This is a genomic window from Nostoc sp. JL31, assembly GCF_017114965.1.
Taxonomy (GTDB): domain Bacteria; phylum Cyanobacteriota; class Cyanobacteriia; order Cyanobacteriales; family Nostocaceae; genus Nostoc; species Nostoc punctiforme_A.
Genome location: NZ_JABXKO010000080.1, coordinates 1 through 57671 on the forward strand (window position 1 = coordinate 1; position 57671 = coordinate 57671).

Below are 57671 nucleotides of genomic sequence, written 5' to 3' on the forward strand. Positions count from 1 at the left end.
ATGCCCAATGCCCAATGCCCAATGCCCAATGCCCAATGCCCAATGCCCAATGCCCCATTCCCATTTGCTTTATGTACCTGACGCAAAATTCAGTGCAGCAACTGCCCACTTTCCGATTGAAATTACCGTTTACAAGGGAAAGTAAGGGCAGTTATTATACGCAACCATTACCAGGATGCCCAAGAATGCCTCCGTCTCTGCAATTGCGGCAATATCAGCGACAAGCGATCGCTAGCTGGTTTACCAACAATGGCAGAGGGACGCTGAAAATGGCTACTGGTAGTGGTAAAACAATTACCGGATTAGCGATCGCTTGTGAATTGTACCAACAGATTAATTTACAAGTCTTGTTGGTGGTGTGTCCCTACCGCCATCTTGTCACCCAATGGGCGCGAGAATGTGAAAAATTTAATTTGCAACCCATTTTAGCTTTTGAGAATTTACGCACTTGGCAAAGTCAACTTTCTACGCAAATTTATAATCTGCGTTCTGGTTCTCAACGCTTTGTCACCGTAATTACTACGAACTCCACTTTAATTGGAGATGGTTTTCAGTCCCAACTCAAATATTTTCCTCCCAAAACTTTAATTATTGGGGATGAAGCGCATAATTTAGGCGCACCCAAGTTAGAAGAAAGTTTACCGCGCAGTGTGGGGTTGAGACTGGCTTTATCTGCCACACCGGAAAGATATTTTGATGATTTTGGTACGCAATCTTTATTTGATTATTTTGGCCCAGTTCTCCAGCCAGAGTTTACTTTAAGGGATGCGATTGCTCAAGGGGCTTTGGTACATTATCTGTATTATCCGGTGTTGGTGGAACTAACTGAAGCTGAAAGTATTGCCTATTTAAAGTTAACTAAAAGAATTGGGCGATCGCTACTTTACCGAGATAGAGAAAATGGACAAGCAGGAAGTTTTGAAGACAATGAAGATTTAAAGCCTTTGTTAATGCAAAGGGCAAGATTAATTGGTGCGGCAGAAAATAAATTAAATGCTTTGCGCGATTTAATGATTACTCGCCGCGAAACTACTCACACTCTTTTTTATTGTAGTGATGGTTCCCAAGATGTGGGACAACGTTCATCGCTACGCCAACTCAAAGCTGTTGCTAAAATTCTCGGAGTAGATTTGGGGTACAAGGTAAGTACCTATACAGCCCAAACAACTTTGCAAGAAAGGGAAATATTGCGCCATCAATTTGAAAGTGGAGAGTTGCAAGGTTTAGTCGCAATTCGTTGTTTAGATGAAGGTGTTGATATTCCAGCAATTCAAACTGCGGTCATTTTATCGAGTTCTGGTAATCCTCGCCAGTTTATTCAGCGACGGGGGCGAGTTTTACGTCCTCATCCAGCTAAGGAACGCGCAACAATATTTGACATGATTGTTTTGCCACCAGATTTAGATAGAGAAACTATAGAAGTTGAGCGCAATTTATTGAAAAAGGAATTACGTCGCTTTGTAGAGTTTGCTGATTTAGCTGATAATGCAGGCGTTGCAAGAATGAAGTTACTTGATTTACAAAAGCGATATGGTTTATTAGATATTTGATGATGAACTATATAGTTGTATTATTTTGTAAAATTTTTCGAGTTTTGAAAAAAGAAGCATTAAGTATGAAATAATAAAATTATGAGTTAGATAATAATAGGATGTAAGTGGCTTTAAAAATTTTACTTACATCCCATTATTATCTAGACTGTTAATATTAATAATAACAGAAGACAATTCAATAACAAAGTCTTTTTTCAAAGATAAATTATAAATTTGAAAAAATAGTTTTGGCAAAATTAAAGATAACGCTAACAGTGGCTTTACGGAGGTAAATGTAGTACTAGAGAAAGTTAAAATATAGAAAAACTATATTTCCAAACCGAAGATGTCACAAAATGCGAATATCGATGATGTACAAGAGCCAATAAACAACGCTCCGCCGGAGGTACGGCGAATTATTGAGCGGGTATGGAAGCTGGAAAAAGGCAGGCTAGATAAGAAGATTAACAGCCATATAAATGATAATATTTTGGACATTATTAAGGAAGAGGTGCGATGAAGCTGACTTCAATCAAGCTATGCAACTTTCGCTCCTTTTATGGTACGACACCAGAGATGATTCTGGCTGGTGAAGATGTTCACAACACGACGATTATTCATGGTAATAATGGCTCTGGTAAAACTAGTTTACTGAATGCCTTTACTTGGGTATTATATGAGAAATTTAGTGCAGCATTTGCATCGATAGAACAGTTAGTTAATAAGCGTGCGATCGCAGAAACTCAAAAAGGTCAAGCTGTAGAATGTTGGGTAGAGATTGGCTGGGAACATGAAGGTAAACGCTATCGAGTTAAACGCGCCTGTCGGGGTTATAAAAACGAAGGTGATTTTGATGCTGGCAAAACTCAATTAACCATGTGGGTTGGTGCAGATGATGGCAAATGGAATATACCAACTCAGCAACCAGACGATATCATTAATCAAATTTTACCCGCTACTTTACATCAATATTTTTTCTTTGACGGCGAACGAATTGAAGAAATAGTTCGTTCTGACAAAAAAGCTGAAATTGCCGAAGCTACAAAAATTTTCTTGGGTGTAGAAGTAATCAACCGTTCCATCAGACATTTGGGAGATGCTAAAAAAGCTCTAGAAAATGAGTTAAAAGCAATTGGTGATTCTGAAACAAAACAGCTATTACGACAGCAAGAAAAGATAGAACGAGAACGAGAACGCATTACCAAACGGCAAACGGAAATTAAAGAAGAGTTAGAATACCAACAAACTTTTAAAAAAGAGACAAGTACTCGTTTACGAGAACTTAGTGCAGCGAAGGAGTTACAAGAAAGATGGCAGGATTTAGAATCGCAGAAAGCAGCGAATCAAGAAGAATATAAAAAAACTAAGGAAGCGCTAAAAAAAGTTATTTCCGCGCGGGGATATACAGTTTTACTGTCAGAAACTACATCTCAGTTCCGAGGAATCATCAATGATTTGAAGCAGCGCGGAGAGTTAACATCAGGAATTTCGTGGGAATTTGTGAATGATTTACTCAATTCTCAGCGCTGTATTTGTGGCGCAGAATTACACGAGGGTAATCATTCTCATACTCATGTAAGTACGTGGTTAAATAAAGCAGGTTCCTCGGCGGTGGAAGAAACTGCAATTCGGATGATAGCTCAAGTAGATGAAATTGATAAGCAAGCTATAGGTTTTTGGGAAGAAGTTGATAGAGAACAAGCCAGAATTAATCAGTTAAGGCAAAGCATATCTCAAATTGAAGGCGATTTAGACAATATTCAAGAACGCTTACGAAAAGATGCTAATGAAGAAATTAGCAGTTTGCAAAAACGCTTAGATGAAATTGAAAGTAAAATTGATGAGTTAAATCGAGAACAGGGTGCAAATCAGCAGCAAATTGCTCAATTCACAACTGAGATTGAAGGTTTAAATAAACAAATTGCCAAGCAAAAGCTGAATGAAGACAAGCAAACTCTAGCACAGCGAAGAATTAACGCCACTCAAGATGCAATCGAGCGGTTAACGGAAGTTAGAAATCGTCAAGAACAACAATTTCGCCTGCAACTAGAAAAGCGAGTGCAAGAAATATTTACAGAAATTTCTGTGACTCCATACATTCCTAAAATTAGCGATAAATATGAACTGACATTAGTAGAAAATACCACGGGTATAGAAGCACCAGTTGCAGCTTCCACCGGGGAGAATCAAATTCTCAGTTTATCCTTTATTGCCAGCATCATTGACAAAGTACGGGAATGGAGTGAGAAGCGAAAAATGATGATGATTCCCGATAGTAGCACTTTCCCGATTGTGATGGATTCACCCTTTGGTAGTTTGGATGAGAATTCGCGGCGACACATTGCGAAGACAATTCCCCAATTAGCGAATCAGTTGATAGTTTTAGTTACTAAGACTCAGTGGCGGGGTGAAGTTGAAGCAGAAATGACACAGAGAATTGGTAGAGAATATGTGCTTACGTATTATTCATCTAAGCCAGATTGCGAACAAGATTATATTGAGTTGGGTAGAGAAAGATATCCTTTGGTGAAACAAAGTCCGAACGAGTATGAATATACTGAAATTATTGCGGTTGAACGTAATTTTTAAAGGATAAAGTTATGGTTGCGAATCCAGACGGAAAGTATATGACTCCACAGGAATACTTAAAATGGGAAGAACACCAAGAGATTAAATACGAATATATCAATGGTGAAGTCTTTGCCATAACTGGGGGTACAATTCCTCATACTAGTATTGCCTTAAACTTAGCTTCGGCATTAAAAAGTCACCTCCGAGGAAGTTCCTGTCGTGCTTTTATGGCAGATGCAAAAGTAGGAGTAACTGAGAACGGGCCATTTCACTACCCGGATGTTATGGTGAGTTGTGATGAAAGAGATAGACAAGCTATTAAATTTATTCAGTATCCTGTTTAGGAAACTAGCTATAGACGTACAACAACGCATACAAACTAAAATCAACGACTTGGCAATAGAACCGCGTCCAAATGGGGTAAAAAAATTACAAGGTGATGATAATTCATATCGTGTTCGAGTAGGAGATTATCGAGTGGTTTATGAAATAGGTGATGATGTTTTGATAGTAACTGTAATTAAAATAGGACATCGTAGCGAGATTTATAAAGATGAAAGTTAGCGGAGTCGGGAATATGGTGCTACTAATCCTGATGAACCGCAAGTGTATCGACGTGGTGAGGTAGCTGAAGCTGAACCCACAGTGCCAGGATGGACTATGTTAGTGGAGAATTTGTTTGTTTAGCGATCGCCCACATACTAGTATAAAATAATGCGTTAATAATTACTATCGCTTCTAACTTTCGGTTAAAATAGCAACAATGTAGATATTAAAACAATGGCTGCAAATAGAATCAGGGTTGCTAAAGATAAGGCTGAGTTGGTGAAATCTCTAGTCGCATCAAAAGACACAACTGGGCCTTTTCAGACTTATGTAGAAGTAATGGTGTTTGCAGCAGCATTGGGCGTTAAAAATAAAAAGCGCATTCCTTTAGACGTAATTTCTAAAGATTTATCCCCACTGCGACAAGATTATTTTACTAGCAGCTTCACTCTATTAATTAATTTGTTGGCTATCACCGAAACAGAAAATATTAAGATTATAGGTGATGATAATGTAGCTGACGAGCAACGCATTCACATTTTTGAAGAGTACGCTAATGCTGGTTTAGAGATTATACAAAATGAACTGCGTGGAGCAGTAGACTATTCAGAGCGACTTTTATTGATTCTTAGTTATGAAAGAACGAATGCAGAGCAGCAAGATGAGGAATTTGATCTAACCAAATTCCTATCTTGATTTTTAAATAATAGTTAAAAGCAATAACTTTACATCCACCCCACTGTAATTTTTACTATTTTGACTGCATCTGTTACTGCACTAACAGTAGCAGATATTCTATATGGCTTCTCTGGATTTTTAGGTTGGGTATCTATTCTAATTACATTATCCTTCCAAAGTTGGTTTTCTCTTGACCAATCTAACTGTGCTAGTTGTGAAATTTTTTCTTCATTAAAATAATTGTTTTCTGGCTCATATATATAGTGCAATAAACGCCCTAAAACTTCCAGTCCAACGCTTATACCTAGAATACAATCTTCTTTAAATGCAGTGACTTCATCTGTTGTTAGTTCTTCAACAGTTGTATCAGCAATATATTCAGTGTTACTACATTCTGAGAAAAATCTATTAAGACAAATAACTAAAGCATCAGATGCTTGATAAACATCATAATCTCGAAGCTGATTACCTGGATCGTTAGTAAAAACGCAACTTACAAACCTAGCTATAAAATTGGTTGTGTAAATCAGCTTTTGTTTAGTTGCAGGACTTGATTTAATCTTCTCGGTCTTGCCTTGAAACATTGGCACTCGTTTTATTAACTCTTTAGTAATGCCAACTCGACCAGAGAACTCACCAAATGATAATAATAATGATTTATCTAGTTGTTTTGTTTGAGCCATGTCTCTGAAATCTGCCTGACACTGCTGAAAATCACCCTCTAAAACTAGAGTAATTGCAAAATCATCATTACTGATTAAGTGGCTTTCAGTACTTTCTATCAATTCGTGAATTGCACGTTTACGGTGTTGTCCATCAGTTATATCCAACTTGACTCCACGACGAATAACAACTAGACAAATACCCCTACCCAGTTCAAGAATTGTGATGTCTTTTGGAGCTACATTCGCAGTCAAAGTTCCTACAATCCAAGGTTTTTCTTTTCTGGAACGGTCAACAATATATTTTTTAATTTCATCAGCATGACCTTTAACCTCTGGGCGATTTTTACCAGAATCAGGATCATTCCCAGTGGATGGTTTAGCTTGGAGAAGACCAGAAAAGTCACTCGCAGGTACATTAATTTGCAGCATTGTCCGCTTTCCCTGCTGAAAAATCAGCCCCGGATAACAGCGATCGCGATGATATTGTGAGAAGAATGGCTCAATAAAGGAGCTAAACTGAGCTTTTATCTGAGGAGAAATGCTATTATTGTCGTCCTCAATCGGTTGAGCCATATAAATACCTAATATAAATTAGTAGATGTTAGCAAACATGATATGCAACCCTTATGGACTGTAGCATCGGTAAAAACCACACTGCAAAATCCCTACTTAACTTTGCTAGTTGAGAATATGTGGAAGTCCTACAGCTTTTGGATCAACAAACTTACCATCAAAACTTATAGTTTTATCTTCAACAGTCCTGGCATCAGCCAAAGCTTTACGAAGTTCAGCACGTTCCATCTGTTCCTGAATTCCACCCAGAATGTAAACTAATAACTTCGCTGCCAAATCTCGTCCAGCAACCTGCACCCGCTTTTTATTTGGGTCATACAAAACCCCATACCAAAGAGATTGGGGATATTCCATACCACTAAAACCACCTTGCTGGTCAAACTTCCGCAGTTTCTTAAAAATATCTGCCAGGGAAAAACCTTTTTTAAAAACTAAAATTCCCAAAGCTTGCGCTAATGCAACTTGAGCAACTGGACGGAAAAGCATATTTCCTTCACCTCCATCCTTCTCAAAGCTGAAGCGCCGTAAAGCTGGTGTATCCTCGTGTTCTAAAATTTTATAACTAGAAAGACTAGCCAAAGAATCAAATAGCTTTTTAAATTCCTCAATTCCCTGCTCAATTTCTTCATCCTCTGGACGCATGGGAATTAGACCTTTCTCCAAAGGTTTCCAGTGAGGGAACTTTTGAGCCAAATATCGCTCAGACATATCTTGCAGAGCTTGCAAAGTTGTCAAAACTGTAGAATTGGAGGCTACTGTTGCACTATTCCAATTAACACGGGGATTGCGCTCTTGTCGTTGTTCTAATAGTGGATGTGTAACTGCAATTTTTCTAGCAACGATCGCAAAACCATCATCCTCATTCAACTGTGTTAGTTGCCCTTTAGTCAAGGGTGCAGCCATCAGGTTGACATGAACAAAAATTGATCTCACCCTCCGCCTCGCCTCGGTGCGAGTTTCCCCAGCCGCTACCGCACAGATGAACTCAATACCAATTTTTTCCTTGGGTAAATTTTGCAAGTAAGCAAGGTCTACTTGGTACTTTTCTATCAAATCATTGACTGTAATAAAACTGTCATCAGCACCTTTATCTTTTTTATAGCGCTGGAGTTTGCGAGTTTTAATTAACTCCATCAACCCCTGTACACCCATTAATCGGTGTTGACCATCTAGTGCATAAATAGTTACATCATCCTCAGAAATATTTAGCATACCTACTTTAGCGTCTTTATCTAAGGGGACGAAATCAGTAGTAGACTTGGTGGCGCGTCCTTCACTATCCCACTCAGCAGCTTTAGGATTATCCACCCACGGTTGATTAATTACTACCAGCACTGGCGGAAACTTATGGTTGTGTCGAGCCGCCAAATACTGCACTAGTGGCGCTTGACGTGACCAATCAAGGGGACGCTGTTGAATTTCATCAATACTATCCGCGTCAATCTCGACATTATCAGTTTCAGGATTATACTTTTTTTGAAACAGAGGTAAGCCAGAGGCGAAGTGAACCCGACCGGCAAACCATTCCAGTGTAACAGAGCTAACATAAGCCTCAGTACCACCCATCTCGGTTTTTTGAACGAGAATCTGATCTTTTCTCCCTAAAAACTTCTCTAGGAGTAAAGCTAGTACCTGTTTTTCCTTGTCTTCCCGTTCCAGGTATTCTCTAGCAATGTCAGCAGTAGGGTCAGATGCACTATCTTTCATGTTAAATTTTAAAAACAGAATAGGATTATGTCGTTTAATTATCCAAAAATTTGGATATTAGTAGTAAAGTTTTTAAAAACTTTTCTTCAACCCAGATCGGCGGGTTTTATGTATGTAAACGCGAATTTTATTCGCGCGGATATTAAGCCAGTGTTTCCAGAGATAAGGAGAAATGACTACAGCACAACAAGCAGAAAATAAAGGTCAGCAAACACGTACTGTAGCAGAGTTAGTGGACTACATCCAAGCTCTCACCATTGAAATTCAAGAATTGTATTGTTTAGATGAGATACCTTGGGTTTTAGGCGTGTCTTGGGGAAAAGATTCTAGCACAGTATTGCAGCTTGTATGGAATGCGATCGCATCTCTTCCTCCAGAAAAAAGAACTAAAACAGTATATGTAATTACAACCGATACTCAGGTAGAAAACCCTGTAGTGTCTGCTTGGGTTCGCAAATCCATGCAGAATCTCAAGGTAGCTGCTAAAAAACAGGGAATGCCAATTGATCCACATCTACTGCAACCAGTAATTGAAGACACATTTTGGGTAAATCTTATTGGTAAAGGATATCCAGCACCTCGTAACCAGTTTCGCTGGTGTACACCACGTTTAAAAATTAATCCTGCTAATCAATTCATCCGTGAAATAGTTAGAGCTAACGGTGAAACAATTCTTGTATTGGGTACTCGTAAAGCAGAAAGCGCCAAACGTGCTGCCACAATGAAAAAGCATCAAGTTGATCGAGTACGCGATCGCCTGAGTCCTAATGCCAGCCTACCCAACTCCTTAATCTATACCCCTATAGAAGATTGGAGTAATAACGATGTCTGGATATACCTAAATCAGTGGGATAATCCTTGGGGACAAAGTAATAAAGAATTATTTGCTATGTATCGAGGTGCAACAGCCGATAATGAATGTCCACTAGTTGTTGATACTTCTACTCCTAGTTGCGGTGATTCCCGATTTGGCTGCTGGGTTTGCACACTAGTGAATAAGGATAAATCAATGGAGGCAATGATCCAAAATGATGAAGAAAAAGAATGGATGCAGCCATTATTAGATATCCGCAATGAACTAGATATCAAAGATGACCGAGAAAAAAGAGATTTTAGAAGAATTTGGGGAGATGTCCAACTATTTGAACGCAATAAAAACGGGGAAACCTCCATTGAACCAATCCCTGGCCCCTATACCAAATATTGGCGGGAACATTGGCTCAGACGATTATTAGAAGCGCAAACAAAAACCCGTCGGACAGCGCCAGAAAATATGCGCGATATCACCCTAATTACTCTCGAAGAAATGAGCGAAATTCGCCGCATTTGGCTAGAAGAAAAACACGAATTTGATGATAGCTTACCCCGAATTTATCAAGAAGTGACAGGCGAAGAATTTCAAGATACCCGCCCTGGTGCTGACTATAGCCTACTAGGTCGTGATGAATGGATAGTATTAGAAGAAATCTGTGAAGGTGATGCGATGCACTTGGAACTCATGGCGAAATTGTTAGACACAGAACGCCAGTATCGCAAAAAGACTCGTCGCGTGGGAATATACGAAACCCTAGAAAAATGTTTTAATACGAGTTCCCGTTCTCCAGAAGATGCGATTAAAAATGCTCGTTTGAAACGCGAATTAAGCGAAGCCGTTAGTCAAGGTGATATTGCAAAAGTCAAGCAGATGACTTTGGGCGATGTTGCAGCAATCAATGAAGTCGATGAAGGTAAAAGTGATGAAGAGGTAAGTTGGGCAAGTATGAAATTTAAAAAGGAAAACTCAGAATAATAGAAGACGGGAGTCAACCAAACTACTTAAAGAACGCTTAACAAAGTTGGGTTATCTTAAAAAAAGCGAGGTTCTATGATTCAAGCCATATACAAATTAGTAACTTTTGAAGATTTTGCAGCTTGGCGGACTGAGGGTGGGAGATACGAATTACATGATGGCGTGATTGTTGAAATAGCACAACCAGTGGGAGATCATGAGGATGTTGTTGGTTTTTTGGCGCTAAATATATCTATCGAAATTGGGCGGCAAAAACTTCCTTACTTCATTCCAAAAACTGTATTAGTCAAGCCATTTGAAGATGAATCAGCTTATTCACCAGACATCTTAATAATCAATCGACCAAATTTAGTGAATGAGCCTTTATGGAAAAAAGAATCAACGATATCTCAAGCAATATCTATTACCTTAGTTATTGAAGTTGTTAGTACTAATTGGCGAGACGATTACTACAAAAAATTAGCTGATTATGAAGCTATAGGTATTCCCGAATATTGGATTATAGATTACGCGGCTATAGGTGCTAGGAAGTTTATTGGCAATCCTAAGCTGCCTACTATATCCATTTATCAATTAATTGATGGTGAGTACCAAGTTACTCAATTTAAAGGCGATACCCATATTGTCTCGCCTACTTTCCCAGAATTGAATTTAACCGCCGAACAGATTTTTCAAGCTGGAGGTGTGCAAATCTAGCCACGCTTACCAACACCGAGACAGATACAATCGCATTTCTTAACAGTTAGTGATGGTATTATCTATATTTCATAGACAATATTTTTTATCAATGCGTCAGACAAAACCATCTAATTAATTTTATCTGATTCCTTTCATCATAAACTTTCTGCTTCTGCGATCGCTGTCGAACTCATGTTAATCTTAAAAATCAATGATATTTCTTGAACTCGTTCTACAAAACTTTGGCCCCTACAGTGGAAAACAGGTAATCAACCTTAACCCAAAAATGGATGAGGAAACCTCACACCCAATTATCCTTTTAGGTGGTATGAATGGCGGCGGAAAAACCACCCTTATGGATGCGATTCGTCTCGCCCTTTATGGCGCTCGTGCCCAATGTTCTACCCGTGGTAATTTAAGTTATAGTGATTTTCTCAATCAATGTGTTAACAACAAAATAGATCCAGTTGCAGACACCCGAATTGAGTTGCTTTTTGAACATATTGAAAACGATAAACCAATAAAATACCGTGTTGTCCGTAGTTGGACAAAAAATCCTAAAGACGGTAAAGATACATTAGGTATTTTAGGTGACAGTGATACATGGCCTGATGCTTTAGTTAATATTTGGGATGAGTATATTGAAAATCTCTTGCCATTAGGTATTTCTAACTTATTTCTCTTTGATGGTGAACAAGTTAAAGAACTCGCAGAACAAGAAACACCACCACCAGTTGTAGTAGATGCAATTCGTGGACTTTTAGGTTTAGAGTTAGCAGATCGTTTAGCAGTTGATTTAGATATCTTAGTTAATCGTAAACTTAAAGAAGTTGGTAATAGTAAGGATTTAGCAAACCTAGAGGAAATTGAAACTAGGTTAACCCAACAGCAAGAAGATTATCAAACCACAGAAGAGAAAGTAGAAATTCTCAAAAATCAGGTAGAAGAGTTAGAACAAAAGCAGCAAGAAGCCTTTGATAAATTCATTTCTGAAGGTGGGAAGATTGCAGCAGAACGCAATCAACTAGAACTACAGCAAAATACAAAAACTGCGGAAATTGAACAAGTACGTCAGTCAATGTGTGAATTGGCGGCTGATGTTTTACCTCTAGCATTAATTCCCAATTTGCTTAATCAGGCGCAGACACAGGGAGAAAAGGAATTTCGCCATCAACAGGTACAAATTTCTAAAGATTTGTTACTTGAACGAGATCAGCGTTTACTCGCTTGGCTAAATCAAGTAGAAATTTCTCCGATACAAGTTGAAAAAATCCAATCATTTTTAATCCAAGATGTAGATAGTTTATATGCAAAGACTCTCCAGACGGAAGCACTTTGGTTATTAGCCGATGATGAAACTTTAAGTCAACTAGATAATCTTATATATCACTTACAAAATTCTAAACTTTCTGCAAAAGAGAAATTAGCTATTCTCAGAAATAAAGAAGAAGAAATTCATACTCTAGAAAGGCAAGTGCAAACAGCAGCAGCACCAGAAGATTATACAAAGCTGCGTCAAGCACTAGAATCGGCACAAAATCAAGTCGTTGAAGCTAAAGCAAATTACAAAACAATCCGCCGCCGTTTAGCTGAATTAGAAACTATTATTGCCAAGTCCAAAAGAGAATTAAGTGATTATACTGTAGAAAATATTAAACATAAAAATAGCGAACATATTATTACCTCAGCAGCGAAAGTTCAAAACACGCTCAAGATTTTTCGTGAAAAATTAACTCTGCGAAAACTCAATAAATTAGAGGAAGAAGTTAAAAATTGCTTCCTTTATCTCCTCCATAAATCAGACTTAGTGCATCGTATCACCATTGATACTAAGACTTTCAGCCTTTTACTTTACGATTTAAATGGTAAACCTGTCCCTAAACATCGTTTATCAGCAGGTGAAAAACAACTACTTGCGATCGCATTCCTCTGGGGTTTAGCCAAAGTCTCTGGACACCGCCTACCAGTAGCAATCGATACGCCATTAGGTAGACTAGATTCCTCTCACCGCAGTAACTTAGTTGAACGTTACTTCCCATCCGCCAGTCACCAAGTCATTTTGTTATCTACGGATACTGAGATTGGTAAAAAAGAAGTAGAAACACTGCGAGAAAATGAAGCGATCGCTCGTGAATACCTCCTTAAATACGACTCTTCTACCCGTCAAACTACAGTGATAGAAAATCAATATTTTTGGTAGTAGATATCGTCTAAAAAAGATATTTACAATATATCTAACGACCTTTGGAAAGTAGAGACGATCAATAAACTTTCTTTCATCTTCCATAATTTTCCTCTTGCATCAACCGACACATATAAAGATAACTCACTCAATCTCTGGATAGACGCTATCAACGAATTACCTTTGGTTGTAACTGTAGTTGTCGGTACGAAAGGAACAAATATTAAGCGTGATTATCCAACTAATATATGAGTATCTCCAAGTAACAGTGGATTGCAACTAGAAACAGTATTTTTATGTTTTCAAATTCGTTCTTTAGATCAAAATCGCTTTCCTGCTGACCCAGCTGGCAAGATTTCTGACTCCAAGATGCTTGAAGTTGAAACTGCGATTCGCTACTGTTTGGGTTTATGAGCGAAAAATACCTCAATTTTTAGGAAGATTATGGAATCACCAATCGAAAGAATAAAACTTTCTCAAACAGCCAAAGACCAACTTACCAAACTTAAGCGCAGCACCAAAATTGACCAATGGAATATCCTTTGTCGTTGGGCGTTTTGTCGTTCCCTCGCAGAATCAACCACACCCTCTCCCGTCCCAATTCCCCAGGATAGTAATGTCGAAATGAGTTGGCGCGTTTTTGGTGGGGAAATGTCTGATATTCTCCTCCTCGCCCTCAAGCAACGCTGTCACGATGACGGTTATCCCACCGATAAAGAAACCCTTGCTACTCAATTCCGCTTACATTTGCATCGCGGTATTGGTTACTTAGCAGGCGATCCAAATATCAAGAAAATTGAAGATTTAATTGAACTAGCGGTTAAAAATTGAAAGGATATTAGTTGACTGTTAACTGTTCACTGTTAACTGACAACTAATATTATGCCTGAAGCGCTAGAAATTGAGCGTCATAGAGCTGCGATCGCTCGCATTGATATATCTCGCCCTGTACGATTGGCTATAGAAGGGTCAATCCTTAATCAAGACACCACTTTTTTTGACTACGGTTGCGGCTACGGTGGTGATGTCCAACGAGTTAAAAACTTAGGCTACACCAGCACAGGCTGGGACCCTTACTACTATCCCGATGTCCCACGCACCCCTGCCGATGTGGTCAATTTGGGCTATGTTCTCAACGTCATTGAAGACTCAGAGGAACGCCGTCAAAGCCTAATCCAAGCTTGGGAACTCACCGGGAAAGTTTTAATTGTCGCGGCTCAAATACTGATTAACGCTCCCAGTAAAACCCAACTTGCTTACAATGATGGCATTGTGACGCGCCGCAATACTTTTCAGAAATATTACGAACAACAAGAACTCAAAACTTATATTGATGAAGTTTTAAATGTTGATGCAGTACCGATCGCACTAGGTGTTTACTTTGTTTTTCGAAATGAAGCCCAAAAAGAAAGCTACAAAGCTATCCGCTTCTTTTCTGCGACTTCTACACCGCGAGTCCGAATCCCCGTTAAGCGGTTTGAAGATTATCAAGAACAGCTGCAACCACTCATGGCTTTCTTTACCAAGCGCGGTAGACTACCTGTCAAAGGCGAATTGGAAAATGAACAGGAATTACTGAATGAATTTGGTAACTTCCGCCGTGCCTTCGGTGTAATTTTACAAGCTACTGATGAGGCTGAATGGGATGCGATCGCTTATCGTCGTTCTCTGGATATCCAAGTGTATCTCGCCCTGACCCACTTTGATAAACGTCCTGCATGGCAGAAACTAGCCCCAGAAATGCGTCACGATATCAAAGCCTTTTTTAGTAGTTATGAAGAAGCTTGTCAAGTAGCCGATCAAAAGCTTTTCAGCTTAGGTAAACCTGGGGTGATTCAAACTGCTTGCGAAAAAAGCAAAATTGGTAAACATACACGCGGTGCTATTTACGTTCATGTTTCCGCACTAGCAGCACTTGACCCCGTACTGCGAATCTGTGAAGGTTGCGCTAGCCGCACCATTGGCCGTATCGACGAAGCCACGTTGATCAAATATCACACTGATAAGCCGCAAATATCCTATCTGTCTTACCCCGAATTCGACACTGATCCTCATCCAGCGTTAAAAGCCAGCATAGGTATTGATTTAAAAACCCTAGTCGTCACTCATCGAGACTATGCAACTAGGGAAAATCCACCGATTTTGCACCGTAAGGAAACATTTGTTACCAGCAACTACCCACACTACAAAGAATTTGCTAAACTCACCCAACAAGAACAGGAATTAGGGCTGCTTAACCAAAAAAGCGACATTGGTACGCGTGAAGGTTGGGAAAAATGCCTTGCCACACACAGAGTAGAAATCAGGGGGCATCAGGTTTATCCAATTCAAGAAAGTTAATAAAACGCTAACAGTATAAGGTTATCCTGAATTTGTATTTAACCCAAGTAAATCTTGGTAGTTTGTCATGTTTGCAGGAAATCATACAGCAGCTATGGCAGGTTTCAATACCCGATCGGGATTAATAAGGAACTGCTGCCGCTCCGATAATTCAAACCTTTATAGGTACTAGTTACATGATACACTTTTGCATTTCCTCGTTGTATTTTATTGATATTTCCTCAAAAGAGGCAAAAAGTTGAGAATATGAGGAAAATTAAATCGCTGCTGGGAGTTTTCGGTAGTCGCAAGATGGCGGCTTTATTATTTTTAGGTTTTTCATCGGGTTTACCATTATTGTTAATTGGTAATACATTAAAGGCTTGGATGACCGTAGAGAAGGTAGATTTAGCCGCTATTGGTTGGTTTAGCCTTGCCAGTTTGCCTTATTCCTTAAAATTTTTGTGGTCGCCGTTGGTAGACAGGTTCACCTTACCAATTTTGGGACGACGACGGGGTTGGTTAATTTTGACGCAGATTGCTTTGATTGTAGCGATCGCATTCATGGCTTTCCAACAACCCAAACAAGCATTACAGCTACTAGCAATCAACGCCATAGTCATTGCCTTTATAAGTGCGACTCAAGATATTGCCGTTGATGCCTACCGTACCGACGTTTTAGAAAAGCTAGAAATGGGGGCTGGTGCAGCAGTTTTTATCTTAGGTTATCGAATTGCCCTGTTAGTCGCAGGTGCTTTAGCCTTGATACTTGCCGACAAACTGCCTTGGTCATCGGTTTACTTGTTTATGGCAGGGACGATGGTAATTGGTATTTTTGCCACCTTGTTCGCACCGGAACCCAAGGAAATTAGCCCTCCAGCTTCTCTCGTTGATGCTGTCATCTTGCCCTTTGGGGAATTTTTTCAGCGTCAAGGGATTATCAAAGCTATTCTCATGCTTGCATTCATTACCCTATACAAGCTAGGTGATGCTTTGTTGAGCAATATGACCACGCCTTTTTTGCTGCAAACAGGTTTTACCAAAACCGACATTGGGGCAATTCAAGTGGGGATGGGGTTAATTGCGACGATTGTCGGTGCTTTAGCAGGTGGTTCAATTTTGAGTGCTATTGGCATCAATCGATCGCTTTGGGTTTTTGGTATTCTACAAGCAGTAAGTAATTTAGCTTACTTTTTTTTAGCATACATCGGTAAAAACTACCAAGCTATGGTACTTGCCATCAACGTAGAACAATTTTGTGGTGGATTGGGGACAGCAGCCTTTGTTGCCTTTTTGATGAGTCTTTGTAACCAGCGGTTTTCCGCAACCCAATATGCTTTGTTATCCAGCTTAATGGCTGTCAGCCGCGATATTCTGTCGGCCCCTGGAGGCGCGATCGCCCAAAGTACGGGTTGGCCTGTATTTTTCTTAATTACCATCGCCGCCGCCGTACCAGGACTACTCCTATTACCAGTATTTGCCCCCTGGAACCCTCAGCCAGTGGCAGTATCCAGACCAGGACTTGAGGACGAAGAAGAGGATATATGGGGAATCAAGTAGTTATTGCTGTCGGCACATTCATCCTCTTACTCACTGGTTTATTACTTGGGTATGTTCTCTCGCAGTTAGTTCTAGGATTTCTAGCATTTAACCTTTTAACTTTTTTCGGAACACTCAGCCTAATTTTAATTTTTGGTACACTTTATTACGTTTTATTTTGGCAGTTGCGGAGAGAGCAATCCCGACCATCAACTCCATCAAGCATAAATCAAGGGATACCAACCCAGGTAGAGGAGGGTTCATCTGATAGTTATCTCAAAAACAGGCTAATCGCTAAATTATCCGGTGATACTGCCGCTGCCGAACGGTTAATTCAACAGGCAAAAGAGACTTATCCTGGGATGCCGGAGAATTGGTATTGCGAAAGAGTACTTGACGACTTGGAGAGCGATCGCCAGAGGGAGTAGGGAAGCAGGGGAGGCAGGGGGAGAGAAGTATTGCCCAATGCCCAATGCCCCATTTCCAATTCCCATGCACAGAAAATTGCTAAAATAAATCAAGAATACTTCACAAATCTTCAGCTAGGTTCTCATAAAAGTTCCTAGCTTCTTGCAATTAAAATATGGCTATTTTTCGTCAATACATCGCCCCACTGCTTGCAGTATTAGTATTTTTCTTTGCCCTAGTGGCAGTCAGCGCCCGCATCTTTTTACCCTCAGATATGGCAGCACCCGCACCCATTGAAGAGGTGGGGGTAAGTTCTCAATCTACTCCAACTGATTTACCACCAGCAGCACATAACGCGAGCTAGCTAAGTCAATAAATATCAGCAGTGTCTGAACAACTATTACCTGGATACATTATTCGCCGTGGCTCACTTTTGGAGCGATCGCTGCTGCTTAAATTCATGCAGCGAACTTACCAGGATCTATTTCCCAATGAGGATTTTTCCCACCTAGAGCAAACAGTTAAGCAATACTTTTCTAGCGATACGCCCTTGTGGTGGGTAGAAGAGGAAGGGGAGCAGGGAGCAGGGAGCAGGGGGCAAGGGGAAATTCCTCTCCATGTCTCATTCCCAATGACTAATGCCCATTCACCCATAGCCTGCCTTTGGGTGGGCAATGCTATAGATCAAGTACATGGGAACCGTCATGCTCATATCTTCATCCTCTATGTTGTACCAGAACACCGGCGGCGAGGTATTGGTACAGCTTTAATGCAATATGTGGAAAATTGGGCTATTCAAAGAGGCGATCGCCAAATTGGACTGCAAGTGTTTCAATCAAACAAACCCGCATTGAATCTTTATAATCAGTTAGGTTATCAAAGCCAATCCATCTGGATGGTAAAATTCCTGAGTGCAGAAAAATAAACTCAAGAATAGCGATAACATAGTGTAGCGTCTGAGTTATAGAGGTTCTCGTTTGGATAAAACTCAACGAGGAAGAAAGGAAAATGTATAAGAACCCAACTAATATATATAAAGCTTTAACTTATTAGTGCGGGGGATTATGTGTTAATCCCTTTTCGGGATTGAAATCAAATTATGTATGACGAAGACGATCTAAGCCTACTCGATATTGAGGAGGAGCTAGAAAGCCCCTTAGATAAAATAGAGCCGCTAACTGCCGAATCAGTTGTGGCAAAGCCCGATCCAGAACTGATGCTAGCCTTGCTGGAAAATCCCCAGGCCCAGCAAAGAATGTTAGCGGCACGTGCTTTTTGTGATATTGAAGATGCGCGTGCTACTCCCCATCTGATTCGTCTGTTAACTGATACCTGTCCCTTAGTGCGGGTAAGTGCAGCTTATGGCATCGGACGCAATCCCAGTTTAGAAGCAGTGAGTCCATTAATTGCTCAACTAAACAGTGATTGGAATGGCTATGTGCGTAAAGGTGTAGTTTGGGCTTTAGGAAACTGTCGCGATCGCCGTTCTTTAGCACCTTTAGCAAACGCCCTCAGAACCGACATTTCCGCAGTGCGTTTGTGGGCTGCTAGCGCCTTAGCACAGATGGCAGAAGTCGGTTATGAAGCAGTTATAGGCGCAATACCACCATTAATCGAAGCCTTAGTCCAAGATCCCGTAGCAGCGGTGCGGAGTAACAGTGCTTGGGCAATTGGTCAACTGTGCCGCGAATTGCCTTCTAATGTAGTTTATGCCACAGCGATCGACGCCTTAATTCAAGCCTTTGCCGAAGATCAAGATTTGGGAGTCCGGGAAGACGCCAAAGCCTCACTGTTAGGAGTGGGTGATCCCCGTGGCTTGCAGCTGATTGAAACCCTAGAACAAGAAGGGTGGTTTTGATTGGGCATTGGGCAAAACAGTGCTGAGTGCTGAGTTAGGAGTAGCCCTTTCAAGGTGACAAATGAACATACGTTGTTTCAGCGCTACTATCTTGAATCCTCCGCTCAGATTTTGGGCTTTCTGAAAGTTGAAATAGCCAATCTTCGTTCCAAATTTCACCACCTTGAAAGGGCTAGAGTTAGGAGTTTTCTTTTGTCCCCTTGCTCCCCTGCTCCCCTGCTCTCCTGCCCTTACTGTCCTTCAGCTACAGGTTTGACCAAATTTAAGTCATAAGGGCGCTCAGTATCATCTTCACCCAAATATTCACCATTTTGAATTTCCAGAATAATTAGCGGAATATGTCCAGGATTTTCTACCTTATGTAGTGTTGCTGCGGGGACATAAGTTGATTCGTTTCGATTCAGTAATATTTCTGCATCGCCACAAGTCACCTTTGCCACACCGGAAACTACAACCCAATGTTCATTCCGGTGATAGTGAATTTGTGGTTTAATGCCATGCCTGGGCTTGATTTCCACACGACTAATTCTATAGGTTTCTCCCTCCTCGATTACCTCTACCTCACCCCAATATCGTGTACCTGAATGTGGAGACAATTCGTTGATATTTGACTGAGTATTATTTTCATTGGGAGTCATAATTCATTTCTCAACCAGATAAGTATTAGTATTTATCAGTAATTTACCGTAAAGGAGATAAACCTGGGTAGGAAGATGCAGTCACAACGTCTCTATTGATGACAACTGCTCTAACTTTACTTGAGGCAACAGATCCTATCCGTGAATTTTTAAATGTTTGAATACGTGAATTGTTCACTCCCCCGTATACTGAATCCGATAAATCCGATTATTGGCTTCTTCTGTTAGTAGTAAACTGCCATCTGGCAACACGAGTAAACCTACAGGCCGTCCCCAAGTGCTGGGTACAGAAGGATTTAGCAAAAATCCTGTGATAAAGTCTTCGTAGTAGCCAAGCGATCGCCCTTTAGCATCGAAGGGAACAAATACAATTTTATAACCAGTGCCGCGATCGCGGTTCCAAGAACCACGAAAAGCGGCAAAAGCACCGTTCTGGTATTTTTTCGGAAACGTTTTACCATCATAAAACTGCAAACCCAATGCTGCGGAGTGCGCCTGAAACAGTACATCTGGCGTTTGAGTACGGGCTACTAAATCAGGACGTTTACTTTTGTCATCCGTCTTTTGCCGCGGATCGAGGTTGTTTGGTGTTAGATAAGCATAGGGCCAACCGTAAAATCCCCCCTGTTTTACGCGTGTCAGATAGTCTGGAACCAAATCATCGCCAATTCCATCCCGTTCGTTAACAGTGGCATAAAGTTCCTTAGTTACAGGATGAAAGTCTAAACCAACAGGGTTACGCAAACCGGAAGCGAAAGTTTGCTGCTGGGAACCATCTAAATTCATCACCTGTATCGAAGCCCGTGGTAGGGGTTCCTCATCTACATTGGTTCCTGAGCCAACTGAAATATATAATTTATTGCGATCGGGTGAGACAACGACATTGCGTGTCCAATGATTGTTATAACCTTGAGCGGGCAAGTCGGCAATTTTTTCCCCCTTACCTGTAATCTTGTTTTGATCTTGAGTATAGGGAAAACGCACCACAGCATCTGTATTCCCCAGAAAAAAGGAATTATCTACAAAAGCCATTCCAAAGGGTCTATTGAGTCCGTTGTCACTACTAGCAAATGTTTCTCGAACGTCAGCTACACCATCCCCATTGCTGTCACGCAATAAACGAATGCGATTTTGCCCGGTTTCAGTCACTAAAACATCACCATTGGGGGTTAAAGCTAGCCAGCGTGGGGCATCTAAACCTTCAGCAAAGACGTTTACTGTAAAGCCTGGTGGTACGCGCAGCACCGGATTTTGTGGAATGGACACAACTTCAGGCCGCTTGGAGGCGCTTTCTGTTGCGAAGGGTGCTGGTAAATTCTTCAGATTGATGCGGATGGGTGTAGGTGAAAGTGCTTCAGTACGGACAATATTTTTTGGCTGTGTAGGATTCTGTGTCAGTTGGGTAGAAGGTACAGATTTTTGAGGTGTGGGATTATCTGAGTTAGCGCGAGTCTGGTTACAGGCTGCTGCCAAAATCATTAAAAAAATTGACAGCAAAAAACGCGCAGGAACTTTCATGGTGGTAGACACTATACACAATGTTCCTACTCTAGACTTGAGGCTTAATAATTGTCGCCAGTCAAAAGTTTGATTTTTCTTAGTTAGTCAATCTATTAACAATTCAAAAATAAAGCACTAGTACCGCAAGGCGGAATTAAAAATTAAAAATTAATACAGCATAAGGGTTTCGTTGATTTGAAATGATTGGTTTATTTCCACCGTGTTGTACTACTAATACCAATTCTGTATGAAGATGCACAGAATATTAAACGAACCGCCAAGTACGCCATCGCGTAGCGTCTCGTTAGAGAAGAGCGCCAATAATGGAGAGTTACTCATTTAGTGCAGCTTCACATTAAATTGGTATAACTAGATTCTATTCCCAATGCCCAATGCCTAATATTTACACATACAAGCATTTGTTAGTAAACAAGCAATTTTCAAATTCTGCTGCTGGTAAGGGACGACTAAATAGAAAACCTTGCATAGAATTACAGTTGTGTTGGCGTAAAAAACCTAGTTCTGCTTCTGTCTCTACACCTTCAGCTACTACATCTAGATTGAGATTATGAGCCATTTGAATTAATGCTTTAGTGATGGCTGACTTTTGCGAATCGTTAGCAACATTATGGATAAAATAACGGTCTATTTTTAATGTATTAATTGGTAAGTTTTTCAGATAAATCAAAGAAGAGTAACCAGTACCAAAATCATCGATCGCAATTTTTACACCCAAAGATTGCAATTTGCTCATAGTAGCGATCGCACTATTTACATCCTGCATAATCATACTTTCAGTGAGTTCTATTTCTAGGTCAGGTGGTTCTAAATTATTGACAGATGTAAAATTGACTAAATTATGAATGAAATCTGGCTGATTAAATTCAATTGCTGACAGATTTACAGCAACAATCAATGAATTAATTCCAGCATCACGCCAGCTTTTAATTTGTTTACATACCCTTTTTAATACCCATTTTCCAATCGGAATAATTAAACCTGTAGACTCTGCTAACGGAATAAATTCTGTTGGATAAATCATTCCTAACTCTGGACTTTGCCAGCGCAATAAACTTTCAGCACCTACTATTTTTCCAGATGCAATATCGACTATTGGTTGATAATAAATTTCAAATTCTTGAAAATTATGTTGTTTTATAGCTCGGTGTAAGCTAATTTCTAACAACTGCATTTTTGGAGACAAGTTATTATTTACAATCTGAGGAGATAAATACCGTTTTAAAGTAGCGTATTTTTCCAACCTGTTCATGATGGCACTCAATAACTCAGCTCGAGTGAATGGCTTAGTTATATAGTCATCTGCACCCATATCCATACCTTGACGGAAGTCAGATTTGGCGGATTTGGCAGTGAGAAAGATGAAGGGAATTGTTGCCGTTGATGGATCTTGACGTAATGCTGTTAACACACCATAACCGTCAATTTCTGGCATCATTATATCACAAAGAATTAAATCAGGAACTTCGGAGATAGCCAAATGTACCCCGGTTCTGCCATTAGCCGCAGCAATAGTTTCAAAATCCTCAGCTTCTAGCAAATCTAAAAGGTTTTCACGGACTGCTTCTTCATCTTCTATTATTAAGATTTTGGGCATAAATTACCTCTTATTTATATTTTTTTATTTAATGGCACCATACAGTAGTATTTCTTACAAATGTGATTTTATACTTATAATAAATATTTTACCTCTGTAGATATCTACACACTTTTTAAAATTGTCATTTTTAATGCAGTACCTAGTATATTAACACCATTCATAGTGTGATATAAATGATTCAAGAATATATACTATATATTCTTGGAAAAGACTAATCTGAAAAGCTTTAATTTCAAATCCAGTTTGTCTATCTTGACTAAGGAAATTAAACTTGAAAATGCCATCATCTGAGAAATATTTAATCGCATTTGAAAACAAGTTAGTCAAAATGTATGCCAGCAGTTTTTCATTGATACAGCAGGTTACAAATTTATATTGACTGGTGAAAAAAATTAAGCGCCGATAACCCAGATTCATCTGTATTTTTTCTGACGATTGTCGGTTATGTTCAACTAAATTGCAGGATGTTGCTCTATACTCTAATTTTTCCACTTTTAACTGGCCGATAATCAACACATCATTAAACATTTCAGTCATGATTATGTGATATTTGGGCGGTATTGGTCTGCCTTATCCTATTAGACTTACGATAGAAGTCCCAATCTTCCTCATAAACTTCAATGAAGTGAGTGTATTTGCCTGTCGTAGCTTTACGTACTATAGCGCGTGCTAGTAACCATTGGGACTTGGGTAATTGTCTCTCAATGAAAATCTGATGTTCTACCTCAAAGGAATCAATACTAGCATTACCTTTAGCTTTCTCTGTTTTTTGTGCCACTGCTTGACAGATACAGATACTTTCAGGAGTCATATTACCTTGCTTATCTACAACTAGCAGTAGTTCCAACTGCTGTTGGAACAACCGTGATAACACTGAGATGATATCCGAAAATTTTGACATATTCAATGTCATGACTAAGGTATGCATAACTTCAAAAGTATGGGCTGTTTTCAAGCTAGTTCCAGAAGCTACAAACAGTACCATATCATGCTTTGTGAAGTACCCTACTAGCTGCGAAGATGAAAAAACAAGATACTTTTACCCCGTGCTACATCAGTGCGTAAGCGTAGCCCGTTGTAGAAATAGCATCTACTCTAATCGTGATGTTTTTAACACAACCTTCAGTGGCAAACAACCAATTCTTAACTCTAAGCTTTGTAGCCCGATGATCTGAGTTAAGGCTTGCATAGATTTTAACGATAGCTATCATCAAATAATAGTTATCTAAAGTCGGTTGTCTCAGTATTTTCCAATATTTTGACGATAAAAAAGTAGTAATACTGAGATACAAACACTACAAAAAGTGTGTTAAGAATTACAAACTAGTTTATATCCAGCTAGTTTGGTATTGAGCATTGGGCAAAACAGTTCTGAGTGCTGACTGCTGAGTTAGGAGTTAGGAGTTGCCATTTCAAGGTGATAAATAAATGAACATACATTGTTTCAGTGCTACCATCTTGAATCCTCCGCTCAGATTTTGGGCTTTCTGAAAGTTGAAATAACCAATCTTCGTTCCAAATTTCACCACCTTGAAAGGGCTAGAGTTAGGAGTTTTCTTTTGTCACATTGTCTCCCCTGCTTCCCGCCCCTCTGCCTCTTCACAAAGGACGTAACTGCAACCGTCGTTCGCCATAACGTAATAGCCTTTCTATAGTTACGAGCCGATTTTCCCAAACTTTGACTTGATAGGAATTCGACTTAATTTCTTGGCTCATCAATACCCGAAATTGAGACTGGAAGCGAGTTAGAGAGGCTCTCGCTACGAGTAACTTACTAGCAGAAGGGGAAGCGGCAAGTTGATTTAAAGCACTGCGTAAAACTTCTGCCTGGTTGTTAAAATCTGAAATTTTCTGAGATGGCCTTGGTCGTTGGTCATTTTGGAAAACAAATCTCCATTCCCGTTGTAGGGCGGTGTAACGGATGGCGGCAGTTTGAAAAGGCTGACGGAGAGGAATCGGTTCACTTGTTGTAGATTGAATTCTACCTTGGGTGTTACTAAAGAGTTTTTGGAGATCGTTGCTGAAATTTTCTGCGGCAAATAGTGCATAACCACTAACTGGCAAGTCCCTTACCAACTGGAGTTGATCGAATGCCTCGATTGTTGGCAAAGAAAGTAAGCGAATTCCCGGCACCAACAAGGTAGCTCCTAATTGTTTAGAGGCAATCCAGGGTTGGGCCAGTCGTTGAAACCGAGAAGTATCGAGAGCATAAGTCATGGGAACAATTAAATCTACATCTCCCCGTCTTGCCCAAGTTTCCCAATTTTGTTGAATTTTCTGAATCCGTTCTAGTTCCGGCAAAGGAAATACTGCAACCGACAAAATTAAATTCGGTTGCTTTTGTCGCAACTGCTGTGATACTTGGGCGACAAAGCTATCAACTTGCTCGGTGCGAAATGTTGTCCACTTTTGCCACAAGTCTGTTTGGCTAGGAGAAATATTCACTGGATCTACACCAGTAAGTTGCTGAAATTGCGCTCTTGCAGCTTTCCCATAGCCATAGGTTCGACCTGCTGATGGGTCTTGAAAAGGGTAGCGAATGTAGTCTAGCTGTAGACCATCCACCTTATATTTAGTGACAATTTCCTCATACAGCTTGAGCAAGTATTGCCGCACTTCGGGGTTGGCTGGATCGAAGAATGGCTTGCTCTGACCAATGGGAATCATATTGCCTAAATTATCGTAGTTTGCCCAATCGGGATGAGCCGCCAGTACTGGCCCTGGATAATTAGGATTAAGGTTGAGAATTTCATTATGGCGTTGATTGCCAGCAGCAAAAGTCCAAACCCAAGCGTGTAATTCCATGTCTCGCTCATGGGCTAGTTTCACCGCTTCTTCCAGTGGATTCCACCCACGAATTAATGGGTTTTGCTCTTTTGCGACTTGGCTCGGATAAATTGTATAGCCAGCGTTAACAGTTTCAAAAAAGACGGTATTAATCCCAGCTTGGGCGAGGCGATCAAAAATCTGTGCCAGTCCCGCCTTACTACCAGCACGAACAATTGTCCCTCGATCTAACCAAACTGCGCGAATTTCTGGTTGAGCTAGTTTCCGATCGACAGGAAACTGTTGCCACAAACTTGTTTTAGCGGCCAGCCATTGCTGACGAGCCAAAGCGTAGTTTTTTTGAGCAATTAATTGGGGTAAATTTTTGGCAATTAGCCTTGCTTGTGCTAATGCTTGGTCTTTACTTATGGCTAGCGTCCCCAGTTTGGTTGAGGCCAATTGTGTTGGCTGTTCTTTGACAGACTGGGGGGTATTCAAATCCCTAGAAAACTGCTTCTCCTCAGATATTGTTTCGCCAACATTAGCTGCATCAGCTAACACCGCTAAATGAGCGCTTTCCACCCGACCAATCAGATTTTCTAGCTCTTGTTGGAGAGCGATCGCTTGCCTGTTATCAATCGGCTCGTTGGAGTTGGGTGCAACATCCAAACGCACCGCTTGTTCTAATTGGTCAATAGCCTCCTGAGAACTTGGGGGTTTGACCATAGGCAGCGGTCTAGGTATGGGAGCAGTGGCAGTTTTAGGAGGAGATGAGAGAGATGAACCGCCCCCCTGCCCCTCTGCTCTCCTGCCCCTCTGCTCCCCTGCCCCTCTGCCCCCCTGCACTGAGGGCACAGCCGCCACAGTTGTAGAGCAGCTTTGGGAACCTCCTGCTATTTTTTTGGTGCGATTTGATGGTGCTAGTGCTGTCAAATAGTGATTGATAGTAGTTTTTAACCAGGCATTATCCAACTCGGCTGCGGAGGCTGTATCTGTTCCCCAACGCCAGCCCAAAAAGGTAGAACGCTCAGTTGTCACTACTGCGGCCGGATGATCTTTGGAATTCCAAACAGCAGGAGATTCACTGCCCATATCATTAGGAATCACAACGCCGCCGCGCACTTTACCAAAGAGTCCAGTTTGATTTGTCCATTGTGGGATCTTGGTTTTTGCAGCTTGAATCTGTTCTGTGTCACTAAAGCTGAATCCCCAATAACCTCCCAAGAGCGATCGCAATAATTGCCGTACTCCTGGCGATGACAAACTGCCTACAGGCCCACTAGCAATCAAACGCCCTCCCTTACTCATCCATTCTTCTAGAGCGATCGCTTGAGTTGGTGTTAATGTCTCAACGTTTGGCAAAAATAATACCCGGCGATCGCCCCAATCTGCTCCACTCTTGACATCATTTAGGGAAATTACACAATATTTCACCCCTATTGTCTGTAAGCGATCGCTTATCCCTGTCCATTGATTTGCATTTTCTTGGCCATATACTACGCTCAATACGGGTTCTTCAGTCGCCGCCGTTACTGGCAAAATACTCAAAAAATTTAAAACGACAATTTCACAACTTAAAATAAATAATCTTCTAGCTTTTTTAATTTTTAAACTTATATATTTTTGGTTTTCCTGATACTTCACCAGTGACTCCTTACTTCATTATTAATTAATTTAGTTATTACTTAGAATTCATTAGTACAGAATATAGGACTCTAACTTTATTCCTAGTAAGTTTACTGAGATTCTCACCCGGATTAAGTAAAGCTAATATTTGGCTTTTCAAAAACCAAATATAATTCCTATAAGCTTTTCGTAGAAGTACTTAGTGAATTACCTTCATCAATCTAGCCTATCAAAACCAGTAAAAAATGCCAAGATGGATACTCAAATTGCCCAGGCGATTCTATAGAAATTGTTAGCTATTACATTGTGAATTTCATCCCATTGGTGACTAGCTTTTTAGAAAATTTCATGTTTACCAATTCCAATAGGTTTTTGGGTAATTACAGAGAGTTTTCACTTAAACCTAAAATAAAAAATGCCACTCTTATTCTAATTATCTGTTTTTCAGGGTTTTGTGAGTTAAAAAAGTAATACTAGTGCATCTTAAAGCCCTCACCCTAAATCCCTCTCCCAAGCTTGGGAGAGGGACTTTGAAATTGGCTCGGCTTCCGTTCTCACAATTTTGGGAGAACGGGTTGGCGGATGAAGGCAGATTTAGTATTTGTGCAATAAGTCTAATTAGTACTCTTGACGCTCGCCAGAGTTAAACTAACAATAATTTTTCACGAGCTTTTCTAGAAAATTTTAGATAGGATCAGACAATAATTTCAACAGTTGCAATTACAATCACCAAAATTTATTAACTGTAAAAGTCAATCAAGTTTATATAAGCCCACATTGATGTATAGACGCGATTTATCGCATCTAGAAAGACCAATTCTCTACACCAATAAGCATTATATGAATCATATTGATGTAAAAGTAAGCAATATTTTTATATTCAATTAAAGTTTATCAATTTTGGACTTAGCATCCAAATGTTTGGATACAAAAAAATAGTTTGAATTTAAAGGCTTGAAGTTATATCAATTGAAAAAATGTTTACGACACATAACCCCACCCCCAAAACTTTCCTTGGTAATAATAGGGGTTAGGAGTGAGATTTTGATATGCACTTCATCCACATGGGAACTACTAAAGACTAAAGAGCTAACAAAAACAGCTTAAATAATACAAGTGCTGATTAAATCTTCAACTCCTCCTACTGGTAAGATTTTTGTCTCCAGTTTGCAGGCTAGTTCTTCAATACTCATATCATCTAAAAATACCAATTCTCCATGTTTGAGCATTACATTTGGCAGTAAAATTCCGTCCCCCAAATCTTGCCCTTGTAAGTTCAATAGCAAATCATGACCCGTTAATAATCCCGTAACAGTGATCCTCTGTCCCCAATAATCACTACATAAAGCACGCATATTTACTTTTAATCCCTCAACAGAATTTAACCTTTCCAAGATAGGTTTAAAAGCGTTTTCTACTGCGTTGCCTACTACCCAAGTTAATGTCCTCTGAGGATAAACTTTTGGCGGTAGTAATTCTGTTGCAGCGGCTGCAAATTGCTTGATAAACAACTGAATTGAACCAACACCATTATCAATTTGGGGATACTCTTCATATTCAGATTCGCTCGGTAATTCTTCACCAGCAATTAAAAACCACTCATCAGCTAACCAAGCGACGTTAGAGGAAAACTTTTTGCGAAATTGTTGCGAGAGTATTCGCACTTGAGAAATCACTTCTTTCGCTTTTTCTCTGGTTACGGGTATGAGTTCGTCTTCTGGAGGCCGAAACCTTGTCAATCCCACTGGCACAACTGCCACCGACGCCACCGTAGGTACTTCACCAGTATGAAAGGATGCTAAATCTTTTAGGGTTTGCTCCAGGTGTTCACCATCATTTATACCCGGACAAACAACCACTTGAGCATGAATTTGTAGCCGTCTTTGTTGAAACCACTTGAGTTGTTGCAAGATTTGCCCCGCACGGGGATTTTTCAGCAGTCTAATTCTAACTTCCGGCTCCGTGGCATGAACAGAAACATACAACGGAGACAAGCGCATTTGTTCAATCCGCTGCCATTCTCTTTCTGGCAAATTGGTCAGGGTAAGATAAGAGCCGTACAAAAAGCTTAGGCGGTAATCGTCGTCTTTAAAGTACAAGCTGGTGCGCTTACCTGGTGGCTGTTGGTCGATAAAGCAAAATGGACAGCGGTTATTGCACTGAATTAAGCCATCAAATAGGGCAGTTTCAAATTCTAGCCCCAAGTCTTGGTCGTAATCTTTTTCGATTTCCAGGCTATAAGTTTTACCAGTAGCGTCTAAAACTTCTAATTCTAAGACTTCATCAGCACACAAAAACTGATAATCAATTAAATCGCGGGGACGTGTACCATTGATTGCAACGATCGCATCCCCAGCTTCAAAACCAATCTCTGCGGCTATTGAGTCTGGAAGAACCTTGGTAATTCGGGCAGGATGAATGGTAGTCATGGGGAATGGGGCATTGGGAATTGGGGATTGGGCATTGGGCATTATAGCGTTTCTCAGTTGAGTCTAATACAGACCTAACCCCCAGCCCTTCCCTACTAGCGTTGGGGAGTAAAATTCAAAGCCTCTCTCCTTGTAGGAGAGAGGTTTGGAGTGAGGTTAGATTGTATTACATACAAACGAGCAGTCGCTATAGTCATTTGCTTTGGACAAATGACAAATGACAAATGACTAATGACTATTATCCTTTCCAACCTGCTGCGATCGCTAGTAAGATAACACTACCGAAGGCTAATCTATACCATACGAAAATCAAAGTATTTTTGGTTGCTAAGTATTTGATCAAAAATGCAATTGATAGGTAGGAAAAAATAAAGGTTGAAATAATTCCTACAATTAACAGTCCAACAATGTTATCTGGCAACTGGTGTTCTTGAAACAACTTGAAGATTTTTAGGCTTTTATACAGCGTAGCAATGGTAAGAGTTGGAAACCCTAACAAAAATGAGAATTTTGCTGCTGTATCGCGTTCTAATCCTAAAAATAAGGCAGTTGTCAACGTCGAGCCAGAACGAGAAACGCCCGGAATCAAAGCAAGTGTTTGTCCCAATCCAACCAAAATACCATCCCGAATCTGCAATGACTCAAAACCTCGCTTACGAGTGCCAATTTTTTCTGCCAAAGCTAGTATAAGTGCCATGATAATTGACATAATGCCAATAATTAATGCACTTTCAGGTAAAACATCTTTCAAAAGGAAGCCAAAAATTAAAGCGGGCAGTGTTCCGACTGCAATACCGACAAGAATCTTCCATTCTTCACGTTGCCAGTCTTTAGTTTTTAATGCTTCGACCCCACCTTTGACAATACTATAAATCAGTGACCAAAAATACCCTACAATTGCTATAACACTGCCAAATTGAATTGCATCAACAAAATCTTTAGAACCTAGTTCTTTCCAACCAAATAGCTTGGTAAAAATCAGAAGATGTGCAGTACTACTGATTGGTAAAAACTCTGTAATACCTTGAACAATACCTAAAATAAAAGCTTGAATAAACTCCATATACAATTAATACCTTTTCGTGTTCTAGAGATCGTGATGAACATTTTTTAGCTGATGATGTTGCTTTATATACTTTCTATTGCACCCAATCTTGTAGAAAATTCAATTTTACCGATCGATAACATCATCGAAGACGCTGACTATGTTCTTACACCCACCTCAATAAGTCAACGCAATTTGAGAAATTCATCAAACTTTAATATTTAGCGGACTAATACCATCTCACTTTTTAACTATTAGATTTTACCCTCACCTCTGTGTAGTCCCCCATTTACAAGGAACTACAGAACAGTTGTGTAAATAGTCCAACTTGAATGGATTCGTCAGGTGCAGAATGTTTTGTTTGGTTTGCGCCAGTCCTAGTGGAATTTTCAGTATAATTACAATGCCCCAGGGGGGGATTTGAAAATGTGATATCTTAAAGAAGATAAAGTTTAGTAACAAATATTAAAAACTTTGATTAATAATACACTGTCCTCCTACAGCGCTTCTACCCCTTCTATTGATACCGAATTGGATTTAGCTGATACTGGACAGAATGGTATCAGACAATTGGAATCTACACTTTCCTTTTCTCCCTCTCTACCCTTATCTACTTCTGCCCGACAAACTTGGTTAGTGTTTGCGGCGGCAGTGTTTTTGGTAACAGTCCCAGTATTTATAGAAGCGCCAATAGTGCGAGCGCTACCAAGCCTGAGTCTAGCCCTGACAGGATTTTGGGTGTGGCTCAGTTTTGCCTTAATGTCACGTCCTGCAACTTACGTCTGGGGGGATTTGCTCTTGGGGTTTAGCTGGAGTTGGTTAGCAGGAGCGATTTACTGGGGTTGGTTACGTTGGGAACCTTTATGGCATCTGCCGGTGGAATTTATCGGCTTACCGTTTGCTTGCTGGTGTCTGGCGAAGAATTGGGGCAAGGTAGGTAACTGGTTTTATTTAGGTTCTTTACTCGGTACAGTTTTAACAGATGTATATTTTTATATAGTAGACTTAATGCCCTATTGGCGGCAAATCATGAGAGTAGATGCAGATTTAGTACCGCAAATCTTACAAAATGCTCTCATGCAAGTACAAGCACCTTGGGGACAAACTTGGGCGATACTTTTCGCCGCAGTGCTACTAACAGTAGGAATTTCAGCTTTAAGTCGAAATCAAAGACACTGGTATGCCTTTGGTGGAGCCGTTTTGAGTACAATTTTAGTAGACAGCCTATTTTTGTTAGCTGCGATCGCAGCGTGAAGAAGGGAGGTGACACTTATCTTCCAATAAGCGTGTAGGCTTCTCTTACTGAAACTTTTCCCAGCCCAATCTACGGCACATCAAAAATGATGCTATAGATGATTAATTAGTTAAGAAATATTACATAAAAATCCATCAGCATCAAGTCTTTTTTGGTAAGGTTTTCGATCTTAGAAATCGTACAGTTTGGTGTCTGCTTGGGAGGTAGAATCAGCCACCCTGAAAAGATTTCGTCTAGCTGGGAATGCTGCGGGGATCGTCAATGCAAAGCGATTGCAGCGATGTAGTTACTCTTTCCACGATGAAAATTTTTGGCAAAAGTATAGTCAAACCCAGTAACGGTAAATATTGTGGATATTAATACGCTGTATATTAGTTTCTGATGACTGCTGTGTTGACTAAGCTATCAGCTTTTGTCCTTTGTCCTTTGTCCTTTGTCCTTCGTCCTTGGCGCTCTCACGTAGAGGCATTAGCGGCTTCCCGCAGGGTATGACTAATACTTCGGCTTCTCTTCGAGACGCTACGCGAACGCTCAGTACAAGTGACTAATGACTAATGACTAATAACTGTTGTTAGCTTAAAACTTTTATTTCTGTTTGATGGAAAGAGGTAGAAAAATCGTGAAAGGATTGGCGCGTTTATTAACAGTGTTTAGTTTGTTACTTAGTTGCTGGGGATGGTTGGGAACAACTCAGATAGCCCAAGCTGCTAGTTTCAACAGTTTTGCTTTTCCCCAAGTCCCAGTTCTGGCAATTGAGCGGCAGAATCGGGCAGACGCTAAACTAGGAACGGAATTTGGTAAAAAAATTGATTTGAATAATACCAACGTCCGAGCTTTTCAACAGTTTCCAGGGCTTTATCCCACCCTGGCTAAGAAAATCATCACCAATGCTCCTTACCAAAAGGTAGAGGATGTATTGGATCTTGCCGGATTGAGCGATCGCCAAAAACAAACCCTGCAAGCCAACCTCGATAAATTCACCGTGACGGAATTAGAGCCTGCCTTCAATGAAGGAGACGATCGCTTTAACAACGGTATCTACAGATAACTGAATTGCAGTTAATGTAGCAAATAGCAGCCCACTCCTAATTCTAGGGAGTGGGATTCTTCTATTAGAGATAAGGGGGGATGAGGGAGATAAGGAGGATGAGGGAGACAAGGAGGACGAAGTAAAATTTCTTCCTTGTCTCCCCCTGCTTCCTGCTCCCTGCCCCCTGCCCCCTGCCCCCTCTCCCCTCACCATTACCTTGTCTCAGATAGATATTCCCAGCCAATTTGATGTCTTAGTAGTCGGCGCTGGTGCCGCTGGACTATACACAGCGCTGTGTCTGCCAGAATCCTTGCGAGTCGGTTTGATTACCAAAGAAACCGTTGCTTTATCCGCCAGTGATTGGGCACAAGGTGGCATTGCCGCAGCGATCGCCCCAGAAGATTCTCCCACGCTGCACATTGAAGATACGATCCAGGCGGGTGCCGGTTTATGCGATCGCACTGCTGTTGAATTTCTCGCCCAACACGCCCCTAGCTGTATTCAATCCCTAGTTAACTTGGGGGTAGCTTTTGACCGTCATGGTCAAGCCTTAGCTTTAACTTTGGAAGCCGCCCATTCTCGCCGCCGTGTTCTCCATGCTGCGGACACCACAGGGAGGGAAGTTACCACCACCCTCACCGCCCAAGTATTACGTCGCCAAAATATTCAAGTCATTCAGCAAGCTTTGGCTTTGAGTTTGTGGATTGAACCCGAAACTGGTTGCTGTCAAGGAATTAGCCTGTTTTATCAAGGTAAAATCACCTGGGTAAGAGCTGGTGCTGTGGTACTGGCAACCGGCGGTGGCGGTCAGGTATTTGCCCAAACCACTAATCCGGCTGTGAGTACCGGTGATGGGGTAGCGATCGCAGCTCGTGCTGGGGCTATCCTCCGCGATTTAGAATTTGTCCAATTTCACCCTACCGCCCTCACTAAACCTGGTGCCGATCGCTTCCTAATCAGCGAAGCTGTACGCGGCGAGGGGGCACATCTTATCGATAATGAAGGGCGACGTTTTGCCTTTGATTACCACCCTGCGGGTGAACTTGCACCTAGAGATGTCGTCAGTAGAGCAATTTTCAGCCATTTACAACGTACCGCTATTGATTTGGCTACTGCCCATGTGTGGTTGGATATGCGCCCCATCCCCGCCGACAAGATTCGTCACCGCTTTCCCAATATCATCAAAGTTTGTCAACATTGGGGCGTTGATGTCTTCCACGAACCAATTCCTGTAGCGCCAGCCGCCCATTACTGGATGGGTGGAATTGTTGCGGATCTGATGAATCGCACAAATATCCCCGGTTTGTACGCAGTAGGTGAAACCGCTAGTACGGGTGTGCATGGGGCCAATCGCCTTGCTAGTAATTCTCTGTTGGAATGTATTGTGTTTGGGGCCCAAATGGCTAATATTAAGTTAGAAAATATTGGGCTGTCCTCAGAAATACCAGTGCTACCATTACGGAAATTTAATCCCGATCCTAGTGAGTGGCACATCCAACAAACACAGCTAGAAGCACTCAGGGAGAAGTTACCGCGTCTAGTATGGAAAAGTGCTGGTATTTGTCGGGAGCAATCAAGGCTAGAAACTGCGATCGCTACTATTGAATCTTGGCAGCAAGATTTCGCTGCCTTGCCTTTAAGTCAATTCTTGCTCGCTTTACGTCCAGTAGAACCCGCTAGTTTTGACCTACCAGATGTTGAACGGCAATTGGGACTTTGGGCAGAAACCCGAAATTTATTAGATGTAGCTGATTTAATTCTCAAAAGTGCTGCTTTTAGAACCGAAAGCCGAGGCGGACACTTCCGTTTAGATTATCCTCAACCAGACTCAAATTGGCAAGTCCACACACTTATACAAACAAATCACTGGTGGAAATCTCCACTATTGTCTTGAATCAACGACCTTAAACAGCCTGACGGTTTTCGCAACCCTAAGCACAACATCTTGAAATGAGCTGCCAAGTAAAAGACGTGGTGTCCAAGACGGTAACTACCTCATTTTGCTGCTCTACCACAATCTAAAATTCAAAATTGCCATCACCGGGTACCGCTACCATTATGACTGTCGGGACCACCATAATTTGGTGGAATGTATATGTCTTGTAAATTTTGAGAATTGACCTTGCGGGCGATTAAGGTGTTACTGCTAGTAGGTCCAAAAGAATTAGCACTTGCAGTACTGAATATACCTGTGCAAGCGGCAATTTTTGGGATCAATATATAAGCACCTATGCAGAATATCATAAACTTTGTGATTCGGAAGTTAGTCTTCATATCTTTCAGTAAAATTACTAGTTTTTTATCTTAAAGAGTATTTTTTGTTTGCTTACGTATATTTACTGTGCTTTTTGAAAAAAGTGTTTTAACTTTATGAAATATATTGCTGGTAATGTACAAATTATTGTGGTATTCGCTTGTCGAGTAAGCTTAAGCTGCCGATATTAAATAGTCTTTATACTTAAGTGGTATTCTTAATAAGCGGTTTTTACATCAGTCTCAGGTTAGATATGTCAATGGTTTACTGCAAGTATTTTGCTTAATTCACTATTTATTAATAATATCTTAATACTCTTAAGTGTAAATACTATGTTTGCTGAATTGAGAGTTCAGAAAAACATGAAAGAATACTTATTTGATTGTATAGTTTAAATTTAATGAGTAAAGATATATAAAGATAAAACAACATATTGATCGTATTAAAAGGATTTTTAAAGCTATCAAACAGCGTAATAAGCGAATAAGTACAAGTATAATTTTTAATGTAAGTAAATTTACATTAAAAATTTATTTTCTTAATTATCTCTGATGACTAATTGCTTTCTGACATCAATTATGAGGTTTAGTATTAAAGGCAAAAAGCCTTGATAGATATACATCTTAGCTAAAAATTTACCTCGCAGTATATACGCGATATTTTTTCAAAACAGTGTCTTAGACGTGTCTCCAGTCTAAAATCCTAATTTGAAGGTAAAAATTGTGACTAAAGTGAAAAAATCTGAAGACTTGACTCTTAACTAATTAAGCAAACTCGTAGCGATTTTTACCCAGGCGCTTGGCACGATACATTGCTGTATCAGCTTGTTTCATCAAAGTTTCACTGTCTTGACTGTTATATGGGTAAACACTAATGCCAATACTGGCAGAGACTCGAATTGTATAGCCGTCCAAAACAATTGGCTTGGTAATACTGCTTAAAATTTTTTCGGCGACTTTAGCAGCTATTTGAACATTAGGAATTGCCCGTAAAATCACAGTAAATTCATCGCCACCCAAACGAGAAACTGTATCACTAGCGCGTAAAGAGTTGCTGAGTCTTTCAGCGATAGTCATTAGCAAGCGATCGCCCGTCTCGTGTCCCAAAGTATCATTGACTTGCTTAAAGCCATCTAGATCAATAAACAGCAGCCCCAGCAACAAGTTGTTGTGTTGTGCCCAATGTAAGGACTCGTAAAGTTGCTCGGCAAAAAATTTGCGATTGGATAAACCGGTGAGAGGGTCGTGATACGCTAAATAACGTAAGTGGTCTTCTTTGAGTTTTAGTTCATTGTTAGAGCGGAATAGTTCAGCAGCAGTACGCTTCAGCTGTTCTTCCATCAGCTTGCGCTGAGTAATATCTCGGATGACACCAACTAAAAAGAAATTGCCAGCTGAGTCTTTGTGAAGCGATCGCTTAGTGGCAATTTGGTGAGTCTGTCCATCGGCATTTGTAAATTCTTCTTCATGTTCTTGGGCTTGCTGAGTCCGAAAAACCAGATCGTCCTGTTGTCGAAACACATCAGCTTCATGTTTTGGGAAAAAGTCATAGTCTGACTTTTCAATTAATAACTTATTCGGATAACCGATAAATCGACAATACGCCTCATTTAAAACAATCCACTGGTGTTGTTCATTTTTCACAAAAATTGGATCGGGGATCGTGTTGATAACGTGATGCAAAAATTCTTTGGAACGTTTCCACTCTTCCTGTATGTGAGCAATATGACTAGTCATCCAAATAGCTGAAGTACCAAAGCAAACCAGTGAGGGAATGAGTGGTATCCACCAACCGTACAAGAAAGCCAGGTATGCACTCACGGTCAATACAAAGCAAGAAACTAGGATACAGAAGAGACTCCTAGTTGCGTGTCGTATCCGCCATATCGTCACGGCTCCCAAATAAGACCAAACAAAAACCCACAAGTATTCTACCAAGTCAGGCCAAACTTTGAGTAATGGTCTTCCATCAACAGCAGCAGAGATTAACTCACTAATAAAATAAGCCTGCAATTGAATACCAGGTACAGGCTTTGCCGTACTCATGACACTGCTGGAGTAGGGAATAAATACAAAATCTTGGAGACTGGGTGCAGTGGAGCCAATAAGTATAATCCGATCTTTGATTAAGTTTGCTTTGACTTTATCTGCCAGTACATCTCTCATCGAGACTTGGCGAAAACTACAAAATTCTCCAGACGAACTTTGACATTTGGGTTTGGGAAAATTGCTCAAAATTTGGTAGCCTCTAGCATCAGCTCCCACATAAGCACCATCATTAGCCTCAAAACGAGTAAATGCTGCCTTACCCAATTGCAAATACTCAGGGTTGCTTTTCGCTTTGGTGGGAGTAATTCCCTTTGACTTTAAATACAATAAAGCCAACTTCAGGGCAAAACTTTCGTGTGCTTCAGTTTTAACGTGCCAATACAACAAACTACGACGTACTTTACCATCAAGATCGTACAGCACGTTATTAAAGCCCACTTGATCCCGATTTAGCCCCAATGGAGGCGAAACACTAACGTTTTTGTTTTTGTCATTTGCTAATAGTTCAATACCAATTAAGTTGGGTATTGACTTATAAACATTACGCAGTTCTTGATTACCAGGCTCTACTGGTAAATTTCTGTAGATATCTAAGCCAATCGCACGGGGTTTGTGGGCATTTAATTTTTGCAATAACAGGGCAATCTTCGCATCTGGAATTGGCCACGAACGTACTTCGTTTAAATAGGTCTCATCAATCACTACGATCGTAATCCGGTCTTCTGACGGTTCATTTGGACGTAAGCGAAAAAATTGATCCAAAGCCGCCAACTCCAAAGATTGCAATAATCCGATGGAGTGCAAAAGCAGGACGCAGACTGCAACGCTGGCCGCAGTAATCAATTCTCTGTGTCCTCGACTAAGCGATTGTTTCAGTCCAAAGATTAACTTCACAAAACGCTTGCCTAGCTGCTGATTCATTGCCATTACCTAGTAGGCAGAAATATTCTCTATTTCCTATAGCGATTAACTATCGGACTAAATTACATCCCAAGGTGGCTCTCAAGTGTTATAAAAATAAATTAAAATATACATCTTTTAAAGTAAATGTATTTATCTAATTTCCTTTAGCTTAAGTGTTTGCAGAACGAAATGCCGCAGGAAAATTAATAATTGGGCATTGGATAAGACCTATTATCTGTTACCAAAAACAAAAAAGCCAACTGGAAACAGATTTTACTGTACTCATCCAGTTGACTATGGGGTGTGAACTACTGAAGGTCAGTGTAGGTATTTTACTTGAAATACTTAAAGTTCCGAGACCCTGTGTAACCAGAAACTTTTGCTAGTTCCTCTAAGTTTTGGACTCCGCTATAGCTTTTACCATTGACGATCCAAGTGGGGAAACCTTCAATTTTTGCGGCTTTACACAGTTCTGGTTGAGCTTTGAGTCCATCAGGAGCGCACTCTACCTTAATATCATTATTGATTATTTCCTCAGCTTCTTTACCAAAAAGCAGCTTTTGTTCGTGACAGTGAGGACACCAGTAAGCGCTGTATTCTTTTGCACCTACCTTCGCCAGATGCCGTGCTAAGGCTATTTCTGCCTCACCAGAAGTAGTGGTAACTTCCCAACCGAACGCTGGGTTGGGGTTTTCCTTGGGAGTAAAGGTAATTTTTGTGGGTTGTCCAGGAGTTCCAGGTGTAACATCTGATTGATTTACGCCAGCATAGACGCCTAAAGTACCAATCAGCGTTACCATCCCGACAATCAGGGCGGTAAACAAGATTTGTCCAATATCCTCCCAAGTCCGACCGATAATCGTTAGTACTAAAAGACTCACAGAGAACAAAGCTGAACCGATACAGTAAGGACAAATAGCTTTGATTTGAGATGTCAGCACATACATTAAGTAGCCGCTAAAGACAGACATAGCGATCGCACCTACCAGCAGCAGCCACCACGTCCAATTTTCCAATTGTTTGCGGTTATTGTTTTCCCCTGAGTTGAATACCAAGGGAGCCAAAGCCAATATCACCATACTGGTGTATGCCAAAAACCCAAACAAAGCTAATGGCTGACCAAAAACCGTTGCCCAAGGACTGGAAAGCACATCATTACAGCCCTTAGCACCAGCCTGTGCCACACAAGCGGCACTGCCTCCGGTTAACTTTTCTATAGTCAGATAACCTGTGATCAGGGCGCCACATCCAGCGATCGCGGCAATCAATGGACGTGACCATTTATGAATCCAAGGAGTAGAACGACGGCGAATCATAAATATTGGGGAATGGGGATTAGTAATAGTTAGGAGTTTAAGAGTGAGGAGTGAGGAGTGAGGAGTTAAGAATGAGGAGTTAGGAACAATTAGTTTAAAACTCATAACTCATAACTCATAACTCCTAACTTCTAACTCCTAACTCTCTTTCCCCACTTTCTAAGAATGTAACTTCACTTGTTCTGCTGATTTGCTTTCACCTTTGGAGTTCCAATTGCGACGGGCAGCTTCTACGAATTGACTGACGCGAATTGGGTCAATTGGTTGCTCTATGCGTCCATGACGTTTCAGGGAACTGGAAACTATTACACCATCTGCTGCCTGCATCAATGTATCAATATTTTCCCAATTAGCCCCACTCCCGATGAACACTGGCGTGCCCTTTGCTGCGCCACAAGCTAGTTCCAAATCTTCTAAGTTAGGAGGACTACCAGTAGCCCAACCAGATAAAATCACTCCGTCTGCTAAACCCCTTTCAATGGTGTCTTTCACGGCGACTGTGAGATTTGGAGAACTCAAAGGACGGGCGTGTTTTACCAACACATCGGCCAGGATTTTAACATCACAGCCCAACTCCCGTCGATAGCGGAGTAGTTGATGGGCTTCTCCCTCAATTAATCCTTGATCGGTTGCCATCACGCCTGTAAGGACGTTGACGCGGATAAATTGCGCTTGTACACAGCTAGCGATCGCTATTGCACTTTTGGCATCGTTTCGCAATACATTTAAGCCTATAGGCAAAGTCACCAAATTCTGTATTCGCTGCACCACAATGGTCATGGCACTCACAACCACTGGATCGACTTGGTTTTTGGTAAACGGCGCGTCGAAAAAATTTTCGACAATCAGACCGTCAACCCCTCCGCTTGCCAAGGCTACGGCTTCTTGTTCGGCACGGTCAATCACCGCTTTGAGGCTACCTCCCCAACGGGGTGAGGTAGGCAGTGGTAGCAGGTGAACCACGCCAATAATTGGTGAGCGAGTTTTAAATATCTGATATAAGTCCACGTCTTTAATCCGCCTCGCGGAGTCCAGAGTCCAGAATTTTTTGACTATTGAACGCCAATTCAGCACCACTCCCCTGAAGGTCGGGAACCTCTATATAAGAGTGGCTCTTCAACGGGGAAAACCCCGCACGTGACTGGCTCCTTTTGACCCTTGACTCTTGACTTTTCATTAACTAGTCAAATGTGTTTTATGATAGTCGGTTTATTGCCTCTTTCCTCAGATGGAAATTGGCGTGAAACCTCCCATAAGATATGTTAAGATAAAACCTGGCTACAAGAGGAGTTTGCCACTCACTAGACGCAAGGCAGCTTTCCGTGGTTTAGGCGTCTTGTCCGCGCACTGTCGTAGGACTTGCCAATCGCCAGGGTAGCATTACTGCTTTATAGGCGTAGTCGCTTTCGTCGATTTCCCGGAGGGTAGCGACTTCTCACAACAAGCCCTTTGGGCGGCTTCCCGATGGGTAGGTTAACAACGCACACGCTGTGGTAATGTAAAATACCAATAGGCGAATTGTTAAAAAACATTACAAGTGTCAAATGTACCCAAAGACACTTCAATTTACCCTGGGGAACAGATTGATAAAAATATCATAACATGACCTCTATTTTTATTATTGATAGGGTCATAGGTCTACGGGCAGTTGCTGACAGTGAAAATCTGCCATTGCACTGTTATTAGAAGGATAGCGATCGGAAAAAAGCGAAACTAGCGCCAAAATGTTGACTACAAGAAAAAAAATGAAGATATTTTCAAAATATGGGTGACAAGCCAACGATTGCCATTTCTCACCTGGGCTGCGAGAAAAATCGAATTGATACAGAACACATGCTGGGAATGCTCGTAGAAGCAGGCTACGGTGTAGATACAAATGAAGAGTTAGCAGATTACGTTATTGTTAATACTTGTAGTTTTATTGAAGCGGCCCGGCAAGAATCTGTCAGAACTTTAGTAGAACTGGCAGAGGCAAATAAAAAGATCGTAATCACTGGCTGTATGGCGCAACACTTCCAAGAACAACTTTTGGAGGAGTTGCCTGAAGCAGTAGCTGTTGTGGGTACAGGCGATTATCACAAAATTGTAAATGTAATTGAGCGTGTTGAACTTGGTGAGCGGGTCAAACAGGTTAGTATAGAGCCAACCTATATTGCCGACGAAACTACACCGCGCTATCGCACTACAACGGAGGGCGTTGCTTACCTCCGGGTTGCGGAAGGATGTGATTATCGTTGTGCATTTTGTATAATTCCTCATCTTCGAGGAAACCAGCGATCGCGTACTATTGAATCTATCGTCGCTGAAGCGGAGCAGTTAGTTAGTCAAGGGGTAAAGGAAATTATTTTAATTTCCCAAATCACCACTAATTATGGTCTAGATATTTACGGTCAGCCAAAATTAGCCGAATTACTTCGCGCTTTGGGGAAAGTAGATATACCGTGGATCAGAATGCATTACGCTTATCCCACGGGACTGACCCCAGATGTGATAGCGGCCATCCAAGAAACACCGAACGTCCTGCCTTACCTGGATTTGCCCTTGCAGCATTCTCATCCAGAGATTCTCCGTGCCATGAACCGCCCTTGGCAAGGGCGCGTAAATGATGGGATTATAGATCGCATCAAAACGGCACTACCAACAGCCGTATTGCGGACAACATTTATTGTTGGTTTCCCAGGAGAAACACAAGAGCATTTTGAGCATCTACTAGAGTTTGTTCAACGGCATGAATTTGACCATGTTGGTGTCTTCACCTTTTCCTCTGAGGAAGGAACCCCAGCTTACAAGCTACCAAATCAGTTGGCCCAAGAAGTGATGGACGATCGCCGATACCAACTGATGGAAGTCCAGCAACCGATTTCCCAAAAGAAAAATCAACAGGAAGTAGGCAAAATCGTTGATGTCCTGATTGAGCAAGAAAATCCTGAAAGTGGTGAATTAATAGGTCGTTCAGGTAGATTTTCCCCAGAGGTTGATGGTCTGGTGTATGTCAAAGGCCAGGCAAAGTTAGGAACCATCGTGCCAATAGCGATTCACCACGCTGATACATACGACCTCTATGGTCAAGTAGTCAATAACTAAATTGTCCTTTGTCTTTTGTCCTTTGTCTTTTGTTAAATGACCCTTACAGATTCACCCTTATCCCAAGATCAACGCTGCATTAATGGCAGTTTTCATGAGGGTTTACCTGAAGTTCGGGGACTCACTCGTGGGCATAGCTTCTCCAAAACGTTGAGGCTTTGCTATCGCCCTTGGCTGACTAACTAGCCAATAACTAAATGACTAATGACTAATGACTAATGACTAATAACTAATGACTAAATGACTAATCCAAAATCCTTACAAAAAATTTAGGAGATTTAATGACTCTTTCATTCCAAGAATTAGGCATTTCCCAAGAACGTGTCGAACAACTAGAAAAAATTGGTTTTACTGAACCAACTAACATTCAAGTGCAAGCAATTCCCCAATTGCTAGCTGGTCGTGATGTGGTAGGTCAATCTCAAACTGGAACAGGCAAAACGGCGGCATTTTCTCTGCCAATTTTAGAACGGCTAGATATTAATCAAAGAGCCGTGCAAGCCATCGTTTTAACACCAACTCGTGAATTAGCGATGCAAGTTCACGATGCGATCGCCCAATTCATCGGCGATGAAGGATTGCGGGTGTTAGCAATCTACGGTGGTCAATCAATTGACCGCCAGATGCTACAACTCAGACGTGGCGTTCACATGGTTGTGGGCACCCCAGGACGGGTGATCGATTTACTCGATCGCGGCTGTTTAAAGCTCGATCAAGTGAAATGGTTTGTGTTGGATGAAGCTGATGAAATGTTGAGCATGGGCTTTATCGACGATGTGATCAAAATCCTCTCACAAGCGCCCGTAGATCGCCAAACAGCTTTATTCTCGGCAACAATGCCACCATCGATTCGGATGTTGGTGAATAAGTTCTTGCGATCGCCTGCAACTGTCACCGTCGAGCAGCCAAAAGCCGCTCCCAACAAGATTAATCAAGTAGCTTACTTGATCCCCCGCCATTGGACAAAAGCCAAAGCTTTACAGCCGATTCTGGAAATGGAAGATCCAGAAACAGCTTTAATCTTTGTCCGCACTAGACGCACAGCCGCCGAACTCACCAGTCAGTTACAAGGCGCTGGTCACAGTGTCGATGAATACCACGGTGACTTGTCTCAACAAGCACGGGAACGGTTATTAGTCAGATTCCGTAACCGTCAAGTCCGTTGGGTAGTAGCAACTGATATTGCAGCACGAGGGTTAGATGTCGATCAACTCTCCCATGTAATCAACTTCGACTTACCCGATAGCGTAGAAACCTACGTCCATCGCATTGGTCGTACTGGTCGTGCTGGTAAAGAAGGAACAGCAATTTCTTTAGTACAACCATTTGAGCGGCGCAAGCAGCAAACATTTGAACGTCATAATCGCCAAAGTTGGCAATTGCTGACGATTCCTACACGCGCACAAATTGAAGCACGGCACATCCTGAAATTGCAAGAACTGGTGCGAGAAGCTTTGACAGGTGAGCGTTTGGCTTCATTCTTGCCAATTGTCAGCGAACTGATTGAAGAATACGATGCTCAAGCGATTGCCGCCGCCGCATTACAAATCGCTTACGATCAAACTCGCCCTGCTTGGTTGAACTCAGACGTAGAAATTCCCCAAGAGGAATCTTCTGCTCCCAAACCAAGACTCGGCAAACGTCGTGAATCTTCCAGCGATCGCCCCCGTTCTGCATGGAAATCAGATAGTAACAATGGTGAAGAAAGACATTCTTCTCCCAAGCCAAAACTGCGGACAAGTGGACAGGATTCTTCTGTATCTCCTAGTAAAAAGATAGGTTCACCTACAGCTAGAGAATCAGCTTCTTAGTCAACATTTAGAAGTTAATCAATTTTGGATTTTAGATTTTTAGATTTTTCTGCAATCCAAAATCCAAATATAAAATTGGAGAGTTGAGAGTTAAGAGTCAAGATTTTGGCTTTGGCTCTTGACTTTTTGGTTTTGCAAGATAACGACAAACTGACACTACCAGACTTACTACCAGTTTGAGAGCTAGTAGTGTCAGAAATTTGGCCTCCTGTGTTTGAGTAGTTCAAAACTACTACAGCCAAGGACGACTAACTAGTTCTAATTCTCCAATTTCATCCTCGCTCAATTTCCAGCCTAAAGCACCAGCATTCTGCCGTACTTGTTCGGCTGTCTTTACCCCAGCAATGGGAATAACGTTACCCTGAGCAATTAACCAGTTGAGAGCAACTTGAGCAGGGGTGCGATCGTATTTTTCCCCGAAGTTGCGTAACAAAGATATGACTGGGGCAATTTTTTGCAGACCTTCTTTCTTAAATCGCGGGTCTATTTTTCTCGCACCAGTGGGGATTTCAGCATTATTAATACTGTACTTACCTGTGAGTAATCCCTGTGCTAAAGGACTATATGCCAAGATAGTCACACCCAACTCACGCGCAGTTGCCAAAATACCTTTGCTTTCAATTTGGCGACTGAGTAAAGAATAACGCACTTGGTTTACAGTCAAAGGCACTCCCCGATCCGCTAATATTTGATGTGCATCCCGCATTTGCTCTGCTGAGTAATTACTTACACCGACTGCCGCAATTCTGCCCCGCTTCACTTCATCAGCTAGGGCATTCATCAAAGTTTTTTGACTTAAAAAGAAGGCAAAAGGCCAATGCACTTGGTACAGGGCGATCCGCTCAAGTTGTAGCCGTTTGAGGCTGGCTGTTAAAGCATCAGAGACGGATTGGGCTGTAAATCGCCACGGTACGGGCCCAAATTTTGTGGCGATTTGTACAGGTTGTTTTGTCTGTTGCAGAAATTGCCCTAAAAATTCCTCGCTCTTTCCCATTCCGTAGATTTCGGCAGTATCAAAGAATGTAATCCCAGCTTCTAAGGCTGCGGTAAAGGCTTCTTGTAACTGTTCTGGGCCGTAGCGATCACCATAATTCCAAAATAGTTTATCACCCCAAGCCCAAGTGCCTATGCACAAGGGTGTAACAGATGGGCCATTTTGCCCCAATGTAATGTTTTCCACGGTTGCAAAATTTAGTTTATTTACATTTCTTTACTTTTATAGTGTATCGTTACAGACAAGATTGGGTGCGATCGTCACCACTTGACTGCAAATCTTGTGGTGTCGCAGCTACGCCCGTCGTAGACATTGCGCCTTGCATAACAATTTAAAACCTGAATCAAAGGCGCATAAACAAGATCCCCGACTTCTTCGAGAAGTCGGGGATCTGTGGGTCGCAATTCTCACAAATCAAATAGGATTGCTATAGTTGAGTGTATTTACTTGTATTTATGAATTAGATGATTTATCCTGCTTGGCTTTTTTGATTAATTCCATGTAGACATTAATCTCACTAATTTCTACATCATGCTCAACTCTGGTTACTTTCCATCTTTCCTTTTTTAGGTAAACTTCCTCTCCTACTCTGGGAGTAAATTGAAGGTCGTAGAATTTTTTGAGAAAATCTTTTTGATTTTCTTCCCATAATATTACTTTGACTGGTTCTTTACTCATTACTTATGCCTTTTTGGTTACTGGATGAAGCTAAGTAGTTTGATGACATACATACGGCAAGTTTATCTTACTAATTCAATGGAATAGCGTAGTTAAAACCACATTTTCATAATGTTTAAACTTACCTGTGTAATGATTACGGAGACTACAATTCCAGACTCTTGAACCAACTCAAATCTCTGTAATCCAATGTCCAAACACTAGTGTCATAAAGTTGAGCTACCGCTACAACAGACGCATCTTCTAAAGTTCCTTGCCAGTCTGGTATCTGGCGACCATGCTGTAAATTTCCTGAAACATTTCCATGTTCACTGGTACAGTCACTGTGTTCTCACTTGCTTCCTGTACAACACTTGATGGGTTATGCTCTGGGTGATCTTTTAAGTATTGGTCAAGTTGTGTCCACAACTCATCAGTAATATATAGTGTGCGTTTCATTTTTTCAGCCTCTGGAGGTACAACACTAGTTGTACTCTCATTGTAATTGCTGGAGTGCGATCACTATTTTTAGCTAGTTCCTGCTCAATGTTGGGTTCAGTCTTTGTTTAAGCTTTTTGACTTTTATTCTGATCGTGAGAATTCAACCGAATTTTATGGGAATACTTATAAATAGTTCTATCTTCTCTAAATAAGTAAATATGGGCTTTTTTAACAAATTTGCAGCAACGTTTGAGGAGTCTAGACAATTTCTAAAAAGAAGTCTAGAAGAATACATAATGTTTAGTTCAGAAGCTAAACAGTTGACTTTGACCAAAAAAATGGTTTTACTTCTCTGTCAACAAGCCGAATCTAGAGTTGAACAATTAAAAAGCTTAGAACCACACTCTGAGCAGGGACTGATTGCGACAATAGAGTACAATAAAATTCAAGTAAAATTACATTTTACTCCTGAAAAAATAACTCTTAATAAAGATTGCATTGAAGGTGAACTTCGCTTATTGAACCCTCCTCAATTTGAGACTGAAGCGATAGTTTACCGTCACCTCATTGCAGGTTGGACAAGATTTTTGGGAGGTAAATTGCCCAATGGAACTTTACCAAAAGAGGTTAGAATTGAAAATAATAAGGTCTATTATACTCTTCCTCGAAATGAATTGCAGCTTTTAGATTCTCTTTTCCCTAGTCTTGAAAATGGTTCTACTTTGATAACTAAGCTTCAACAAGGAGAATTAACTATTGAAACTTCAGTAGCTTTGAGTTGGAATAATTTTAAGCTTCAAAATTTGCTTCAAGTTCTGAATCTGAAATAAGAATAAAAATAGAGAATTAATTTGTATTTTACTTTTAATAATAGCCAGGACTGAGTAAGGGAAATGCAAAGTATTGGCTCAATACTTTATCCATTCCCCAGGCTCATCCGAGCAAAAAAAAGCTGACAGCATTGGCTCTCAAAACCATTGATATGGCTTGTTTATCGTTTAATACGCTTCAGTTTAGGACTTCTTTCTTATCTTTGCGTCCTTTGCGGTAGCCTGCGGCAAGCCGCTCCGCGTCTACGTTAAAAAAATTGACTTTGGCAAAGAGTTTTAGCCTTAACTGAACTGTATTGAATTAGTAATTCATTCAATTTTCAGTCTATGTGTTTTGCTGTCCAGCTTGCTGAACAGCTTCTATATCAACATTGAGATGTTGAGCAATCTGCTCCATACTCATCCCTGTTTGTAGTAACAGAGGTACCGTAAGTTTCAACATTTCAGCTTTCTGTTCTTCTCGACCTTCTTCTCGACCTTCTTCTCGACCCTCGGCTTTCGCTTCTTGATAAACCCTTGTTTGCTCTAAAGTCAATCCCAGCATAGCTTCAACTTCCTCTCTACTCAAGGTCGAAAACTTATAAACGGCGATTGTGGTTATGATGTCCAGTATTTCGTTTTTCGGCAGTGTGTCCGTTTCTTCTAATTTTACCCGCTCAATCAATTGCTTTGCTTGCTCTGCCATCACTTCATCCGATGCTAGAGTCAACTGCATCAAGTTGATGCCTATTGGCTGCTGATTAGTCGCGCCTAACTCATCTAAATAGATTCGCTGCACTTGGTCGCTGTTGAGAAATATTCGATGAGTTTTTTGATCCCTTGGTTCTACAGAGCGTGATGAAAAAATTACCACACAGAAGCAGTCATCGTACTGAGAACAATTCCGGTTCAGGTACATCAGCGACTCAGTAAAGAACCGATGATAAAGTGCTTCATCTTTTTGGAATTGAACTTCAGCAAAAAAGATTACCCTGGATGTTGCATCCTCTGGAGGTAAAAATACACCATCCATGCGAAAAGCAGTTTCTTTGACTTCAACTGATTCAAATCGATAGTTTTGCCCTTGCAGAGGAGGATTATCAACCAGCTCAAAGAGTAACCCAGGAAAACGTTTAAAAATTTGATAGTAAATGGAGTCTCGTTTCACTACTTCATCCTAAAAACCTGATTTCTCACAAGCCATCAAAATTAATCCTAAATTGGCTGAAGCATACACTAATCGAGGTGTATAATTTCTTGCCAAATGAGTGCGATGTCTGTGGCAGGCGAAGCCATCGCAACTTCCACTTTTCATTCGCTGATTTTGAGCGAGTAGGGTTTATCTTTATTTAAAGAGAGAGAGATTAAATCCGATAAACTATACGAAAAAGTAGCTATGGCAAGCGGTGAAGTATTTGATACCAAAACAAAATCCCTATCTGTGCCAAGGGTAAACCTGCTGACCATGTTCCGGCTGGGTTTATTTCAGATGGGATTGAGCATGATGTCTATCTTGACTCTGGGCGTACTCAACAGAGTCATGATTCAAGAAATAGCAATTCCGGCGACGCTGGTATCAGTTGTTCTAGCACTGCCTTTATTTGTTGCTCCTTCCCGTATCTGGTTTGGTCAGATTTCCGACGCCAAGCCGTTATGGGGATACCACCGCACAGCTTATGTTTGGGTGGGCGCAGCAATATTTGCGATCGCAGCATTTTTAGCTGTACAAGTAATGTGGCAGATGAATCTTGCTGGAAATAGTGCAGGTACTTGGGTATGGACAACCCAAACAATCGGCTGGACAGCACTTTTGGCTTTAGTTTTCGCTATATACGGTCTAGGAATTTGTGCTAGCGGTACTGCTTTTGCTGCTTTGTTGGTGGATATATCTGAAGAAGATAACCGTTCTAAAGTAGTTGGTGTGGTTTGGTCGATGCTAATGGTGGGGATTATTGTCGGCGCAATTATCAGTGCTAGCTTACTGAAACAGTTAACACCAGAAGCAACTGTAGAAACCTTGCAGCCAGCAATTAACCGATTGTTTACTATCGTCCCAGCAATTGTATTTGCTTTAGCGATCGCAGCAACATTCGGCGTAGAAAAAAAATACTCTCAATACTCAACCCGTTCCACACTGGTGAACCGGGAAGACAGCATTACTCTAGGCAATGCTTGGAAAATCTTGACCGCTAGCCCACAAACAGGTATATTTTTCACCTTTTTACTGGTGATGACTATCAGTTTGTTTATGCAAGACCCGGTTTTAGAACCTTATGCGGGTCAAGTGTTTAAAATGCCCTTAGCGGAAAGTACCAAATTAAATATTTTTTATGGAACGGGTCTACTGATTGCCTACGGGGTTACGGGCTTTTACATTGTCCCGCGTTTGGGTAAGCGCAGAACTGCACGTCTAGGTTGTATGTTGGTAGCATTCTGTGCAATCTTGCTAGGTATCTCAGGATTCACAGCTAATGTAGCAGTTCTCAAACTAAGTTTGGTCTTGTTCGGTTTAGCCACAGGTTTCTTAACTACAGCAGCAATTAGCTTGATGTTGGATCTTACCGCAGCAGAAGCCGCAGGTACGTTTATTGGGGCATGGGGATTAGCGCAGTCCCTTTCTAGAGGTGTGGCGGTAGTCATCGGAGGTACAGTTTTGGATATTGGACGCAAGGTGTTACCAAGTTTAGAGTTAGCTTATGGACTGGTATTTGCCCTAGAAGCCGTGGGAATGGTGCTGTCGATTTGGTTTCTGAATCGGGTGAACATTACAGAATTTCAAACAAGTACCAAACAAGCGATCGCTTCAGTTTTAGAAAGCGATTTAAACTAAACTGTATAGGGCATGGGGCATTGGGCATGAGACAAATGACCAATGACCAATGACAAATGACAAATGACTAATAACCAATGAATGATTTTTGGACAACAATTCTAGATTTTGCCCAAACTACTACTACCAGGGTGGGTAAGCAGCTAATGCAAGATTTTGGGCAAGTACAGGCTTCCCAAAAAGCTGATGGAAGTTTGGTGACGCAAGCAGATAAATGGGCAGATCAGGAAATTCGGGATGCGATCGCTTATACTTTCTCTGGTTACGGCATTTTGAGCGAAGAAAGCGATCAGTCATTTCCCGGTACTGAGTGGTGCTGGGTAATTGATCCTCTTGATGGTACAACCAACTTTACACGTGGTATTCCCATCTGGACAATATCTCTGGGTTTACTGTATCGAGGTACACCCATTTTCGGTTATGTTTACGCACCAACCTTGAATCAAGCTTTTCATGGTTTCTGGGCAGGTTCATCTGGTTTAGCAACACCAACAGGAGCATTTCTCAACCACCACCCCATCCACGCTAGTATTGATAGTCCCAGCAATAATCACTTTTTTAACCTCTGTTCCCGTAGTACCGCAGCTATCAAAAACGGCTTTCCTTGCAAAATTCGGATGTTGGGTGTAGCTAGCTATAATTTTTTGACAGTTGCTACTGGGGCTACTCTCGGTGGGATTGAGGCGACACCAAAAGTTTGGGACTTAGCCGGGGCTTGGGTAATTGTCCAAGCTGCTGGTGGGGTATGGTCATCGCTGAAGTCAGAACCGTTTCCGTTGTCACCGGGAGAAGATTATAGCGATCGCTCTTTTCCCACCCTTGTGGTTAGTCGTCCCGAATTAGTTCCAGTATTTCAACCTTTTCTCGAAGGCGTAAAAATTTAATTTGCAGCTCCTCGTCCTGAAAACAGTGATTTGATTTTGTCAACTAGCCTAGTGGAGAATTGCATACTCGACATTAAACTTAACAAAACCCTAGTTAAACAAAGAATTGAGTATAAATAAAGCTAGTAATAATCCTGATTTCAGTGCAAAACCAGTGTAGTTATTAATTTAAGTAGTGTTGTGGCTTTCATCACACTGGTTAATTTAGTATAAAAAATTTTATGTTGTCTAATCTAGATTTAATTCGAGAGTTTGTGCAAAACTCTATCCAGAAAAAAGACGTTTTGTTGTCAAATCATGTTTTGACAGCGCAAACAGTTTATAAAACCAACCAATTAACAGCAAAATCTGAAGGCGTAATTGCCACTGCTCAACTATCTAACACCCTATCGGAATTCTCGATTTCTCCAAAATCAACCCAGTGGGAATTGATAAATCAGGCATTAGCAGAATCTAGTTATATCCTCAAAGGAGAAGTAGATAGTCGGGGTTTCTATCAGTATCAATACTGCGAAGTTCCTAAAGGCTATGAGATGCACTGTACTAAATCTGTACTTCTATGGCGAGCTTGGTGGAAATATCGTAAGTATACTTCAAAACTAGGGATTCCCTTGGAACTTCTAATCAGGAGGCGGGATTCATGGTATCCAATCCGAGATTTAATTATTAGTGATGGACTTGTTTATATCAAAACTTTAGGAAGCGAGATCGCGCTTGATTCAGAAGACTTGGTTACTTGGTTAAGCAAAATTGATGTAACCAAAATTAAAGAAATACCTAGTACAGAGACACAAGTGTGAAGAAAAATGCAAGGACTTTGGCTCGAAAATCACCAGTTGCAGCTACGTACAGATATTCCCATTCCTGAACCACCACCAGGAGAAGCTTTGATACGCGTCTTGCGTGCGGGTATCTGTAACACTGATTTGGAACTACTTAGAGGCTACTATCCCTACACCGGTATTTTGGGGCATGAATTTGTCGGCATTGTCGAACAAGGGCCAGAACACTTAGTTAACCAACGCGTAGTTGGAGAAATCAACGCTGTGTGTGGGCATTGTCGATTTTGTCGTAGTGGACAACCAACTCACTGCGAAAATCGTACAGTTCTGGGTATTGTCAACCGCAACGGAGCATTTAGTGAATATCTTTGTTTGCCGGTAGAGAACCTGCATCCCGTACCTGATAATGTGCCGACAGAAGTAGCAACATTTACTGAACCTTTAGCAGCAGCTTTGGAAATCCAGCAGCAAGTGCTATTGCATCCAAACCATCGGGTGCTAGTGGTTGGAGATGGCAAACTAGGGCAGTTGGTAGCGCAGACACTAGCTCTAACTGGCTGTGAACTCTTAGCTGTGGGGCGTCATCGAGACAAACTGGCTAACTTAGAAGCACGGGGGATAAAAACGAGTCTAGCTGACGCTGTTACAGATGGATATTTCGATATCTCAGTAGAATGCACTGGCAACCCAGAAGGATTTGCGATCGCCCGCCGCGCTCTACGTCCCCGTGGTACTCTTGTACTGAAAAGTACTTATGCTGGCAACCTCAGCCTAGATGCTTCTTCTTTAGTAGTAGATGAAATCACTCTCATCGGTTCCCGTTGTGGCCCCTTTAGCCCAGCCCTCCAGCTACTAGCCACAGGAAAAGTTGACGTGCAACCCCTGATTCATGCCACTTACCCCCTCATTGAAGGGCTTGCAGCTTTTGAACACGCCCAGAGTCGCGGTGTTTTAAAAATATTGCTGGAAATTGGTCATTTGTCATTTGTCATTGGGCATTGGGTATGGGTTATTGCCCTTTTCCCCTTGTCTCCCTCATTTTCCCCAGTCCCCACTTCCTAATATAGATAAGGATTAGTCTTCGGTTGATAGTCAAGACAATTGATCGCTTCTTCTGTATTGGCAATAGATGGGCGTACAGTACATTTAAGACGGTAATTGTCAGTAAAAAATTGGCAACCACTACAGGGGATTTGATGCATTTGCTTGGCTGTAGCCACGCTATCTCGCGCCGCCGTCCAGAGACTCAAAACAACGAGAATAGTTACAGTCCAAGCAGTGATAAAGCATATTGGGATTAACAAAGGTTGAATCGCATGAAGGAGGAAAAATATCACTTCTAACACAGTATGTCCTGATACAAATTAGGAATTAGAAGTATATTAACTCTTAATTCCTAATTTCCGACTATATATTTAAATACCAGCATGACCAAGAGCTAAACCTGTTACTAGCATTCCTAGCACAAGAAAAGGTTGAGCGCTGGCTTGGTACTTAACATCATTCTTCACGGGATCGCGCAGGAAATACATATCCTGCAAGGTGATTTGCGGGATGATTAACAGTACTAGTATTGTTGCATACAAATTCTCATGGATGCTGACAAGATAAGCTGCGATCAATCCTTGAAAGACATCAATGGTCACTACACAAATCCATGCCGCAGTGGTGATACCAAACATTACGGGTAATGAATTTAATCCTAACTGGCGATCGCCTTCTACACTCTTAAAGTCATTGACAATGGCAATACCTAATCCAGCCAAACTGTAGAACATTGTCAAAACTACAATTGTGGAATTGAGATCGCCAAACAAAGCGTGTCCTGTAGACCAAGGTAGGGTTATATAGCTTGCACCCAAGGCATAACTACCTAGCCAGCCGTTTTGCTTGAGTTTCAGGGGAGGTGCAGAATAAATATAGGCGATGAAGGAACCGATAATTGCGATCGCTGTAATAGTCGGGAATTCATGACCAGACCACACATCTAACACAAAGGCCAAACCAATACCAGCAATCAGTAGTACCCAAATCTGAATAATTACCTGTGGTAGGGGAATTGCCCCAGAGGGAATCGGGCGATAGGGTTCATTGATGGCATCGATTTCGCGATCGTAGTAATCATTGAGGATTTGGGTGTAACCTGTCATCAATGGTCCAGCCAGCAGCATACAGGTTAATACTTTCAACACATTTTCCAGTGTCCAAGTATAGTTACCCGAAGAAGCCGCACCACAGATTACGCCCCAAATTAGGGGAATCCAGGTAATCGGCTTCATTAGCTGCAAACGAATTTTCCAAATTGAAGTTTCCCCAGCAGATGCACCTTTCATTCCCAACAGCTGCCTAGTTTTCGCATTGCGATCGGCGGATGCTATTGCTTGATCATTGGGATTATTTACCACTGAGTCTAATGCCTCAGATGGGTTAGGGTCTGGGGTAATGGGAGTTGATTCTGACATAATTTTTACTGATTAATTAGGCATTGGGCATTGGGGAGGCAGTGACGGGTACGCAGGGGTCTCCCCAAGTGGAGCAACTGCCGTCATTGGGCACTGGGCATTGGGCATTAGGATTAAGTTTCTTCCCTATTCCCTATTCCCTATTCCCCATTCCCCATTCCCCATGCCCCATTCCCATAACTTAAAACGAAATTATCAAATAATTATTCTGAAACTTTGCTCCAGCAACGGGTCTGCCACTGAGAGCCGGGGGTAGGGGAATATTCCGCCGCTGGTCTCCTGCTTCTACCGTGACTTCTGGCCCATATTGGGTGAGTTTGACTTGCTTTTTGTGAAATCCTGGCAAGAATAAGCGTACTTGACGATTGTGGATGTCTATTTCAATTGGTTTAGGAGCCTGTAAAGCTTGTGCTTCAAAGTTGGGTAGTGCGTCTATCAGTGGTTGCCAGTCACCTGTTGGCGAGTCGGGAACAACGCTCACAGGTAGGGGTATAAATTCCTCTGGCAGATTGACGTTTGTCTCAGGAGACACAAGCAGAACACCACCGACAGTTAAACCAATTTGTTGAGCGCTACCCCATAAATAACGAGCATTTGCTACGTCAATTGGATCTCCTGTGGTCACTAAGAAAGCAGCAAGACGCTTCGGATCGGCAAGAGCGGCTCTCCCTTTTTCCAAGAAATTATTGACTTGGTTGGTAGGCCCTGCAAAATTATCTGCTGTCCAGTTGATATTGAAAAAACTGCTAATCAGGGGTTGAATCAAGGGTGATTCAGTAATCGTCTTCCCCAAATCGGAGTTGACAAATAATTGCCGAAATCGCCGGACATACCAACTGAGGGATTCTGGCAAACCCAACATTCGCAACGTTAAAGAGTCACCCGTGCCATCATAGACGATCGCATCATATTTGCCACTGGCATCATATTCGCGGATAGCATTGAGAGCTAGGGCGTTGTCCATCCCCGGCAATACTACCAGTTCTTGACCAAAAACGTCTTTGAAGATGGGCGTGCGGAGATATTGCGCCTCAAGTTTCTTCACTTCGTCCCAGTTGCGCTCAAGTAGTACAGATGCTTGAAACTGTACCGCCTGTAACTTGGGAGCGATCTCTTGAGGATCGGCAGCAATGGGAGTACCCAAAAGGATTGATAATGTTGGTTCTGCTTGTCCTGCTAGGAGTACGCGCTTGCCTTGACTTGCCAATAATTTGGCGGCGGCGATCGCAATTTTGGTACGAGCGGTGCCGCCTTTGCCCAAAAATGTCAATATTAGAGCCATTACTTGATTCCTATTTTCACCGCCGAGCTTTTCAACTCCAACTTAGCACTCAATAAAGATTCTCAACCTGTGCTTTCAATTTCAGATGCCAAGAAAAACTCCGATCTGAGTTCTTTACTACTACACAGGTTTGATTTCATCTTCAAAAAACCAAGTGGAATAATTATCGTCAAACAGCACCACTACACCGATTCCACCACCATCGGTGACTTTGTAGCCTTGGATGATACCCACTTGTCCGAGTTTTTTTACAACTGGGGGAGAAACGCGATCGCGTAAACGAAAGACTTTAACCTTTTGTCCGATTTCCATGCCTGATTACAATTCAGATAAACCAAGTCTCAGTGTAACGGAATCCGTGACTCTGCTTTCATAAATTCAGTAGAGATGAGGGAACTGGGGAAGATGAAGGAAAATAGTAAATGACTAATGACTTCTGAGGTTCAATGATGGTTATAACAAGAACGACAGCGATCGCAGGTGAAAAATTTGTCTAGACACAAAGCTGCTTGTCGTCAAACATCGGAGAGAGTTAATCCAGATAGCTTGAGTTAAGCAACAAAGGTAGTAGTCATGTATCAAACAGATCCACCCCGTCCGCCACAAGAAACAATGCCTACGATGTATGATTTACCCAGTGAATTAGTGGGGGAATCAGGTTTGCCAGATGAATTTCACCGGATTCAGGCAGATTTGCTCAGTGAGACTTGTCAGCCTCTTGCTTATCCATCTGAGGAAATTTTACTTGCCAGCGACTTAAATCTTTACTACGATACCCGCCATCCTTTGTGGTACAAGCGTCCTGATTGGTACATGGTTTTAGGATTACCTAGTGCTAGCCAACAGCAAGACCTGCGCTTAAGTTACGTTATTTGGCAAGAAGGAATTGATCCATTTTTAATAGTTGAATTACTTTCACCTGGTACAGAACAAGAAGACTTAGGAAAAACGCTGCAGGAAGTAAACCGACCCCCAACTAAGTGGGAGGTATATGAACAGGTTTTACGGGTTCCCTACTACGTTATCTATGACCGCTACGAAAATCATTTACGTGCCTTTAAACTTATGGGCACTCGTTATGAAGCAATCTCATTACCAGAAAACCGCTTCTTTCTGGCAGAGTTAGAGCTAGGATTGGGTCTTTGGCAAGGTTCTTATCAGCAGACAACAGGTTTGTGATTACGTTGGTATAATTCTGCAGGTTGGGTGCTGACGCGAAGAGAACAAGCAGAACAGGAACGCCAACGGGCTGATCGATTAGCAGAATATTTGCGATCGCAAGGAATTTATCCAGATAACTTGAGTTAAGCAAAAACTCGCATCCTTAACAAAGAAGGAGCCTGACAAACAGACGTTATTTTTGTAGTAAAAATACACTTGACAATATCCTATTTATTGTATGATCGCCAAGATAATTTGGATACAATTTTCTAGTGATGATAGATTCTAAAAACACTGAAGAGATTTCCAACAAATAAATTATCCAATCTTATGAGGTAGGCATCCTGCCTACCCACGTTTAACCAAAAGCGGGTAAGATACGCACCTCACAAAAAGTAGTTGGATATTTTTTCTATTTGAAAGTCCCTGAAAAAGGAACTTTCATAAATATAATAGGCTTCAGTGAGAGCAATTAGGTGAGCGGATAGTGAGTAGTAAGCGAGGAAGCAGAAATTGTTGCCGACAATGCGGGGAGTTGTACGTAAGGTAGGGAGATGGAGGCGCATCTTGCCCATAGATGAACAGTTATGGGTAAAGTTCGACTTACTAAGAACTCTAGTACGCCGGGATTTAGAGGCACGTTACAAGGGTTCTGTTTTGGGTAACTTGTGGCCTTTGCTAAATCAGTTATCACAATTACTGATTTATACTTATGTGTTTTCTACCGTACTGAAGGTGAAGCTGACTACTCTCAAAGGTTTACCAGCAAATGATTTCACCTTTGGTTTGTGGTTATTTGCAGGGTTACTTCCTTGGATTGCTTTTACGGGTGGTCTAATGCAGTCTGCTAATTCAGTACTAGGACAACCGAATTTAGTCAAGAAGGTGGTGTTTCCTTTAGCTTTGTTACCTCTAGTGCCAGTTTTATCCACATTTATTGAGAGTTCCTTTGGTTTAATGGCATTGATTTTTTTCGTGGCGGTAAATACTCATACTTTACA

Annotated in this window: 48 protein-coding genes and 2 pseudogenes (1 of these 50 running past the window's edge); 29 read left to right on the top strand and 21 right to left on the bottom strand. The window is 41.3% G+C overall.

The window, feature by feature from the left end; genetic code table 11:
• The first annotated feature begins 71 nt into the window (after positions 1–71).
• From HWQ43_RS18405 to HWQ43_RS18430, 6 genes and pseudogenes are all read left to right on the top strand, one after another.
• The gene (locus tag HWQ43_RS18405) at positions 72–1550 is read left to right on the top strand and encodes a DNA phosphorothioation system restriction enzyme (RefSeq protein ID WP_292736820.1); all 1479 of its coding nucleotides are present in this window, start codon (positions 72–74) and stop codon (positions 1548–1550) included.
• Between the two features lie 328 nt (positions 1551–1878).
• Positions 1879–2052 carry a hypothetical protein gene (locus HWQ43_RS18410; RefSeq protein ID WP_292736704.1) on the top strand — a complete coding sequence of 58 codons (174 nt, stop codon included), beginning with the start codon at positions 1879–1881 and terminating at the stop codon, positions 2050–2052.
• Positions 2049–4121, top strand: a complete 2073-nt coding sequence (locus tag HWQ43_RS18415) for an AAA family ATPase (RefSeq protein ID WP_292736705.1) — start codon at positions 2049–2051, stop codon at positions 4119–4121. Before HWQ43_RS18410 ends, HWQ43_RS18415 begins: the two co-directional genes overlap by 4 nt.
• An 11-nt stretch (positions 4122–4132) precedes the next feature.
• Positions 4133–4441, top strand: a pseudogene (locus HWQ43_RS18420) (Uma2 family endonuclease); the annotation flags it as partial.
• Positions 4401–4667 (top strand): type II toxin-antitoxin system RelE/ParE family toxin, encoded by a 267-nt coding sequence (locus tag HWQ43_RS18425; protein WP_292736706.1) that lies wholly within the window; start codon positions 4401–4403, stop codon positions 4665–4667. The pseudogene HWQ43_RS18420 and the gene HWQ43_RS18425, both read left to right, overlap by 41 nt.
• 216 nt (positions 4668–4883) lie before the next feature.
• Positions 4884–5345, top strand: coding sequence for a DNA phosphorothioation-associated protein 4 (locus tag HWQ43_RS18430; protein WP_289798740.1), 462 nt, complete (start codon positions 4884–4886; stop codon positions 5343–5345).
• Positions 5346–5374: 29 nt separating this feature from the next.
• Here HWQ43_RS18430 and HWQ43_RS18435 read toward each other — a convergent pair whose 3' ends face one another.
• Together HWQ43_RS18435 and HWQ43_RS18440 are read right to left on the bottom strand one after the other, a co-directional pair.
• Complete coding sequence (locus HWQ43_RS18435; RefSeq protein WP_292736709.1) at positions 5375–6565, bottom strand: DNA sulfur modification protein DndB; 1191 nt, start codon at positions 6563–6565, stop codon at positions 5375–5377.
• Positions 6566–6670: 105 nt separating this feature from the next.
• Entirely contained in the window at positions 6671–8272 is a 1602-nt protein-coding gene (locus tag HWQ43_RS18440) for a DGQHR domain-containing protein (protein ID WP_292736711.1), read from the bottom strand.
• Between the two features lie 172 nt (positions 8273–8444).
• On the opposite strand from HWQ43_RS18440, the gene dndC reads away from it, so the two are divergent.
• From dndC to HWQ43_RS18495, 11 genes are all read left to right on the top strand, one after another.
• Positions 8445–10061, top strand: coding sequence for a DNA phosphorothioation system sulfurtransferase DndC (gene dndC, locus HWQ43_RS18445; RefSeq protein WP_292736713.1), 1617 nt, complete (start codon positions 8445–8447; stop codon positions 10059–10061).
• 75 nt (positions 10062–10136) lie between these two features.
• Complete coding sequence (locus tag HWQ43_RS18450; protein WP_292736714.1) at positions 10137–10757, top strand: Uma2 family endonuclease; 621 nt, start codon at positions 10137–10139, stop codon at positions 10755–10757.
• 193 nt (positions 10758–10950) lie between these two features.
• Entirely contained in the window at positions 10951–12939 is a 1989-nt protein-coding gene (gene dndD, locus HWQ43_RS18455) for a DNA sulfur modification protein DndD (protein WP_292736716.1), read from the top strand.
• 255 nt (positions 12940–13194) lie between these two features.
• Entirely contained in the window at positions 13195–13335 is a 141-nt protein-coding gene (locus HWQ43_RS18460) for a type II toxin-antitoxin system PemK/MazF family toxin (RefSeq protein ID WP_292736718.1), read from the top strand.
• A gap of 30 nt (positions 13336–13365) precedes the next feature.
• The gene (gene dndE / locus HWQ43_RS18465; protein WP_292736720.1) at positions 13366–13752 is read left to right on the top strand and encodes a DNA sulfur modification protein DndE; all 387 of its coding nucleotides are present in this window, start codon (positions 13366–13368) and stop codon (positions 13750–13752) included.
• A gap of 51 nt (positions 13753–13803) precedes the next feature.
• Positions 13804–15261, top strand: a complete 1458-nt coding sequence (locus HWQ43_RS18470) for a DNA phosphorothioation-associated putative methyltransferase (RefSeq protein WP_292736722.1) — start codon at positions 13804–13806, stop codon at positions 15259–15261.
• 246 nt (positions 15262–15507) lie between these two features.
• On the top strand, positions 15508–16800 hold the full coding sequence (locus tag HWQ43_RS18475) for an AmpG family muropeptide MFS transporter (RefSeq protein WP_181852863.1): 1293 nt from the start codon (positions 15508–15510) through the stop codon (positions 16798–16800).
• On the top strand, positions 16785–17207 hold the full coding sequence (locus tag HWQ43_RS18480; RefSeq protein WP_292736726.1) for an ABC transporter permease: 423 nt from the start codon (positions 16785–16787) through the stop codon (positions 17205–17207). Before HWQ43_RS18475 ends, HWQ43_RS18480 begins: the two co-directional genes overlap by 16 nt.
• A 155-nt stretch (positions 17208–17362) precedes the next feature.
• A complete protein-coding gene (locus HWQ43_RS18485) occupies positions 17363–17551 on the top strand; it encodes a hypothetical protein (RefSeq protein WP_292736728.1) in 189 nt (62 codons plus the stop codon).
• Between the two features lie 21 nt (positions 17552–17572).
• On the top strand, positions 17573–18112 hold the full coding sequence (locus tag HWQ43_RS18490; protein ID WP_292736730.1) for an N-acetyltransferase: 540 nt from the start codon (positions 17573–17575) through the stop codon (positions 18110–18112).
• Between the two features lie 174 nt (positions 18113–18286).
• A complete protein-coding gene (locus HWQ43_RS18495; protein WP_292736732.1) occupies positions 18287–19045 on the top strand; it encodes a HEAT repeat domain-containing protein in 759 nt (252 codons plus the stop codon).
• Positions 19046–19275: 230 nt separating this feature from the next.
• Here HWQ43_RS18495 and HWQ43_RS18500 read toward each other — a convergent pair whose 3' ends face one another.
• From HWQ43_RS18500 to HWQ43_RS18535, 8 genes are all read right to left on the bottom strand, one after another.
• A complete protein-coding gene (locus HWQ43_RS18500) occupies positions 19276–19683 on the bottom strand; it encodes a phosphomannose isomerase type II C-terminal cupin domain (RefSeq protein WP_181928464.1) in 408 nt (135 codons plus the stop codon).
• Between the two features lie 174 nt (positions 19684–19857).
• Positions 19858–21201: a sorbosone dehydrogenase family protein gene (locus tag HWQ43_RS18505; protein WP_292736822.1), complete on the bottom strand. Its 1344-nt coding sequence runs from the start codon at positions 21199–21201 to the stop codon at positions 19858–19860.
• Between the two features lie 385 nt (positions 21202–21586).
• Positions 21587–22798, bottom strand: coding sequence for an EAL domain-containing response regulator (locus HWQ43_RS18510; RefSeq protein WP_292736736.1), 1212 nt, complete (start codon positions 22796–22798; stop codon positions 21587–21589).
• A 150-nt stretch (positions 22799–22948) separates the two neighbouring features.
• Positions 22949–23338, bottom strand: a complete 390-nt coding sequence (locus HWQ43_RS18515; protein ID WP_292736738.1) for a hypothetical protein — start codon at positions 23336–23338, stop codon at positions 22949–22951.
• On the bottom strand, positions 23331–23786 hold the full coding sequence (locus HWQ43_RS18520) for a hypothetical protein (protein ID WP_292736740.1): 456 nt from the start codon (positions 23784–23786) through the stop codon (positions 23331–23333). The genes HWQ43_RS18515 and HWQ43_RS18520 overlap by 8 nt, the downstream gene beginning before the upstream one ends.
• A gap of 614 nt (positions 23787–24400) precedes the next feature.
• Complete coding sequence (locus tag HWQ43_RS18525) at positions 24401–27214, bottom strand: family 10 glycosylhydrolase (protein WP_292736823.1); 2814 nt, start codon at positions 27212–27214, stop codon at positions 24401–24403.
• Positions 27215–28296: 1082 nt separating this feature from the next.
• Positions 28297–29622, bottom strand: a complete 1326-nt coding sequence (locus HWQ43_RS18530) for a TIGR03279 family radical SAM protein (RefSeq protein ID WP_292736825.1) — start codon at positions 29620–29622, stop codon at positions 28297–28299.
• A 238-nt stretch (positions 29623–29860) separates the two neighbouring features.
• Positions 29861–30685 (bottom strand): undecaprenyl-diphosphate phosphatase, encoded by an 825-nt coding sequence (locus tag HWQ43_RS18535; protein WP_292736742.1) that lies wholly within the window; start codon positions 30683–30685, stop codon positions 29861–29863.
• A 456-nt stretch (positions 30686–31141) separates the two neighbouring features.
• On the opposite strand from HWQ43_RS18535, the gene HWQ43_RS18540 reads away from it, so the two are divergent.
• The 3 genes from HWQ43_RS18540 to nadB all read left to right on the top strand — a co-directional run bounded on the left by HWQ43_RS18540 (position 31142) and on the right by nadB (position 34846).
• Complete coding sequence (locus tag HWQ43_RS18540) at positions 31142–31921, top strand: DUF3120 domain-containing protein (protein WP_292736744.1); 780 nt, start codon at positions 31142–31144, stop codon at positions 31919–31921.
• A gap of 620 nt (positions 31922–32541) precedes the next feature.
• Entirely contained in the window at positions 32542–32970 is a 429-nt protein-coding gene (psbU, locus tag HWQ43_RS18545; RefSeq protein ID WP_292736746.1) for a photosystem II complex extrinsic protein PsbU, read from the top strand.
• A 199-nt stretch (positions 32971–33169) separates the two neighbouring features.
• Positions 33170–34846 (top strand): L-aspartate oxidase, encoded by a 1677-nt coding sequence (gene nadB / locus HWQ43_RS18550; RefSeq protein ID WP_292736748.1) that lies wholly within the window; start codon positions 33170–33172, stop codon positions 34844–34846.
• A gap of 1124 nt (positions 34847–35970) precedes the next feature.
• Here the strand turns inward: nadB and HWQ43_RS18555 are convergent.
• From HWQ43_RS18555 to btpA, 3 genes are all read right to left on the bottom strand, one after another.
• On the bottom strand, positions 35971–38175 hold the full coding sequence (locus HWQ43_RS18555; RefSeq protein WP_292736750.1) for a CHASE2 domain-containing protein: 2205 nt from the start codon (positions 38173–38175) through the stop codon (positions 35971–35973).
• 314 nt (positions 38176–38489) lie between these two features.
• A complete protein-coding gene (locus HWQ43_RS18560; protein WP_292736827.1) occupies positions 38490–39473 on the bottom strand; it encodes a vitamin K epoxide reductase family protein in 984 nt (327 codons plus the stop codon).
• Positions 39474–39632: 159 nt separating this feature from the next.
• Positions 39633–40481, bottom strand: coding sequence for a photosystem I biogenesis protein BtpA (gene btpA, locus HWQ43_RS18565; RefSeq protein ID WP_292736752.1), 849 nt, complete (start codon positions 40479–40481; stop codon positions 39633–39635).
• Between the two features lie 756 nt (positions 40482–41237).
• On the opposite strand from btpA, the gene rimO reads away from it, so the two are divergent.
• Together rimO and HWQ43_RS18575 are read left to right on the top strand one after the other, a co-directional pair.
• Positions 41238–42557: a 30S ribosomal protein S12 methylthiotransferase RimO gene (gene rimO / locus HWQ43_RS18570; RefSeq protein WP_292736754.1), complete on the top strand. Its 1320-nt coding sequence runs from the start codon at positions 41238–41240 to the stop codon at positions 42555–42557.
• 281 nt (positions 42558–42838) lie between these two features.
• The gene (locus tag HWQ43_RS18575) at positions 42839–44368 is read left to right on the top strand and encodes a DEAD/DEAH box helicase (protein ID WP_292736755.1); all 1530 of its coding nucleotides are present in this window, start codon (positions 42839–42841) and stop codon (positions 44366–44368) included.
• A gap of 232 nt (positions 44369–44600) precedes the next feature.
• Here HWQ43_RS18575 and HWQ43_RS18580 read toward each other — a convergent pair whose 3' ends face one another.
• The 3 genes from HWQ43_RS18580 to HWQ43_RS18590 all read right to left on the bottom strand — a co-directional run bounded on the left by HWQ43_RS18580 (position 44601) and on the right by HWQ43_RS18590 (position 46478).
• Positions 44601–45548, bottom strand: a complete 948-nt coding sequence (locus HWQ43_RS18580; protein ID WP_292736757.1) for an aldo/keto reductase — start codon at positions 45546–45548, stop codon at positions 44601–44603.
• Positions 45549–45815: 267 nt separating this feature from the next.
• The gene (locus HWQ43_RS18585) at positions 45816–46040 is read right to left on the bottom strand and encodes a hypothetical protein (protein WP_292736759.1); all 225 of its coding nucleotides are present in this window, start codon (positions 46038–46040) and stop codon (positions 45816–45818) included.
• A gap of 243 nt (positions 46041–46283) precedes the next feature.
• Complete coding sequence (locus HWQ43_RS18590; protein WP_292736761.1) at positions 46284–46478, bottom strand: hypothetical protein; 195 nt, start codon at positions 46476–46478, stop codon at positions 46284–46286.
• A gap of 278 nt (positions 46479–46756) precedes the next feature.
• On the opposite strand from HWQ43_RS18590, the gene HWQ43_RS18595 reads away from it, so the two are divergent.
• Positions 46757–47290, top strand: coding sequence for a hypothetical protein (locus tag HWQ43_RS18595; RefSeq protein WP_292736763.1), 534 nt, complete (start codon positions 46757–46759; stop codon positions 47288–47290).
• A gap of 325 nt (positions 47291–47615) precedes the next feature.
• On the opposite strand, the gene HWQ43_RS18600 is transcribed toward HWQ43_RS18595, so the two are convergent.
• Positions 47616–48437 (bottom strand): Rpn family recombination-promoting nuclease/putative transposase, encoded by an 822-nt coding sequence (locus HWQ43_RS18600; RefSeq protein ID WP_292736765.1) that lies wholly within the window; start codon positions 48435–48437, stop codon positions 47616–47618.
• A 228-nt stretch (positions 48438–48665) separates the two neighbouring features.
• Here HWQ43_RS18600 and HWQ43_RS18605 point away from each other — a divergent pair, with 228 nt between their 5' ends.
• From HWQ43_RS18605 to HWQ43_RS18620, 4 genes are all read left to right on the top strand, one after another.
• On the top strand, positions 48666–50099 hold the full coding sequence (locus HWQ43_RS18605; protein WP_292736767.1) for a BCD family MFS transporter: 1434 nt from the start codon (positions 48666–48668) through the stop codon (positions 50097–50099).
• Between the two features lie 77 nt (positions 50100–50176).
• Entirely contained in the window at positions 50177–50983 is an 807-nt protein-coding gene (locus tag HWQ43_RS18610; RefSeq protein ID WP_292736769.1) for an inositol monophosphatase family protein, read from the top strand.
• Positions 50984–51204: 221 nt separating this feature from the next.
• Positions 51205–51783, top strand: coding sequence for a hypothetical protein (locus HWQ43_RS18615; RefSeq protein ID WP_292736771.1), 579 nt, complete (start codon positions 51205–51207; stop codon positions 51781–51783).
• Between the two features lie 6 nt (positions 51784–51789).
• A complete protein-coding gene (locus tag HWQ43_RS18620; protein ID WP_292736773.1) occupies positions 51790–52827 on the top strand; it encodes an alcohol dehydrogenase catalytic domain-containing protein in 1038 nt (345 codons plus the stop codon).
• On the opposite strand, the gene HWQ43_RS18625 is transcribed toward HWQ43_RS18620, so the two are convergent.
• The 4 genes from HWQ43_RS18625 to HWQ43_RS18640 all read right to left on the bottom strand — a co-directional run bounded on the left by HWQ43_RS18625 (position 52824) and on the right by HWQ43_RS18640 (position 55821).
• A complete protein-coding gene (locus tag HWQ43_RS18625) occupies positions 52824–53111 on the bottom strand; it encodes a hypothetical protein (RefSeq protein WP_292736775.1) in 288 nt (95 codons plus the stop codon). The genes HWQ43_RS18620 and HWQ43_RS18625 overlap by 4 nt on opposite strands.
• A gap of 69 nt (positions 53112–53180) precedes the next feature.
• Positions 53181–54227: a chlorophyll synthase ChlG gene (gene chlG, locus HWQ43_RS18630; RefSeq protein ID WP_292736777.1), complete on the bottom strand. Its 1047-nt coding sequence runs from the start codon at positions 54225–54227 to the stop codon at positions 53181–53183.
• Positions 54228–54408: 181 nt separating this feature from the next.
• Positions 54409–55509 (bottom strand): ArsA family ATPase, encoded by a 1101-nt coding sequence (locus HWQ43_RS18635; RefSeq protein WP_292736779.1) that lies wholly within the window; start codon positions 55507–55509, stop codon positions 54409–54411.
• A 120-nt stretch (positions 55510–55629) separates the two neighbouring features.
• A complete protein-coding gene (locus HWQ43_RS18640) occupies positions 55630–55821 on the bottom strand; it encodes a DUF2862 domain-containing protein (RefSeq protein ID WP_292736781.1) in 192 nt (63 codons plus the stop codon).
• Positions 55822–56082: 261 nt separating this feature from the next.
• Between HWQ43_RS18640 and HWQ43_RS18645 the strand changes: the two are divergent.
• Both HWQ43_RS18645 and HWQ43_RS18650 read left to right on the top strand, forming a co-directional pair.
• A pseudogene (locus tag HWQ43_RS18645) lies at positions 56083–56817 on the top strand (Uma2 family endonuclease).
• 378 nt (positions 56818–57195) lie between these two features.
• A protein-coding gene (locus HWQ43_RS18650) for an ABC transporter permease (RefSeq protein ID WP_292736829.1) crosses the window boundary here: on the top strand, positions 57196–57671 show its 5' portion. 373 nt of this gene lie beyond the right edge of the window; only the first 476 of its 849 coding nucleotides appear in the window; the start codon lies at positions 57196–57198; the stop codon falls past the right edge of the window.

What these genes read in the sequence shown, in the direction of transcription:
- HWQ43_RS18480 (WP_292736726.1), top strand. Translation starts at nt 16,785, where the DNA reads ATGGGGAATCAAGTAGTTATTGCTGTCGGCACATTCATCCTCTTACTC.
- HWQ43_RS18435 (WP_292736709.1), bottom strand. Translation starts at nt 6,565, where the DNA reads ATGGCTCAACCGATTGAGGACGACAATAATAGCATTTCTCCTCAGATA.
- HWQ43_RS18560 (WP_292736827.1), bottom strand. Translation starts at nt 39,473, where the DNA reads ATGATTCGCCGTCGTTCTACTCCTTGGATTCATAAATGGTCACGTCCA.
- HWQ43_RS18555 (WP_292736750.1), bottom strand. Translation starts at nt 38,175, where the DNA reads ATGAATCAGCAGCTAGGCAAGCGTTTTGTGAAGTTAATCTTTGGACTG.
- HWQ43_RS18405 (WP_292736820.1), top strand. Translation starts at nt 72, where the DNA reads ATGTACCTGACGCAAAATTCAGTGCAGCAACTGCCCACTTTCCGATTG.
- HWQ43_RS18590 (WP_292736761.1), bottom strand. Translation starts at nt 46,478, where the DNA reads ATGAAACGCACACTATATATTACTGATGAGTTGTGGACACAACTTGAC.
- rimO (WP_292736754.1), top strand. Translation starts at nt 41,238, where the DNA reads ATGGGTGACAAGCCAACGATTGCCATTTCTCACCTGGGCTGCGAGAAA.
- HWQ43_RS18595 (WP_292736763.1), top strand. Translation starts at nt 46,757, where the DNA reads ATGTTTAGTTCAGAAGCTAAACAGTTGACTTTGACCAAAAAAATGGTT.
- HWQ43_RS18530 (WP_292736825.1), bottom strand. Translation starts at nt 29,622, where the DNA reads ATGACTACCATTCATCCTGCCCGAATTACCAAGGTTCTTCCAGACTCA.
- HWQ43_RS18410 (WP_292736704.1), top strand. Translation starts at nt 1,879, where the DNA reads ATGTCACAAAATGCGAATATCGATGATGTACAAGAGCCAATAAACAAC.
- HWQ43_RS18520 (WP_292736740.1), bottom strand. Translation starts at nt 23,786, where the DNA reads ATGGTACTGTTTGTAGCTTCTGGAACTAGCTTGAAAACAGCCCATACT.
- HWQ43_RS18440 (WP_292736711.1), bottom strand. Translation starts at nt 8,272, where the DNA reads ATGAAAGATAGTGCATCTGACCCTACTGCTGACATTGCTAGAGAATAC.
- HWQ43_RS18585 (WP_292736759.1), bottom strand. Translation starts at nt 46,040, where the DNA reads ATGAGTAAAGAACCAGTCAAAGTAATATTATGGGAAGAAAATCAAAAA.
- HWQ43_RS18475 (WP_181852863.1), top strand. Translation starts at nt 15,508, where the DNA reads ATGAGGAAAATTAAATCGCTGCTGGGAGTTTTCGGTAGTCGCAAGATG.
- HWQ43_RS18640 (WP_292736781.1), bottom strand. Translation starts at nt 55,821, where the DNA reads ATGGAAATCGGACAAAAGGTTAAAGTCTTTCGTTTACGCGATCGCGTT.
- HWQ43_RS18495 (WP_292736732.1), top strand. Translation starts at nt 18,287, where the DNA reads ATGTATGACGAAGACGATCTAAGCCTACTCGATATTGAGGAGGAGCTA.
- HWQ43_RS18415 (WP_292736705.1), top strand. Translation starts at nt 2,049, where the DNA reads ATGAAGCTGACTTCAATCAAGCTATGCAACTTTCGCTCCTTTTATGGT.
- dndC (WP_292736713.1), top strand. Translation starts at nt 8,445, where the DNA reads ATGACTACAGCACAACAAGCAGAAAATAAAGGTCAGCAAACACGTACT.
- HWQ43_RS18430 (WP_289798740.1), top strand. Translation starts at nt 4,884, where the DNA reads ATGGCTGCAAATAGAATCAGGGTTGCTAAAGATAAGGCTGAGTTGGTG.
- HWQ43_RS18470 (WP_292736722.1), top strand. Translation starts at nt 13,804, where the DNA reads ATGCCTGAAGCGCTAGAAATTGAGCGTCATAGAGCTGCGATCGCTCGC.
- HWQ43_RS18610 (WP_292736769.1), top strand. Translation starts at nt 50,177, where the DNA reads ATGAATGATTTTTGGACAACAATTCTAGATTTTGCCCAAACTACTACT.
- chlG (WP_292736777.1), bottom strand. Translation starts at nt 54,227, where the DNA reads ATGTCAGAATCAACTCCCATTACCCCAGACCCTAACCCATCTGAGGCA.
- HWQ43_RS18535 (WP_292736742.1), bottom strand. Translation starts at nt 30,685, where the DNA reads ATGGAGTTTATTCAAGCTTTTATTTTAGGTATTGTTCAAGGTATTACA.
- dndE (WP_292736720.1), top strand. Translation starts at nt 13,366, where the DNA reads ATGGAATCACCAATCGAAAGAATAAAACTTTCTCAAACAGCCAAAGAC.
- HWQ43_RS18605 (WP_292736767.1), top strand. Translation starts at nt 48,666, where the DNA reads ATGGCAAGCGGTGAAGTATTTGATACCAAAACAAAATCCCTATCTGTG.
- HWQ43_RS18500 (WP_181928464.1), bottom strand. Translation starts at nt 19,683, where the DNA reads ATGACTCCCAATGAAAATAATACTCAGTCAAATATCAACGAATTGTCT.
- HWQ43_RS18505 (WP_292736822.1), bottom strand. Translation starts at nt 21,201, where the DNA reads ATGAAAGTTCCTGCGCGTTTTTTGCTGTCAATTTTTTTAATGATTTTG.
- HWQ43_RS18515 (WP_292736738.1), bottom strand. Translation starts at nt 23,338, where the DNA reads ATGACTGAAATGTTTAATGATGTGTTGATTATCGGCCAGTTAAAAGTG.
- HWQ43_RS18635 (WP_292736779.1), bottom strand. Translation starts at nt 55,509, where the DNA reads ATGGCTCTAATATTGACATTTTTGGGCAAAGGCGGCACCGCTCGTACC.
- HWQ43_RS18615 (WP_292736771.1), top strand. Translation starts at nt 51,205, where the DNA reads ATGTTGTCTAATCTAGATTTAATTCGAGAGTTTGTGCAAAACTCTATC.
- HWQ43_RS18485 (WP_292736728.1), top strand. Translation starts at nt 17,363, where the DNA reads ATGGCTATTTTTCGTCAATACATCGCCCCACTGCTTGCAGTATTAGTA.
- HWQ43_RS18575 (WP_292736755.1), top strand. Translation starts at nt 42,839, where the DNA reads ATGACTCTTTCATTCCAAGAATTAGGCATTTCCCAAGAACGTGTCGAA.
- HWQ43_RS18425 (WP_292736706.1), top strand. Translation starts at nt 4,401, where the DNA reads ATGAAAGAGATAGACAAGCTATTAAATTTATTCAGTATCCTGTTTAGG.
- HWQ43_RS18510 (WP_292736736.1), bottom strand. Translation starts at nt 22,798, where the DNA reads ATGCCCAAAATCTTAATAATAGAAGATGAAGAAGCAGTCCGTGAAAAC.
- HWQ43_RS18450 (WP_292736714.1), top strand. Translation starts at nt 10,137, where the DNA reads ATGATTCAAGCCATATACAAATTAGTAACTTTTGAAGATTTTGCAGCT.
- dndD (WP_292736716.1), top strand. Translation starts at nt 10,951, where the DNA reads ATGATATTTCTTGAACTCGTTCTACAAAACTTTGGCCCCTACAGTGGA.
- HWQ43_RS18620 (WP_292736773.1), top strand. Translation starts at nt 51,790, where the DNA reads ATGCAAGGACTTTGGCTCGAAAATCACCAGTTGCAGCTACGTACAGAT.